General features: G+C 68.2%; 54 protein-coding genes and 4 pseudogenes (2 of these 58 running past the window's edge). 39 read left to right on the forward strand and 19 right to left on the reverse strand.

Annotated features, from left to right (window positions below):
• The 3 genes in view from qcrA to ctaE are tightly spaced (each overlapping or abutting the next) and all read right to left on the reverse strand, a layout consistent with a single transcriptional unit that may run on beyond the window.
• Window positions 1-163 carry the start of a cytochrome bc1 complex Rieske iron-sulfur subunit gene (gene qcrA, locus MJO54_RS09625; RefSeq protein WP_065038661.1) on the reverse strand. 1,007 nt of this gene lie to the left of the window's left edge, so 163 of the gene's 1,170 nt are visible here — the first part of the coding sequence; the start codon lies at window positions 161-163; the stop codon falls past the left edge of the window.
• Window positions 160-1,035, reverse strand: a complete 876-nt coding sequence (gene qcrC, locus MJO54_RS09630; protein ID WP_240175857.1) for a cytochrome bc1 complex diheme cytochrome c subunit — start codon at window positions 1,033-1,035, stop codon at window positions 160-162. The genes qcrA and qcrC overlap by 4 nt, the downstream gene beginning before the upstream one ends.
• Window positions 1,032-1,643, reverse strand: a complete 612-nt coding sequence (gene ctaE / locus MJO54_RS09635; protein WP_046283762.1) for an aa3-type cytochrome oxidase subunit III — start codon at window positions 1,641-1,643, stop codon at window positions 1,032-1,034. Before ctaE ends, qcrC begins: the two co-directional genes overlap by 4 nt.
• A gap of 171 nt (window positions 1,644-1,814) precedes the next feature.
• Here ctaE and trpD point away from each other — a divergent pair, with 171 nt between their 5' ends.
• On the forward strand, window positions 1,815-2,897 hold the full coding sequence (gene trpD, locus MJO54_RS09640) for an anthranilate phosphoribosyltransferase (protein ID WP_046283786.1): 1,083 nt from the start codon (window positions 1,815-1,817) through the stop codon (window positions 2,895-2,897).
• On the opposite strand, the pseudogene MJO54_RS09645 reads toward trpD, so the two are convergent.
• A pseudogene (locus tag MJO54_RS09645) lies at window positions 2,835-4,664 on the reverse strand (DEDD exonuclease domain-containing protein); the annotation flags it as partial. The gene trpD and the pseudogene MJO54_RS09645 overlap by 63 nt on opposite strands.
• 99 nt (window positions 4,665-4,763) lie before the next feature.
• Between MJO54_RS09645 and MJO54_RS09650 the strand changes: the two are divergent.
• The 5 genes from MJO54_RS09650 to MJO54_RS09670 all read left to right on the forward strand — a co-directional run bounded on the left by MJO54_RS09650 (window position 4,764) and on the right by MJO54_RS09670 (window position 8,470).
• Window positions 4,764-5,030 (forward strand): hypothetical protein, encoded by a 267-nt coding sequence (locus MJO54_RS09650; protein WP_234784661.1) that lies wholly within the window; start codon window positions 4,764-4,766, stop codon window positions 5,028-5,030.
• A gap of 168 nt (window positions 5,031-5,198) precedes the next feature.
• Entirely contained in the window at window positions 5,199-6,350 is a 1,152-nt protein-coding gene (gene ripC / locus MJO54_RS09655; protein ID WP_046283763.1) for a peptidoglycan hydrolase RipC, read from the forward strand.
• Window positions 6,351-6,369: 19 nt separating this feature from the next.
• On the forward strand, window positions 6,370-7,179 hold the full coding sequence (locus tag MJO54_RS09660) for a hypothetical protein (protein ID WP_434006656.1): 810 nt from the start codon (window positions 6,370-6,372) through the stop codon (window positions 7,177-7,179).
• Complete coding sequence (locus tag MJO54_RS09665; protein ID WP_192830556.1) at window positions 7,167-7,331, forward strand: hypothetical protein; 165 nt, start codon at window positions 7,167-7,169, stop codon at window positions 7,329-7,331. The genes MJO54_RS09660 and MJO54_RS09665 overlap by 13 nt, the downstream gene beginning before the upstream one ends.
• Window positions 7,328-8,470 carry a glycosyltransferase family 4 protein gene (locus MJO54_RS09670; RefSeq protein WP_046283765.1) on the forward strand — a complete coding sequence of 381 codons (1,143 nt, stop codon included), beginning with the start codon at window positions 7,328-7,330 and terminating at the stop codon, window positions 8,468-8,470. Before MJO54_RS09665 ends, MJO54_RS09670 begins: the two co-directional genes overlap by 4 nt.
• 31 nt (window positions 8,471-8,501) lie before the next feature.
• Here MJO54_RS09670 and MJO54_RS09675 read toward each other — a convergent pair whose 3' ends face one another.
• Window positions 8,502-10,304 (reverse strand): AMP-dependent synthetase/ligase, encoded by a 1,803-nt coding sequence (locus MJO54_RS09675; protein ID WP_046283766.1) that lies wholly within the window; start codon window positions 10,302-10,304, stop codon window positions 8,502-8,504.
• 184 nt (window positions 10,305-10,488) lie between these two features.
• Between MJO54_RS09675 and MJO54_RS09680 the strand changes: the two genes are divergently transcribed.
• The 5 genes from MJO54_RS09680 (at window position 10,489) to MJO54_RS09700 (ending at window position 13,950) form a co-directional block, all read left to right on the forward strand.
• Window positions 10,489-10,884, forward strand: coding sequence for a hypothetical protein (locus tag MJO54_RS09680; RefSeq protein ID WP_046283767.1), 396 nt, complete (start codon window positions 10,489-10,491; stop codon window positions 10,882-10,884).
• 81 nt (window positions 10,885-10,965) lie between these two features.
• Entirely contained in the window at window positions 10,966-11,403 is a 438-nt protein-coding gene (locus tag MJO54_RS09685; protein WP_046283768.1) for an SRPBCC family protein, read from the forward strand.
• A gap of 35 nt (window positions 11,404-11,438) precedes the next feature.
• A complete protein-coding gene (locus tag MJO54_RS09690) occupies window positions 11,439-12,695 on the forward strand; it encodes an ArsA family ATPase (RefSeq protein ID WP_046283769.1) in 1,257 nt (418 codons plus the stop codon).
• Window positions 12,692-13,090 carry a hypothetical protein gene (locus MJO54_RS09695; protein WP_046283770.1) on the forward strand — a complete coding sequence of 133 codons (399 nt, stop codon included), beginning with the start codon at window positions 12,692-12,694 and terminating at the stop codon, window positions 13,088-13,090. Before MJO54_RS09690 ends, MJO54_RS09695 begins: the two co-directional genes overlap by 4 nt.
• Window positions 13,091-13,215: 125 nt before the next feature.
• Window positions 13,216-13,950 carry a lysophospholipid acyltransferase family protein gene (locus tag MJO54_RS09700; RefSeq protein WP_046283771.1) on the forward strand — a complete coding sequence of 245 codons (735 nt, stop codon included), beginning with the start codon at window positions 13,216-13,218 and terminating at the stop codon, window positions 13,948-13,950.
• Here the strand turns inward: MJO54_RS09700 and MJO54_RS09705 are convergent.
• Complete coding sequence (locus MJO54_RS09705; protein ID WP_240175858.1) at window positions 13,911-15,206, reverse strand: glycosyltransferase 87 family protein; 1,296 nt, start codon at window positions 15,204-15,206, stop codon at window positions 13,911-13,913. The genes MJO54_RS09700 and MJO54_RS09705 overlap by 40 nt on opposite strands.
• 93 nt (window positions 15,207-15,299) lie before the next feature.
• Here MJO54_RS09705 and MJO54_RS09710 point away from each other — a divergent pair.
• The 3 genes and pseudogenes from MJO54_RS09710 to MJO54_RS09720 form a co-directional block, all read left to right on the forward strand.
• Window positions 15,300-16,133: pseudogene (locus MJO54_RS09710) on the forward strand (hypothetical protein); the annotation flags it as partial.
• A 188-nt stretch (window positions 16,134-16,321) separates the two neighbouring features.
• Window positions 16,322-16,810, forward strand: a complete 489-nt coding sequence (locus MJO54_RS09715) for a polyadenylate-specific 3'-exoribonuclease AS (protein WP_046283774.1) — start codon at window positions 16,322-16,324, stop codon at window positions 16,808-16,810.
• Between the two features lie 34 nt (window positions 16,811-16,844).
• On the forward strand, window positions 16,845-18,230 hold the full coding sequence (locus tag MJO54_RS09720) for a class II 3-deoxy-7-phosphoheptulonate synthase (RefSeq protein WP_046283775.1): 1,386 nt from the start codon (window positions 16,845-16,847) through the stop codon (window positions 18,228-18,230).
• A 28-nt stretch (window positions 18,231-18,258) separates the two neighbouring features.
• Here the strand turns inward: MJO54_RS09720 and MJO54_RS09725 are convergent, their stop codons facing one another.
• Window positions 18,259-19,461: a protein kinase domain-containing protein gene (locus tag MJO54_RS09725; protein ID WP_240175859.1), complete on the reverse strand. Its 1,203-nt coding sequence runs from the start codon at window positions 19,459-19,461 to the stop codon at window positions 18,259-18,261.
• Window positions 19,462-19,513: 52 nt separating this feature from the next.
• Here MJO54_RS09725 and MJO54_RS09730 point away from each other — a divergent pair, with 52 nt between their 5' ends.
• Entirely contained in the window at window positions 19,514-19,918 is a 405-nt protein-coding gene (locus MJO54_RS09730; protein WP_046283777.1) for an Rv2175c family DNA-binding protein, read from the forward strand.
• Window positions 19,919-19,922: 4 nt separating this feature from the next.
• On the opposite strand, the gene MJO54_RS09735 is transcribed toward MJO54_RS09730, so the two are convergent.
• Together MJO54_RS09735 and idsA2 are read right to left on the reverse strand one after the other, a co-directional pair.
• On the reverse strand, window positions 19,923-21,515 hold the full coding sequence (locus MJO54_RS09735; RefSeq protein ID WP_240175860.1) for an alpha-(1->6)-mannopyranosyltransferase A: 1,593 nt from the start codon (window positions 21,513-21,515) through the stop codon (window positions 19,923-19,925).
• Window positions 21,516-21,530: 15 nt separating this feature from the next.
• Window positions 21,531-22,625 (reverse strand): bifunctional (2E,6E)-farnesyl/geranyl diphosphate synthase, encoded by a 1,095-nt coding sequence (idsA2, locus tag MJO54_RS09740; protein ID WP_082108167.1) that lies wholly within the window; start codon window positions 22,623-22,625, stop codon window positions 21,531-21,533.
• 178 nt (window positions 22,626-22,803) lie between these two features.
• On the opposite strand from idsA2, the gene MJO54_RS09745 reads away from it, so the two are divergent.
• A complete protein-coding gene (locus MJO54_RS09745) occupies window positions 22,804-23,697 on the forward strand; it encodes a mycobacterial-type methylenetetrahydrofolate reductase (RefSeq protein WP_046283779.1) in 894 nt (297 codons plus the stop codon).
• Between the two features lie 3 nt (window positions 23,698-23,700).
• On the opposite strand, the gene MJO54_RS09750 is transcribed toward MJO54_RS09745, so the two are convergent.
• The gene (locus tag MJO54_RS09750; protein ID WP_275451974.1) at window positions 23,701-24,354 is read right to left on the reverse strand and encodes an LppM family (lipo)protein; all 654 of its coding nucleotides are present in this window, start codon (window positions 24,352-24,354) and stop codon (window positions 23,701-23,703) included.
• A gap of 147 nt (window positions 24,355-24,501) precedes the next feature.
• On the reverse strand, window positions 24,502-25,119 hold the full coding sequence (locus MJO54_RS09755; protein WP_046283781.1) for a GNAT family N-acetyltransferase: 618 nt from the start codon (window positions 25,117-25,119) through the stop codon (window positions 24,502-24,504).
• 238 nt (window positions 25,120-25,357) lie between these two features.
• On the opposite strand from MJO54_RS09755, the gene MJO54_RS09760 reads away from it, so the two are divergent.
• The 18 genes from MJO54_RS09760 to MJO54_RS09845 all read left to right on the forward strand — a co-directional run bounded on the left by MJO54_RS09760 (window position 25,358) and on the right by MJO54_RS09845 (window position 45,711).
• Entirely contained in the window at window positions 25,358-25,759 is a 402-nt protein-coding gene (locus MJO54_RS09760) for an SCO2097 family morphological protein (RefSeq protein WP_046283782.1), read from the forward strand.
• A 315-nt stretch (window positions 25,760-26,074) separates the two neighbouring features.
• Window positions 26,075-26,506, forward strand: a complete 432-nt coding sequence (mraZ, locus tag MJO54_RS09765; RefSeq protein ID WP_024440488.1) for a division/cell wall cluster transcriptional repressor MraZ — start codon at window positions 26,075-26,077, stop codon at window positions 26,504-26,506.
• Complete coding sequence (rsmH, locus tag MJO54_RS09770; protein ID WP_082108443.1) at window positions 26,481-27,695, forward strand: 16S rRNA (cytosine(1402)-N(4))-methyltransferase RsmH; 1,215 nt, start codon at window positions 26,481-26,483, stop codon at window positions 27,693-27,695. The genes mraZ and rsmH overlap by 26 nt, the downstream gene beginning before the upstream one ends.
• Entirely contained in the window at window positions 27,692-28,807 is a 1,116-nt protein-coding gene (ftsL, locus tag MJO54_RS09775; RefSeq protein WP_434085436.1) for a cell division protein FtsL, read from the forward strand. Before rsmH ends, ftsL begins: the two co-directional genes overlap by 4 nt.
• Window positions 28,804-30,810, forward strand: a complete 2,007-nt coding sequence (locus MJO54_RS09780; protein WP_046286606.1) for a peptidoglycan D,D-transpeptidase FtsI family protein — start codon at window positions 28,804-28,806, stop codon at window positions 30,808-30,810. The genes ftsL and MJO54_RS09780 overlap by 4 nt, the downstream gene beginning before the upstream one ends.
• A 142-nt stretch (window positions 30,811-30,952) precedes the next feature.
• On the forward strand, window positions 30,953-31,201 hold the full coding sequence (locus MJO54_RS09785) for a hypothetical protein (RefSeq protein ID WP_046286607.1): 249 nt from the start codon (window positions 30,953-30,955) through the stop codon (window positions 31,199-31,201).
• Between the two features lie 189 nt (window positions 31,202-31,390).
• Entirely contained in the window at window positions 31,391-32,944 is a 1,554-nt protein-coding gene (locus MJO54_RS09790) for a UDP-N-acetylmuramoyl-L-alanyl-D-glutamate--2,6-diaminopimelate ligase (protein WP_046286610.1), read from the forward strand.
• Complete coding sequence (locus MJO54_RS09795) at window positions 32,941-34,440, forward strand: UDP-N-acetylmuramoyl-tripeptide--D-alanyl-D-alanine ligase (protein ID WP_046286608.1); 1,500 nt, start codon at window positions 32,941-32,943, stop codon at window positions 34,438-34,440. Before MJO54_RS09790 ends, MJO54_RS09795 begins: the two co-directional genes overlap by 4 nt.
• Window positions 34,437-35,516, forward strand: a complete 1,080-nt coding sequence (gene mraY / locus MJO54_RS09800; protein WP_064888321.1) for a phospho-N-acetylmuramoyl-pentapeptide-transferase — start codon at window positions 34,437-34,439, stop codon at window positions 35,514-35,516. The genes MJO54_RS09795 and mraY overlap by 4 nt, the downstream gene beginning before the upstream one ends.
• Before the next feature lies 1 nt (window position 35,517).
• On the forward strand, window positions 35,518-37,005 hold the full coding sequence (gene murD / locus MJO54_RS09805; RefSeq protein ID WP_064888322.1) for a UDP-N-acetylmuramoyl-L-alanine--D-glutamate ligase: 1,488 nt from the start codon (window positions 35,518-35,520) through the stop codon (window positions 37,003-37,005).
• Window positions 37,002-38,543 carry a putative lipid II flippase FtsW gene (gene ftsW / locus MJO54_RS09810; RefSeq protein ID WP_064888323.1) on the forward strand — a complete coding sequence of 514 codons (1,542 nt, stop codon included), beginning with the start codon at window positions 37,002-37,004 and terminating at the stop codon, window positions 38,541-38,543. The genes murD and ftsW overlap by 4 nt, the downstream gene beginning before the upstream one ends.
• Before the next feature lie 93 nt (window positions 38,544-38,636).
• On the forward strand, window positions 38,637-39,692 hold the full coding sequence (gene murG / locus MJO54_RS09815; protein WP_234783293.1) for an undecaprenyldiphospho-muramoylpentapeptide beta-N-acetylglucosaminyltransferase: 1,056 nt from the start codon (window positions 38,637-38,639) through the stop codon (window positions 39,690-39,692).
• Between the two features lie 108 nt (window positions 39,693-39,800).
• Complete coding sequence (murC, locus tag MJO54_RS09820; RefSeq protein WP_046286520.1) at window positions 39,801-41,285, forward strand: UDP-N-acetylmuramate--L-alanine ligase; 1,485 nt, start codon at window positions 39,801-39,803, stop codon at window positions 41,283-41,285.
• Between the two features lie 176 nt (window positions 41,286-41,461).
• On the forward strand, window positions 41,462-42,277 hold the full coding sequence (locus MJO54_RS09825) for a cell division protein FtsQ/DivIB (RefSeq protein WP_234783294.1): 816 nt from the start codon (window positions 41,462-41,464) through the stop codon (window positions 42,275-42,277).
• Window positions 42,278-42,589: 312 nt separating this feature from the next.
• Window positions 42,590-43,753 (forward strand): cell division protein FtsZ, encoded by a 1,164-nt coding sequence (gene ftsZ / locus MJO54_RS09830; RefSeq protein ID WP_046286521.1) that lies wholly within the window; start codon window positions 42,590-42,592, stop codon window positions 43,751-43,753.
• A 65-nt stretch (window positions 43,754-43,818) separates the two neighbouring features.
• On the forward strand, window positions 43,819-44,526 hold the full coding sequence (pgeF, locus tag MJO54_RS09835) for a peptidoglycan editing factor PgeF (protein WP_240175861.1): 708 nt from the start codon (window positions 43,819-43,821) through the stop codon (window positions 44,524-44,526).
• Window positions 44,527-44,681: 155 nt separating this feature from the next.
• Window positions 44,682-45,350 carry a cell division protein SepF gene (locus MJO54_RS09840; RefSeq protein WP_105295806.1) on the forward strand — a complete coding sequence of 223 codons (669 nt, stop codon included), beginning with the start codon at window positions 44,682-44,684 and terminating at the stop codon, window positions 45,348-45,350.
• Between the two features lie 70 nt (window positions 45,351-45,420).
• Complete coding sequence (locus MJO54_RS09845) at window positions 45,421-45,711, forward strand: YggT family protein (protein WP_024440472.1); 291 nt, start codon at window positions 45,421-45,423, stop codon at window positions 45,709-45,711.
• A 19-nt stretch (window positions 45,712-45,730) separates the two neighbouring features.
• Here MJO54_RS09845 and MJO54_RS09850 read toward each other — a convergent pair whose 3' ends face one another.
• A complete protein-coding gene (locus tag MJO54_RS09850; protein ID WP_064888327.1) occupies window positions 45,731-46,528 on the reverse strand; it encodes a DUF2249 domain-containing protein in 798 nt (265 codons plus the stop codon).
• Window positions 46,529-47,046: 518 nt separating this feature from the next.
• Here MJO54_RS09850 and wag31 point away from each other — a divergent pair.
• From wag31 to MJO54_RS09865, 3 genes are all read left to right on the forward strand, one after another.
• Complete coding sequence (gene wag31 / locus MJO54_RS09855; protein ID WP_046286882.1) at window positions 47,047-47,850, forward strand: DivIVA-like cell division protein Wag31; 804 nt, start codon at window positions 47,047-47,049, stop codon at window positions 47,848-47,850.
• 44 nt (window positions 47,851-47,894) lie between these two features.
• Entirely contained in the window at window positions 47,895-48,239 is a 345-nt protein-coding gene (locus tag MJO54_RS09860; RefSeq protein ID WP_046286883.1) for a hypothetical protein, read from the forward strand.
• Window positions 48,240-48,355: 116 nt separating this feature from the next.
• Window positions 48,356-49,354, forward strand: a complete 999-nt coding sequence (locus tag MJO54_RS09865) for an IS481 family transposase (RefSeq protein WP_240175862.1) — start codon at window positions 48,356-48,358, stop codon at window positions 49,352-49,354.
• Here MJO54_RS09865 and MJO54_RS09870 read toward each other — a convergent pair.
• Both MJO54_RS09870 and MJO54_RS09875 read right to left on the reverse strand, forming a co-directional pair.
• Window positions 49,351-50,064 carry a phosphoribosyltransferase gene (locus tag MJO54_RS09870; RefSeq protein WP_046286884.1) on the reverse strand — a complete coding sequence of 238 codons (714 nt, stop codon included), beginning with the start codon at window positions 50,062-50,064 and terminating at the stop codon, window positions 49,351-49,353. The genes MJO54_RS09865 and MJO54_RS09870 overlap by 4 nt on opposite strands.
• Before the next feature lie 288 nt (window positions 50,065-50,352).
• Window positions 50,353-51,546 carry an ATP-binding protein gene (locus MJO54_RS09875; RefSeq protein ID WP_205843467.1) on the reverse strand — a complete coding sequence of 398 codons (1,194 nt, stop codon included), beginning with the start codon at window positions 51,544-51,546 and terminating at the stop codon, window positions 50,353-50,355.
• Window positions 51,547-52,231: 685 nt separating this feature from the next.
• Between MJO54_RS09875 and MJO54_RS09880 the strand changes: the two genes are divergently transcribed.
• Window positions 52,232-53,443 (forward strand): IS481 family transposase, encoded by a 1,212-nt coding sequence (locus tag MJO54_RS09880; protein WP_240175863.1) that lies wholly within the window; start codon window positions 52,232-52,234, stop codon window positions 53,441-53,443.
• A gap of 149 nt (window positions 53,444-53,592) precedes the next feature.
• On the opposite strand, the gene MJO54_RS09885 is transcribed toward MJO54_RS09880, so the two are convergent.
• From MJO54_RS09885 to MJO54_RS09905, 5 genes and pseudogenes are all read right to left on the reverse strand, one after another.
• Entirely contained in the window at window positions 53,593-54,027 is a 435-nt protein-coding gene (locus MJO54_RS09885) for a type II toxin-antitoxin system VapC family toxin (protein ID WP_046286737.1), read from the reverse strand.
• Window positions 54,028-54,030: 3 nt separating this feature from the next.
• Window positions 54,031-54,485, reverse strand: a pseudogene (locus MJO54_RS09890) (type II toxin-antitoxin system Phd/YefM family antitoxin).
• 487 nt (window positions 54,486-54,972) lie between these two features.
• Window positions 54,973-55,551, reverse strand: coding sequence for a carboxymuconolactone decarboxylase family protein (locus MJO54_RS09895; protein WP_036428816.1), 579 nt, complete (start codon window positions 55,549-55,551; stop codon window positions 54,973-54,975).
• Entirely contained in the window at window positions 55,548-56,684 is a 1,137-nt protein-coding gene (locus tag MJO54_RS09900; RefSeq protein WP_046286738.1) for a zinc-dependent alcohol dehydrogenase, read from the reverse strand. The genes MJO54_RS09895 and MJO54_RS09900 overlap by 4 nt, the downstream gene beginning before the upstream one ends.
• Window positions 56,681-57,049 (reverse strand): annotated as a pseudogene (locus MJO54_RS09905) (acetyl-CoA acetyltransferase); the annotation flags it as partial. The gene MJO54_RS09900 and the pseudogene MJO54_RS09905, both read right to left, overlap by 4 nt.
• Before the next feature lie 275 nt (window positions 57,050-57,324).
• Here MJO54_RS09905 and MJO54_RS09910 point away from each other — a divergent pair.
• Window positions 57,325-57,671: the 5' portion of a TetR/AcrR family transcriptional regulator gene (locus tag MJO54_RS09910; RefSeq protein WP_008256180.1), read on the forward strand. Its footprint extends 178 nt past the window's final position; only the first 347 of its 525 coding nucleotides appear in the window; it begins with the start codon at window positions 57,325-57,327; the stop codon falls past the right edge of the window.

The raw sequence follows: 57,671 nt of genomic DNA on the forward strand, positions 1-57,671 counted from the left end.
GCTCGGCGCGCTTCTCGGCCCGAGTGCCCTCGACCGGCCAGCGAGGCTCCTTGAAAACGGTGTTGACACCGTCGATGCTGCCGCCGAGAGCCAGCAGCTCGTCGTTGCTCATCGTCGCCAGTGCAGCGTCGTCGGGGAGTTCGGTCTTGTCGTTGCTGCTCATGAGCGTGCCCCGATCCACATTGCCGCGGCGATGGCTGCGACCATGCCGATAATCCAAATCACCATTCCCTCGGGCGCCGGGCCGAACCCGCCGAGCCCGTAGCCGCCCGGATCACGTTCCTCGGTAACGGATTTCACGTAGGCGATGATGTCCTTCTTCTCCTCCATGGAGATCTGCCGGTCGGAGAAGCGCGGCATGTTCTGCGGGCCCGACAGCATCGCGGTCAGGATCTGCTGCTCGCTGGCCGGCGCCAGGTCGGGCGCGTACTTACCCGAGGACAGGGCGCCGCCCCGGCCGGTGAAGTTGTGGCAGGACGCGCAGTTGAGGCGGAAGAGGTCGCCGCCGCGGCCAAGGTCGTCACCGCGCAGCGAAGCCTGCGCGATGCTGCCATCGGCGTTGCGCACCACGGTGGGTCCGCCGCCGTTGGCCTGGACGTAGGCGCCCAACGCGTCGATCTGCTTGTCGTCGAAGAACGGGTATGTGCGGGGGGCCTGGGCCTCACCGCGGACCGCGGGCATCCGGCCGCTGGAGACCTGGAAGTAGACGGCGGCTTCACCGACGCCGATCAGGCTCGGACCACGGCCCACCTCACCCTGCAGGTTGGCGCCGTGGCAGCTCACACACGAGGTGTCGAAGAGCTGCTTCCCGGTGCGCAGCAGGGCCGAGGCCGACTCGTCGGCCACCGCAACCTGCGGGGTCGGGGTCAGCAGCGCGGCCATTCCACCGGCCAGGGCCAGGGCGACCAGCAGCAGCAGTCCGCCCGAGGCACGACGGCGCAGGCGCCGGCGGGCAACGGTGTCGTTGTTGCCAGGTCGGGCCCACTTCTTCAGTGTCTTCAACCGGACACTCCTGTTCATCGGGCGGTTGCTCATCGGATGAAGTAGATCGTGGCGAACAGTGCGATCCACACGATGTCGACGAAGTGCCAGTAGTAGGACACGACGATCGAAGCGGTGGCCTGAGCCGGGGTGAACTTGCTCATCGTGGTGCGCAGCATCAGGAAGATGAAGGCGACCAACCCACCGATGACGTGCAGGCCGTGGAACCCGGTGGTCAGGTAGAACACGGTGCCGTACGCGCTCGACGGGATGGTGGTGCCGTGCGCGATCAGGTGGGAGTACTCGTAGGCCTGACCGCAGACGAAGAACAGCCCCATCAGGAAGGTCAGCAGGTACCACCGGCGCAGCCCGAACACGTCGCCGCGCTCGGCGGCGAACACGCCCATCTGGCAGGTGAACGATGACGCGATCAGCACCAGCGTCACCGGGACCGCCAGCGCGAGGTTCAACTCCGTTGGCGGTGGTGGCCAGGCACCTCCGGACTGCGCGCGTGCCGTGAAGTACATCGCGAACAAACCGGCAAAGAACATCAATTCACTGGACAGCCACACGATGGTGCCGACGCTGACCATGTTGGGACGGTTCAGCGAATGCACACGAGAAGTAATGGCAGTACCCGAGGACCCCACAGCGCTCGTCACCCCGCAAGTATGACGCTATGTAGTTGTAGAACTCCACCCGGGGCTGGCAATTCGTTTGAACTGGTGTGGTAGGTGCTGTTACCGGCCCGTTAGCGCTCTGTCTTCCACTTGTTTCGGGCCCTGCTTCCGGGTGGCTTTGGCGTCGCGGAGGCCGCGTGCGACGATCGGCGCGTGGTCGAGCCAGGTAGTGCGGCGCAGCCGAAAGCGCAGATAGTGCAGTGGCGTCAGGTCCTGGGTGGCCTGACGTCCGGGCGAGACCTGCCCCGGGGGCAGGCGGCCTGGGCGATGGAGCAGATCATGGCCGGCTCCGCCACCTCCGCGCAGATTGCGGCGTTCGGGGTGGCGATGCAGATGAAGGGCCCGACCGCCGCCGAGGTCGGCGAGCTGGCCGACGTGATGCTGTCTTTCGGACGCAAGGTGCCCACCGACAAGATCGGTACCGACACCGTCGACGTGGTGGGCACGGGCGGGGACGGCGCCAACACGGTGAACCTGTCCACCATGGCGGCGATCGTGGTGGCGGCTGCCGGCGTGCCGGTGGTCAAACACGGCAACCGGTCGGCGAGCTCGCTGTCCGGCGGCGCCGACACCCTGGAGGCGCTGGGGGTGCGCATCGACCTGGGGCCCGACGAGGTAGCGCGCAGCGTCGCCGAGGTCGGCATCGGATTCTGCTTCGCCCCGCAATTCCAGCCGTCGTATCGCAATGCCTCGGTGGCACGGCGCGAGATCGGCGTCCCGACAGTGTTCAACCTGCTGGGGCCGCTGACCAACCCGGCGCGGCCGCGGGCCGGGCTGATCGGGTGCGCGTTCGGAGAACTGGCCGAAGTGATGGCCGGTGTGTTCGCGGCGCGGCGGTCCAGCGTTCTGGTGGTGCACGGTGATGACGGCCTCGACGAACTGACCACCACCACGACCAGCACGATCTGGCGAGTGCAGGCCGGCACCATCGACCGGCTGACGTTCGACCCGGCCGGTTTCGGGTTCGCCCGCGCAGAGGTGGGCGAGCTGCTCGGCGGTGACGCGCAGGCCAACGCCGAGGAGGCCCGCTCGGTGCTCGCCGGAACCAAGGGCGCGGTGCGCGACGCTGTGGTGCTCAACGCGGCCGGCGCGATTGTGGCGCACGCGGGGCTATCCAGCAGCGCTGAGTGGCTGCCGGCCTGGGAAGACGGGCTGACGCGCGCGGTCGAGGCGATCGACAGCGGCGCGGCCGAACAGTTGTTGGCGCGCTGGGTCCGCTTCGGCGCTCAGCTCTGAGGCCAACCGCGCTGAGCGGGCCAGCGCGGCCCACGACGTCCACGGCCCGGCCGAAGCCAGCGGGGAAGTCCACCCGTCGGGTTCGTCGGCCCCGCCGGTCCCGTCGACGTGCACGATGCGCACCCCGGGAGCTGCCAGCCAGCGCGCGATGAGCATGGTCTCCTCGACCAGAGCACCGGCCAACGGGGCCGGCTCGGGCAGCACCGTCTCGGCCCCCAGCGTGATCGCATCGACGACGGGCATCGGCGGGACACCGCGCGCAGCGCACCCCGCGGCAGCCAACCGGCCGTGGCGGATCACCGCGAGCTGCCACCCGCCGGTGCCATCCGGCGCTGCGGCCACCAGCTCGGGCAGGGCCACCAGGGCGCGGGCGCGTTGGCTGCGCCACAGGGCATCGATGGCTGCCGCGGTGCGATCGCGCAGCCGTGCCGCACTTTCGTAGTGCCCGCGTTCAGCCAGCGCGTTCACCTGCTGCACCGCGGCGGCTAGGGCGGCGTTGTCGGCACCGTCGAGCAACGCGGCCGCACGCCCGACCGCTTCGGCGTACTCGTCTGCAGTGGTATTCGGCGTCGCCGGGCAGGGGCTGACTTCGGCCGGTGGACAGCGGTGCCGACCGGTCCGACCCAATCGCGTTGTGCAGGTTCGGATTCCGGTGAACCGCGAAAACAGGACCGCGGCCTCGGCGGCGTCAGCCCGAGAACGGAACGGGCCGATTGCCCGGTCGTGGCGCGGAGTGCGCACCACGGTCAGGCGGGGGAAAGCCTCGCCTGACAGGGTGATCCACCACCACCGCCGGGGAAACTTCGAACGTCGGTTGTAGGGCGGAGCGGCCGCGGCTAGCAGTCGTAATTCGCGCACCCCGGCCTCCAGCGGATGCGCGCATTCGACGTGATCGATCCGGGTGGCCAGCGCCACCATCTCGGCGATGCGACTGCGCCGTTCGGAGCCGTTGAAATACTGCGCGACTCGTCGGCGCAGGTTAGTGGAGGTGCCGATGTAGAGCATTTCGTCGGACGGGCCGCGGAACAGGTAGACCCCGGGCCGCTCCGGCAGCCCGACGGCCAGGCTGCGCTTGCGGCGCTGGGCCGGTGTCGTGTGCGACAGGTAGGCACGCAGGTCGACGAAGGTGTTGACCTGCTGGTTGCCCAGCCGCTCGATCAGCGCGTGCAGGACGTCGACGGTGGCGCGGGCGTCGTCGAGTGCCCGGTGGGTGGGGGTGGTGCTCACCGCGAACAGTCGGGACAACTCGGCAAGCCGGACACTGGGTGCCTCGTCGCGGCTGAGTACCCGGCGTGCCAGCCGCACCGTGCACAGCACCGGCGGTCGCGGCCAGGCTAGATCGCAGCGTTGCGCGGCGGCGGTCAAGAACCCGACGTCGAACCCGGCGTTGTGGGCGACCAGCACCGACCCCCGGTCGAATCCGGCGAACTCGAGGAAGGACGGCAGTACGGCGTCGATCGTGGGCGCCTCATAGACCATGGCGGTGGTGATACCGGTCAGCCGGACGATCTGCGGCGGAATGCCGCGCTGCGGGTTGATCAGCGTGGCGAACTCACCCTCGACCACGCCACCGCGCACTTTGACCGCGCCGATCTCGGTGATGGCGTCCGCCTCGTCTTCCCCCTTTGGCGAGGCCCGCCCGCCGGTGGTCTCCAGGTCCACCACCACGAAGGTGGTGTCGCGCAGGTTGGCCGGGGCGGCGTCGAATTCGGCTTCGAGCTGGGCTTCGAACGGGGGAAAGCTCAGCTGCTCTGTGCCGGTGGTCATGGCCGAACCGTATGCGCCCGCACCGACAACAGGACATACCGACAACAGGTTGTCGGTGCCCGGCGTTAGCGTGCCGGCAACTGATCGAGAGGAATCGTCATGGGACAGATCTCGGGACACTCGGATGACCGCGGCGCGCGGCGGGCGGATTCGGATCCGATGGTGATCGACTGCGATGACTGCGCGGTGCGCGGACCGGCGTGCCGGGACTGTGTGGTCAGCGTGTTGCTGGGTGTACCCAACGAGCTGCTCGAAGACGAGCGGGCGGCGCTCGATGTGCTTGCCGAGGCCGGGATGGCGCCGCGATTGCGGTTAGTCCCGATTCGCGGCGAGCGTGGACCGGTGCGCCGCTCGGGTGTGGCCTGACCAGGGGCGAACCCGGATAACTGGCCTTAGAACTTTCACAATCCTGACTGTTACAGTCGGCAATTCGTGATGGACAACGACGTTGCCATTCCGTAACCTATTCGAGACCTTACGTTTCGGCGGCGGTACACCCCCTGTGCCTCCCTGGGCAGTGTTAAGGATGCAATCTTGGAGCTCGAACGTATGCAGTGGCGTCTGCGTGCTTTGAGGCGCCCTGCCATCGGCGCCGCAGCCGGTTTGGTAGTTGGTGTCACGACTCTGAGCAGCGTGTTGGTTGGAAACGTCCACGCCGACCCCGCCGACGACGCCCTGGCGAAACTCAGCGAACTGTCCCGGCAGGCTGAGCAGACGACCGAGGCCATGCACACCGCGCAGCTCAATCTCGATGAGAAGCTCGCCGCGCAGCAGGCCGCAGACAATGCGCACGCCGCTGACCAAGCCGCCCTGGATTCGGCCCGCGACCAGCTGACCACCTACCGAGCGGCCGTCAATCGCTTTGCCGCCACCACTTACATGGGTGGCCGAGTCGGTGGCGCGGACGCCATCCTGACCGCCGAGTCGCCGCAACAACTGATCGACAAGCTCGGTGTGCAGCGGGTGGTTGCCGGCGACCTGTCGGTGCAGCTGGACCGTTTCCGTGCGGCCAGCGAGCGGGCCGATCAGGCTGAGCAGGCCTCCGCCAAATCGGCTCACGACGCCCGGACGGCAGCTGAGCAGGCCGCCGCGGTCCGCGCCGAGCTGCAGGCCCGCCAAAGCCGTCTGCAGCTGCAGATCTCGGTGGTGAAGTCGCAGTACTACGCACTGACGCCCCAGCAGCGCACGGCGATGGCCGGCCCCGGCGCCGGACCCGAAGCCGTTCCGGGCGAGCCCGGCCCCGACGGCGTGCCGCCGGCACCCGGATTCCCCGGATTCCCGATGCCCGGGTCCGACGCGCCGCCCCCGATGGATGTGGCCGTGGGCGCCTCCGGTGGCGGAGCCGCCGCGACCGCCGTGCAGGCGGCGCTGACCCAGGTCGGCACGCCGTATGTCTGGGGCGGGGCCGCACCGGGCGGATTCGACTGCTCGGGACTGGTGATGTGGGCGTTCCACCAGGCCGGCATCAACCTGCCGCACTCCAGCCAGGCGCAGGCCAACGGCGGGCAGGCGGTGTCGCTGTCCGACCTGCAGCCCGGTGACGTGCTGACCTTCTACTCGGACGCGTCGCACTCGGGGATCTACGTCGGCGACGGCATGATGATCCACTCGTCCACCTACGGTCAGCCGGTCCGGGTGGTCCCGATGAACTCTTCCGGCCCGATCCACAACGCCCGCCGTTACTGAGCACCGGAAAATCCGCCGCCTGCTCGCGGCGCTGCTGATCGTCGAGCTGCTCAGCGGTGTCGGGTTGCTGGCCGTGGCCGCTCGCCGGCCGGCGGCGGTGGCGCTGATCGTGGGCGATGACCGCACCGTCGTTCTGGAGAACCTCGGCGGGCAGTCCGGCGAAGAATTGCTGTCGAGGGTGGCCGCAAACATCGGCAGTGCCGTCGACGCGGTCGAAGCGTTCTGGGGGACCGACTGGTCGCACCGCATCCAAGTGACGGCCACCGGGTCGGATTGGCAGTTCGTCGAGCTGGCCGGCGGCAGCGTTGGTGACAGCACTGATGTTGCGCAGTGGTCGGATGTCGCCGCCGTCGCGGTCGCCGACCGGGTGGATCCGGAACGTCGGACAGCAGTTGGTCAGCGGATCGTCTTCGCGCCCGGCGCCGACGCGATGAGTACACCGGCACTGCGAATCGTGTTGACCCATGAGCTGTTCCACTACGCCGCCCGCACCGACACCGCGTTCGATGCGCCGCGCTGGCTCACCGAGGGGGTGGCCGATTTCGTCGCACGACCCAGCGGGGATCGGGCGATCGGGCCGACCGGACCGGCGCTGGCGTTGCCTTCGGATGCCGACCTGGATGCTCCCGGACCGCGCCGGGCACAGGCCTACGACCGGGCATGGGAGTTCGCCCGATTCGTGGCCGAGCGCTTCGGAACCGCGAAGTTGCGTGAGCTCTATCTGACCGCCTGCGGCCCTGGACATGTGCCGCCGGCGGTGGCGGTGTCGTTGGTGCTCGGGGTGGATCTGCCCGAGCTGCTCGCCGGGTGGCAGCAGTGGCGGGGGTGAGGGCCCGCATCGTCAGCCCGCTGCGCCTGATTGCGGGCTTCCTCAGCGGGCCGCGGGCGGCCCGCATCGTCAGCCCGCTGTGCCTGATTGCGGGCTTCCTCAGCGGGCCGCGGGCGGCCCGCATCGTCAGCCCGCTAGCATCCCTGCAGTGAGCCGGGTCCTGCTGGTAACCAACGATTTTCCGCCGCGCCCCGGCGGCATCCAGTCCTACCTGGAGGAGTTGGTGCGCCGCATCACCGCGAGCGGGCGCCATGACGTGACGGTGTACGCGCCGCAGTGGAAGGGCGCCGAGGCCTTCGACGACGACGCGAGATCCGCCGGCTATCACGTGGTGCGCCATCCCGGCACGCTGATGTTGCCGGGCCCGGCGGTCGACTCCCGGATGCGTCGGCTCATCGCCGACGTGGGCGCCCAGACCGTCTGGTTCGGTGCGGCCGCACCGCTGGCGCTGCTGGCCAACCGGGCGCGCTCCGCCGGTGCCACTCGGGTGGTGGCCAGCACGCACGGTCACGAGGTGGGCTGGTCGATGCTGCCGGGGGCCCGTTCGGTGCTGCGCCGCATCGGCGACTCCTGCGACACCGTCACGTTCGTCAGCCACTACACCCGCGGCCGGTTCGCCTCGGCGTTCGGCCCAAACGCCGCGTTGGAGCACCTGCCGCCCGGCGTGGACACCGATCGGTTCCGTCCCGATCCCGCGGCCCGCGCCGAATTACGGGACCGGCACGGGCTGGGGGAGCGTCCCACCGTCGTCTGCGTATCGCGACTGGTGCCCCGCAAGGGCCAGGACATGCTGATCAGGGCGCTGCCGGCGATCCGGAAACGCGTGGACGGGGCCGCGCTGGTGATCGTCGGCGGCGGACCCTACGCCGAGACACTGCACAAGCTGGCCGACGACTGCGGCGTCGCCGATGCGGTGACCTTCACCGGCGGTGTGCCGGCCACCGAACTACCGGCCTACTACTCGCTCGGTGACGTGTTCGCGATGCCGTGCCGCACTCGCGGGGCCGGGCTCGACGTGGAAGGCCTGGGCATCGTGTTCCTGGAGGCGTCGGCGGCCGGGGTACCGGTGGTCGCCGGTAACTCAGGTGGTGCCCCCGAAACCGTCCTACACAATCGGACCGGGCTGGTGGTCGACGGCCGGGCTGTGGAACAGATCGGTGACGCCGTCGCCGGACTGCTCGCCGACCCCAATCGGGCCGCCGCGATGGCTGCCGCCGGACGTGAATGGGCGACGGGGAACTGGCGCTGGGACACGCTGGCCGGACGAATGGCCGATCTGCTGCAAGCCTGAGGCGGGTTCAAGCGGCGGACCAGCCCGCCGGTCAGCCCTTGGCGTAGATCGCCTCGATCGCGTCGGCGAATTTCTCGGCGACCACGTTGCGCTTGACCTTCATCGTGGGGGTCAGCTCGCCGGTGGCCTCAGTGAAGTCGACCGGCAGGATCTGGAACTTGCGGATCGACTCGGCGTGCGAGACAGCCAGATTGGCCTGCTTGACGGCCGCATCCACCTCGGCGATCAGATCCGGGTCGGTGGCCAGGTCCGCCGGGGTCGCGGCGCTGGCCTTGCCGTTGCGCTGCTTCCAGCCCTCGATGGCCTCGGGGTCGATGGTGATCAGTGCGCCGATGAACGGCTTGGCGTCGCCGACGACCATCGCCTGGCTGATCAGCGGGTGCGACCGCAGCTGGTCCTCGAGCACCGCGGGGGCCACGTTCTTGCCGCCGGCGGTGACGATGATCTCTTTCTTGCGGCCGGTGATCTTCAGGTAGCCCTCGTCATCGATGGCGGCCAGGTCACCGGTGCGGAACCAGCCGTCGGTGAACGCGTCGGCGGTGGCCTGCTCGTTCTGCCAGTAGCCGCTGAAGACCACGCCGCCGCGCACGAGCAGCTCGCCGTCCTCGGCGATGCGCATGCTGTTGCCGGGCACCAGTTTTCCGACGGTCCCGACCTTCATGCCGCCGACCGGGTTGACGGTGATGGCGGCGGTGGTCTCGGTCAGCCCGTAGCCCTCGTAGATGGACAGCCCGACGCCGCGGTAGAAGTGGCCCAACCGCTCGCCCAGCGGCGCTCCGCCGGAGACCGAGGCACGGCAGTTGCCGCCCAGCGCGGTACGCAGCTTGTGGTACACCAGCTTGTCGAACACGGCGTGCTTGACGCGCAGCAACAGGCCGGCGCCGCCGCGGTCGGTGGCCTCGCTCCAGTCCACCGCGGTCTGCGCCGCCATCTCGAAGATGCGGCCCTTGCCGTCGTTGGCGGCGTTTTGGGCCGCGGTGTTGTACACCTTCTCGAACACCCGCGGCACCGACACCACCACAGTCGGCTTGAACACCGAGAACATCGGCACCAGGTTCTTGATGTCGCTGGTGAATCCGACCGTGACCTTGTTGGCGAAGCCCGCGATGCTCAAGGCGCGAGCCAACACGTGGGCCAGCGGCAGGAAGACCAGCAGACGCTGGCCGGACGTCATCAGGGTCGGCAGCGCGGCCTGGGTGCCGCGGACCTCGTGGATGAGGTTGGAGTGGGTGAGTTCGCAGCCCTTGGGACGTCCGGTGGTGCCCGAGGTATAGATCAGTGTCGCCGGATCAGTGGCCCGCAGCGCGTCGAGCCGCGCGGTGACCTGCGCCGGGTCCTGGTCGGCGGCGGCCGCGGCGAGCTCATCGAGTGCCGGGGTGTCCGAGCCGTCGATGGTGAACACCCGCCGCAGCGACGGCAGGTCGCCGGCGAGTTCGTTGACAATCTGGGCGTGGGCATCGGTTTCGGCGAACGCCACCACCGCGCTGGAGTCCTGCATGACCCAGCGGACCTGCTCGGCCGACGACGTCTCGTAGATCGGAACCGTCACCGCGCCGATGGACAGGATCGCGTAGTCCAGGATGGCCCACTCGTAGCGGGTTGCCGAGAAGATGACCACCCGATCGCCGGCCGCCACACCCTGGCTGATCAGGCCCAGTGCGGCCGAACGGATCTGCGCGGCGGCTTCTGCACAGGTGACGTCGGTCCAGGCCCCGTCGACCAACCGCTGGTAGATGACGAAGTCGGGGTTGTTGCGCTCGTGCTCGAAGACGACCGCGGCGACGTTGTCGTGCTCCTCGACGGTGAACGGCGCGGGAACACTGAACTCACGCATTGCGATGACCTCTCTTGCCAACCGGGGTGTCGATTCGCTCCAGCCTAGTCGGCGCCTGATGACGACCGTGACGGTGTTCACGTTGCGGCACGCCCACCGGGAAAGATGATCTGCGCCGGGCCGCGGCCCGGCGCAGAGATAGCGGGCGAAGGTTGCGCAAGCGTGTTCGATACGCTTGCGGGCCATGAACAGTATCCAGGTCGCCGACGAGACGTTCGTCGCCGCTTCCGGCGAGCAGGTCGGGGCCGCTGTCGCCGATCGTTCGAGTTGGCAGCGATGGTGGCCGGACCTGCAGCTGCAGGTGGTCGAGGATCGTGCTGACAAGGGCATGCGATGGACGGTGAGCGGGCCACTGACCGGCACCATGGAGGTCTGGCTGGAGCCGATGCTCGACGGTGTGCTGCTGCACTACTTTCTGCACGCCGAACCCGCCGGCGTGTCCGGCCGCCAGCTGGCCCGGCTGAACTTGCCGAAGCTCAACCACCGTCGTCGGGTCGCCGGCAAGCGGATGGCCTTCGAGATCAAGGACCGCCTTGAGCGTTCCCGGCCGGTAGGGGTCTCTCCGATCGCTGTAAGTTGACCCGGCTTCGCCGAGGTCGGCGAGGTACCGTCTCTGCCGAGGGCCGTGTGGCGCACGCGAGCGAGTTAGGGAAGTAAGTACGTGGCGGATAAGACAGCTCAGACGATCTACATCGCGGCGGATCCGGACACGGTGATGAACGTGATCGCCGACATCGGCGCTTATCCCGACTGGGTCTCGGAGTACACCGAGGCCGACGTGCTGGAAACCGATGCCGACGGCTACCCGAAGGTGGCGCGGATGGTGCTCGACGCGGCCGTGCTCAAGGACACCATGGTGCTGGACTACGACTGGTCGGCAGACCGTCGCTCGGTGCGCTGGTCGTTGGCATCCAGTTCATTGCTGAAAGCTCTCAACGGCGAATATCGCTTGACGCCCAAGGGATCTGGAACCGAGGTCCGCTATGAGTTGTCGGTGGATCTGATGATCCCGATGATCGGCCTGCTCAAGCGCAAGGCGGAGCGGCGGCTGACCGACACCGCGCTGAAGGACCTGAAGAAGCGAGCAGAGGCTGAGTGAGGCCGCCTGAGGCAGGAACGCCGACAGCGCTTCCAGTGCCTGCGATCAGTCTGTTCGTCGGCAAGGGCGGCGTAGGCAAGTCCACGTGTGCGGCGGCGACCGCGGTCTCGTTGGCATGTGCTGGTGACCGGGTGTTGCTGATCTCCACCGACCAGGCCCATTCGGTCGGGGACGTGCTCGGATTGCCGGTGCCTCCCAGTGACGGCCGGGACCCCATCGCGGTGGACGTCGACTGCGCCGGAGCGAGCGGCTGCTTGGACGTGCTGGCGTTAGACACGCTGGCCCTGCTTGAGCGGCACTGGGTGGGCGTGGTCGACGTCCTGGCCGCGCGTTTCCCCGAGTCTGACCTGGGAAGCGTTGCACCCGAAGAACTTTCGGCGCTTCCCGGCGTTCAGGAGGTGCTGGGTCTGCACGAGGTCGGCGAACTTGCAGACAGTGGGCAATGGGACCGCGTCGTCGTCGACTGTGCATCCACCGCCGATGCGATGCGGATGCTGACGCTGCCTGCGACAGTGGCGCTCTACGCCGAGCGGTCCTGGCCGCGGCACCGTCGGCTCAGTGGAACCGAGGAGCCCCGATCGACCGCACTGGTCGAGCTGATCGAGCGGATCAGCGGCGCCGCCGAGCGGCTTGCCGAACGGCTGACCGATGAGACGACGGTCGCCGCGCACCTGGTGCTGACCGCCGAGCGGGTCGTGGCCGCCGAAGCCGTCCGGACCTTGGGCTCGCTGTCGCTGACCGGCGTCCGGGTGGCGGAGCTGATCGTCAATCAGATTTTGTTGCAGGATGATTCGTACGTCTACACCAACCTGCCGGCGCACCCGGCGTTCGACTGGTACGCCGAACGGATCAGGGAACAGAGCGGTGTCCTCGACGAGGTCGACCGCGCCATCGGTGATGTGGCGATGGTGCTGGTCCCGCACCTGGCGGGGGAGCCGATCGGCCCCAAAGCCCTGGGCGATCTGCTGGCGAACAGCCGCCGCCGCGACGGATCGGCGCCACCCGGTCCGGTGCGGCCAGTGGTCGACCGGGAGTCCGGTTCCGGTCTGGGGGCGGTGTATCGGCTGCGGTTAGAGTTACCCCAGGTCGACTCCGGTGCGCTGAGCCTGGGGCGATCCGGAGATGATCTGATCATCGGTGCAGGTGGCACCCGACGCCGGGTTCGGTTGGCGTCGGTACTGCGGCGGTGCACGGTCGTGGACGCAACGCTGCGTGGCAGCGAACTGACGGTGCGTTTCCGGCCGAATCCGGACGTGTGGCCGGTGACTGGCGATGAGGAGGTGCGACGTTGAACGCTGGCGCGCACCCCGATCTGGGTGAGCTCGGTCCCGAGCTGCGCAAGCTCGCCCAGGCGATCCTGGATCGACTTGACCCGGCGGTGCGCGCCGCGGCCCTGTTGGCGGCCTCGTCGGGTGATGGCCCGGGTAAATGCCAACAGGTGTGGTGCCCGGTCTGCGCGCTGGCGGCGCTGGTGACCGGGGAAGAACATCCGCTGCTCACGATCGTCGCCGAGCACAGCGTCGCGCTGTATGAGGTGATCCGCGCGGTGGTCGGAGAGGCCGAGCCGAGCGGTGGAGCGCCGCGTCCGCCTGATCCCGACTCGCCCGGCGGAGGTGGTGGTGGCGACCAGTCGCCGGCCCGGCCCAGCTATGAGCCGATTCCGGTCACCATTGAAACGGAAACCTGAAAAGCCGAAAGCTGAGGAATTGCACGGAATCCGCGATGTGACGAATCACCGTGTGGCCCTAGCCACGCGTGGTCGGTAAAGTTGGCGCGAACACGGCCGCCTAGTCGGGGCAGGAGGGAGGGGCCATGTGGTACTGGCTGGTCAAGTACGTATTCTTCGGGCCTCTGCTGGCCCTGATCGGGCGGCCGAAAGTCGAGGGGCTGGAGAACATCCCTGACGACGGTGCGGCCATCCTGGCCAGCAATCACCTCGCCGTCATGGACAGCTTCTACCTGCCGTTGGTGGTGCGCCGCCGGATCACCTTCCTGGCCAAGTCGGAGTACTTCACCGGCACCGGTATCAAGGGCTGGCTTACCCGCTCGTTCTATACCGCCGTCGGGCAGGTTCCCATCGACCGCAACGACTCTGACGCCGCGCAGGCGGCACTGACCACCGCCCAGCGGATCCTGGGGCAGGGCAAGCTGCTCGGTATCTACCCCGAGGGCACCCGCTCACCCGACGGCCGGTTGTACAAGGGCAAGACCGGCCTGGCGCGGCTCGCGCTGCACACCGGCGTCCCGGTAATCCCGGTCGTCATGGTCGGCACCAACGTCGTCAACCCGCCCGGCACCAAGATGCTGCGCTTCGGCCGGGTCACCGTCCGCTTCGGCGAGCCGATGGATTTCTCCCGCTTCGACGGGATGGCCGACAACCGTTTCATCGAACGCGCCGTCACCGACGAGGTGATCTACGAGTTGATGCGGCTGTCCGGGCAGGAATACGTCGACATCTACGCGGCCAGCGTCAAAAACGGTGTCCCGCAACAGGACGGGGCTACGGGTCAGCCGGTCGCCCGGTTTCCGGAGACTGCGGCGGGCTGATCCGGACTCGTCCGGGGGCCGGGTCGCAGCGTGGCGCCGGCCGCGATGATCACCGCCAGCGCCCACCACACGTAGGACGTACCGGCCAGCTGGCGCCACCAGGCCGCGCCGGCCTCGTGGTGTTCCGGCAGCAACTCGATCGGGCTGCGCATCATCAGCGCCACCCCGGCCACGCTGAGCACGCCGAGCACGACTGCACGATGCCGGTAGGCCACCACCGCCGTGACCACCACGGCGGGCAGCATCCACACCCAGTGGTGTGACCACGACACCGGCGACACCACCAACCCGAACAGTGCCACGCAGACCAACGCCAAGATCGGCTCACCGGCAGCGAGCACCCGGCGGGCCGCCCACCACATCACCGCGAGCACCAACAGGCACCCCGCCAGCCACAGCACCGAGCGCACCTGGTCGTCCAGCGGCAGCCGGGCCAGGGCGCCGGCCAGGTTCTGGTTGGTGTTCAGGCTCGCACCGCCGATGCGATCGGTGTCGCTGACGGTGTGTGTCCAGTACTGCCAGGAGTCGCTCCAGGCCGTCACGAAGCCCACCAGTGTCGCGGCCAGGAACGACACCACGGTGGTGATCGCGGCGCGCCGGTCGCGGCGTAACAGGAAGTAGAGCAAGAAGACCGCCGGGGTCAGCTTGAGTGCCACCGCGACACCCAGCAGCGCGCCACGCGGCCAGTAGGTGCGCCGCGGCACACAGTCGGCGATCACCAGCGTCATCAGGACCGCATTGACCTGGCCGAAGTCGAAGTTGGCCCAGATCGGTTCGGCATCCAGCCAAATTGACGCCGCCACGATCGCCACGGCCACCACGCCGCGGTGCCACCAGGCCGGCCCGCAGTCGGGGCGCCGGTCGAATCGGACCCCCAGACCGCTGAGCACGATGGTGATCGACACCACCAGCAGCAGCGTCGAGAGGACGGTCAGCGCGGCGGTCGCGGTGCCCAGCGACACCCAAGTGAGGGGAGCGAACATCACCGCGGCGATCGGCGGATAGGTGAACGGCAGAACAGTCCCGTCGATCTGGGTGTGGAACCAGTCCTCGCCGTAGAGCGGGCGGCCCTCACGCCAGGCCTGGGCCGCCATCCGGTAGACGTCGACGTCGATGTGGTACGGCGTGCTGCCCAGCGCCCGCCATGTCGTGTAGCCCAGTGCTGCAATCGCCAGCAACGTGAAGATCCACCAAACGGCCCAACCGCTGATGCCCCCGTGCCGACGGCCCGGGTCGGGCGGCCGCGATGTAGTCATGTCGCAGCACAGCCTATCGGGTAGCGACGTTAAACCGAGCCATACCTGTGGCGATCCCGGCGTGGTGTGCCGCGAGGGCGTACGTTGCATTAGGTGCTGGAATGGTTCCGCGACGACATCGTCGGCCGTGGCAGACTGCCGTTGCTGGGCTGTCTGCTGGCCTTCCTGGTGACGTTTTTGGTGACCCGTTCCGTGGTGCGCTACATCCGCAGCCAGGCCGGAAACCCCGGTCCGCCGCGATGGTGGCAGCCCCGCAATCTGCATTTCGGCTCCAAGCACATTCACCACGTGGTTTTCGGGGTGGTGTTGGTGATGGTCGCCGGAGTGACGCTGGTGGCCGCCGGGCCGAACGCGCACGAGCCGGCGTTCAGCCTGGCTGCGATAGCGTTCGGGATCGGGGCGGCGCTGGTGCTCGACGAGTACGCGCTGATCCTGCACCTGTCGGACGTGTACTGGGAGGAGGACGGCCGTGCCTCGGTGGACGCCGTCTTCGCCGCTGCCGCGGTCACCGGACTTTTGGTGCTGGGTTTTCATCCTCTGACGTTTGTGCTGTCGACCTGGCACGACACCTCCTCGCCGTTGATCCACGCGGGGGTGATCGTCAGCCTGGTGATGGCGTTGCCGTTGGGCGTGATGGTGTTGTTGAAAGGCAAGGTGTGGACCGGGTTGATCGGGATGTTCTTCTTTCCGCTGCTGGTGGTGGGTGCGGTGCGGCTGTCCCGGCCGCACGCACCGTGGGCGCGGTGGCGCTACCTGCCTGATCGGGCGCGCATGCACCGGGCGCTGGAGCGGGAGCGCCGGCTGCGCCGGCCGGTGATTGCGGCCAAGCTCTGGTTGCAAGATGCGGTGGCGGGCCGGCCGCAGGTGCCCGATGAGCGCGCCGTCGACGCCGAGCTCGATCGGGAGGTGCGGGAGGCGTCGGCGCCGACGGTGCAGTTCATGGCCCCCCGGCAGCAGGTTCCTATCGGCAGGCCGCCCGTCAGGCCTCCGGCCAGGCCGGCGCCCGCCGCGGGTGCGCCCGTCCGCTCGGGGCCCAACCGGGCGGTTTCGGAGGCCTCGGCGCCGACCCGGCCGGTCGCGATTCCGCGGATACACCGGCCGGGCAGGCCGTGGCAATGAGGTACTTCTACGACACCGAATTCATCGAGGACGGCCGCACCATCGAGCTGATCTCGATCGGCGTGGTCGCCGAGGACGGGCGCGAATACTATGCGGTCTCCACCGAATTCGACCCCGACCGAGCCGGGGCGTGGGTGCGCACCCATGTCCTGCCGAAGCTGCCGTCGCCGGCTTCTCAGACGTGGCGCTCGCGCAGCCGGATCCGCGCGGACCTGGAGGAGTTCTTCGGCGTTGAGCGCGGTGAACCGATCGAGTTGTGGGCCTGGGTGGGCGCCTACGACCACGTGGTGCTCTGCCAGTTGTGGGGCACCATGCCCGATCTGCCGGCGCCGATCCCGCGCTTCACCCACGAGCTTCGGCAGTTGTGGGAAGACCGGGACCGGCCGCGCCTGCCCCCGCGGTCGGCGGGCAGTCACGATGCGCTGGTGGACGCCCGCGACCAGCTGCGCCGTTTCCAAGTGATCACCCGGACTGAACTGGCCTGATCAGGTAGGGTCGGCGCCCGGCTACCATGGTCGGGTGAACTGGACCGTTGACGTACCCATCGACCAGCTGCCGGCGCTGCCGCCGCTGCCCGCGGATCTGCGCGAGCGCCTCGACGCCGCGCTGGCCCGGCCGGCCGTCCAGCAGCCGAGCTGGCCCGCTGACCAGGCCAAGGCCATGCGCACCGTGTTGGAGAGCGTCCCGCCGATCACGGTGGCGTCCGAGATCGAGCGTCTCAAGGTGCAGCTGGCCCAGGTGGCCCGCGGCGAGGCTTTCCTGCTGCAGGGCGGCGACTGCGCCGAGACCTTCACCGACAACACCGAGCCGCACATCAAGGGCAACATCCGCACTCTGCTGCAGATGGCCGTGGTGCTGACCTACGGGGCCAGCATGCCCGTGGTCAAGATGGCCCGCATCGCCGGTCAGTACGCCAAGCCGCGGTCGGCCGACATCGACTCGCTGGGGCTGAAGTCCTACCGCGGCGACATGGTCAACGGCCTGGCCCCGGATGCCGAATCGCGCGAACACGACCCGTCGCGTTTGGTACGGGCCTACGCCAACGCCAGTGCGGCGATGAACCTGGTCCGGGCGCTGACGTCGTCGGGCCTGGCATCGCTGGAGCTGGTGCACGACTGGAACCGGGAATTCGTCCGTACCTCGCCGGCGGGTGCCCGCTACGAGGCGCTGGCCGGTGAGATCGACCGTGGCCTGAAGTTCATGAGCGCGTGCGGGGTCGCGGACCGGGAACTCCAGACCGCCGAGATCTACGCCAGCCACGAGGCGCTGGTGCTCGACTACGAGCGGGCCATGCTGCGGATGGCCGACGTCTCGGGTACACCGCAGCTCTACGACCTGTCGGCACACTACGTGTGGATCGGGGAGCGGACCCGCCAGCTCGATCACGCACACATCGCGCTCGCCGAGGTGATCGCCAACCCGATCGGGGTCAAGCTCGGTCCCACCACCACACCGGACCAGGCAGTCGAGTACGTGGAACGTCTTGACCCGCACAACGTTCCGGGGCGTCTGACGCTGATCAGCCGGATGGGTAACAGCAAGGTGCGTGACCTGCTCCCGGGCATCATCGAGAAGGTGCAGGCCACCGGCCACCAGGTGATCTGGCAGTGCGACCCGATGCACGGCAACACCCATGAGGCCTCCACCGGTCACAAGACCCGGCACTTCGATCGAATCGTCGACGAGGTCCAGGGCTTCTTCGAGGTGCATCACGCGCTTGGCACCCACCCCGGCGGCATCCACCTGGAATTCACCGGGGAAGACGTCACCGAGTGTCTCGGTGGCGCCCAGGACATTTCGGATGCGGACCTGGGCGGCCGCTACGAGACGGCGTGCGACCCGCGGCTCAACACCCAGCAGTCGCTGGAGCTGTCCTTCCTGGTCGCGGAGATGCTGCGCGGCTAGCTGGTTCCCGCAGTCGGCGTGGGCACGGTTACAGCAACGCGCCGACGTTGTTGCCCAGCGTCCACGCCAACGCGGCGACCAACGTGGTGGTTGCGAACAGCACGGCGAGCCAGATGACTACCATCCGGCGCGCGTGCTGGCGCTCCAACACGAAGCGGCTCAATTCGACACCGCCGAATTGCCCTGTCACCAACTCATATTGGGTATCGGTGTCCTCCACCCAGTCCGCCGGGCCGCGGGTCATGTGCAGTGTCTGATGTTGCGGTGTCTGCTGATGCGGCGGCGCCGGGTGTTGCGGGGCGCGGCGGGCCGGGGCGGCGGCGTTGTGCTGGGCGGAGTTTCGGGGGGCCGGCACCCGGAACGCCGGCAGCGCCAGCCGCTCGGTGATCGCATCAACCGCGTGCGCCATCTCGAGCCCGTCGGCGTAGCGCTCCGCCGGTTCGCGGGCGGTCGCCCGGGCCACCAGGTCGTCGAATTCGGCTGGGACTCCGTCGATAGCCGAACTCGGTGGCGGGACATCGTGGTCCAGCCGCTGGTAGGCCACCGTCAACGACGAATCACCGGAGAACGGCGTGTCTCCGGTCAACAGCTCGTAGGTGAGCACCCCGACCCCGTACACGTCGCTGGCGGGGCCGGCGTTGCCGTCCCGGACCTGTTCGGGCGACAGATAGGCGGCGGTGCCCAGAATCACGTTGGTGGAGGTGATTCCCGCCGCCGCGATGGCGCGCACCAGCCCGAAGTCGACCACCTTCACGTCGCCGTCGTCGGAGATCAGGATGTTCTCCGGTTTGACGTCGCGGTGCACCAGCCCGGCCCGATGCGCGATCCCCAGGGCTCCCAGCACCGGCCGCAGCACCGCGGCGACCGCATGTGGCGGCATCGGGCCGCGTTCGTTGAGCAGCTCGCGCAGCGTCCCGCCCTCGACGAGTTCCATCACCAGAAACGGCTGCCCGGGGTCGTGCGGGGTGCCGAAACCCTGGTCGTACACCGCCACCAGACCCGGGTCTTTGAGCCGGGCGACCGCGCGGGCCTCGAGCTGGAATCGGGTCAGGAACTGCTGGTCACCGGCGTAGCGAAGATCCATCACCTTGACCGCGACCGGGCGGTCCAGGCGCTCGTCCAGGCCGCGGTACACCGCGGAGGTGCCGCCGGTGGCGATCCGGGTGCCCACCCGGTACCGGCCGTCGAGCAGCGCGCCCTCCAATGCGTCGCCGCCCCACGCTCCAGTCACCTGGTCATGGTATGTGTGCAGGTGGCCGGTCCGGCGGCTTTAAACTTGTGTCGTGAGCAGCATTCCGGCCTCCGAAGACGTACTTGAGCCCGACGAACCGACCTTTGACCTGCCGACGGTCGCCGAAATGCTCGGGGTACCAGTCACCAAAGTGCACCAGTTCCTGCGTGACAACCACTTGGTTGCGGTGCGGCGAGCCGGCGTACTGATGGTCCCGCAGGTGTTTTTCACCGCCGAGGGGGACGTCGTCAAGAGCCTGCCCGGGCTCCTGGCCGTGCTGCACGACGGTGGCTACCAACAGACCGACATCGTGCGGTGGCTGTTCACCCCGGATTCGTCGCTGTCGTTGACCCACGACGGCACGCGGGAGTCGATCGACAACGCTCGCCCGATCGATGCGCTGCACGCGCACCAGGCCCGTGAGGTGATGCGCCGGGCTCAGGCCATGGCGTACTGACGTTTCAAGCGGCGTCGAGGGCAGGCGCTTGTTGTGCCCGCGACAGCCGGTACCAGGCGTACACGGCGCATCCCGTCGCGCCGATCACATGCAGCCAGGTGTACATGCCGTGCGAGCCGTCGGGTTTGAAGATCACCATGATCCAGGTCGACGCCGCGGCGATCGCGGCGATCGCGGTCGGTGAACGGACCACGGTGGCCGCCACCGCCAGTGGCCAGGTGTAGTACCAGGGCAAGGCGGCCGGTACGAACAGCACCACCACCAGCATCGCCCAGGCGATCCCGGCGACCGCAGCGCGATCGTCGCGCCGCGCCCGCCACCACAGCACCGGCAGCAGCAGTCCGATCACCGCGACCCCGCTGATCCGGGTGATGTGCAGCACGGCATAGAAGTTGACCGGGGCGAACAACCCGCCGACGGCGTGGATCAGGTTGGCGGCCGCGGTCGGCACGGTGAGCCAGTTGATGATCTTGACGTTGCCGGCCAGCAGTGCGGTCAACCAGCCCAGGCTCACTCCGGCCAGGGCCGAGAGCACGGCGAACACCGCGACGATGATCGCCGTGGACACCGCTGCCGCGATGGCGAATGCGATCACCGTCGGATAGCCGCGGCGTTCATTTCGCGGTTCCAGCTTCGGCTCTCCTTCGTCGAGCCTCGCTAAACCGCGGCGTTCACCGCGCGGTTCCCGCAGGCGGCGCATCCAGATCCACACCAGGAACGGCAATGCGATTGCGGCGGTGGCCTTTACCGCCGCTGCCAGCGCTACCAGCGTTATCCCCGCCAGGTGGCGGCGCTCCAGGGTCAGCGCGATCCCGGCGATCACCAGGCCGACCATCAGCATCTCGTTGTGCACCCCGCCCATCAGGTGGATGATCACCAGCGGGTTGAGCACGGCCAAATACAGCGCCGCGGGCGCGCTGCCACCGACACGGGCCGCGACCCGGGGTGCGGCCCAGATCAGCAGTGCCAGACCGGGCAGCATGCACAAGCGCAGCACCATCGTGCCGGCCACCACGTTGTTGCCCACCAGCATCGTGACGAGCTTGGCGACCAGAATGAACGCCGGGCCGTACGGTGCCGTCGTCGCTGCCCAGATCGGGCTGACATCCTCGAGCAGGGGATTGGGGTTGTCCACCGGCCCGACCACGTACGGATCGAATCCATCCCGCAGCAGGGCGCCCTGGGCCAGGTAGGAGTAGGTGTCGCGGCTGAACACCGGGACCGACAGCAGCAGCGGCGCCAGCCAGAAACCGGTGGTGGTGATCAGCGTGTAGGTGCTCACGGTGCCCTCGATCACCCGCCGGCCCAAGCCGAGCCAGGCCACCAGCATCACCGCGACCCCAGCCCACAGCAGCACCGACGACAGCACCAGGCCGTGACCGAAGCGCAGCCATGACAGGTGCAGGGAATCGAGCACCGGGTCCTGGATGCGGGTGCTGCCGGCGCCCAAGCCGCCCAGGGTGATCAGCAGCGCGCCCAGGCAGCCGAGCCATGCCGCTCCCGCTTGCTCGCCGGCGGCGAACTGCCGCAGTCGGGACAGGCCGCTGACGGCGTCGCTGGACGCGCGGGGGACCGGTGGGGTGGTGGGGTTCGACATCGGCGCTCCGGGCGATCAGGCGGACCGGTCGGCGACCCGGCGGGCCAGGTCGGTGAGTCCGGCTTTGGCAACCTCGTCGATGGGTGCGGCCGCCAGCGCGGCCATGGCGCGCCGGGTCAGCAGATCGATACGGTCCTCCACGGCTGCCAGCGCGCCGACCGCCTCGATCATCTCGCACAGTTCGCGGACCTGCGCCTCGGTCAGCGCGGTGCCGATCGCGTTACGTAACCGATTGGCCGCCACCGGATCCGACTTGTCGGCCAGCTCGACAGCCTCGGCCAGCAGCACGGTGCGCTTGCCCGAACGCAGGTCGTCGCCGGAGGGCTTGCCGGTCACCGCGGGGTCCCCGAACACTCCCAGCACGTCGTCGCGCAGCTGGAACGCCACGCCCAGGTCGGTGCCGAGTTCGTGGAACAGCGCCTGGATGTCGGGCCGGTCGGCCGCGGCGGCGACCCCCAGCTGCAGCGGGCGCACCACCGTGTAGGACGCGGTTTTGTAGGTGTTGACGCGCATCGCCGAGGCGATCGAGTCCACCCCGCTGGATTCGGCGACGATGTCGAGGTACTGGCCGCCCAGCACCTCGGTACGGATGTCCGACCACACGCCCCGCACGCGCCCCCGGGCGTCGGCCGACAGATCGGCACCGGCGACGATGTCGTCAGCCCACACCAGCGCCAGGTCGCCGAGCAGAATGGCGGCCGACATCCCGAACTGGTCGGCCGAGCCCCGCCATCCGCGGGCGCGGTGCAGCTCGGCGAACTTGCGGTGGGTGGTGGGATTGCCGCGGCGGGTGGCTGAGGCGTCGATGACGTCGTCATGCACCAGCGCGCAGGCGTGCAGCAGTTCCAGCGCGGAGAACAGCAGTAATTCGCCGTCGTCGGCATCGCGGCCGGTGATGGCGCGCCAGCCCCAGTAGGCGAACGCAGGGCGCAGTCGTTTGCCGCCGATAAGCACGAATTCTTCGAGGCCGGTGATCAACGCCTCGTAGTCGTCGCCGATATAGGCGGTCTCGGTGCGGCGGGTGCGTAGGTGGGAGCGCAGCCTTTCGGTCACGGCCGCGGCCAGCTCGGCGGCCGACGGTGTAGTCGCTGCGGATGCCTTGAAACTCAGCTCGGCGCCCCTTTCTGTGCTGCCCGGCCGGGGACCCCCAGCGTGGGTCCAGCGTAGAGTGTGCCACCACAGCCGGGGGGACTGCGGCCGGTAGCGGCCGGAGGCGGCCAGCGCTGCCCGTTCCTGCCCTGTGGCACTGTTGACTGTCTGCTGACTGTCTTTCATGAGGAGCTGGTACGTGACCTTGAACACCGTCGCACTCGAGCTTGTCCCACCGAACGTGGAAAAGGGGCCCGAGCAGACGATCGAGGAGGCGCACAAGGTTGTGCGGTTCGCCGCCGAGACCGGCCTTGAGGGGCGGATCCGTCACATCCTGATGCCGGGGATGATCATCGAGGACGACGACCGTCCGATCGAGATGAAGCCCAAGCTCGACGTGCTGGACTTCTGGAACGCGATTCGGCCCGAGCTGCCGGGCATCGCGGGGTTGTGCACCCAGGTCACCTCGTTCTCCGACGAGGCGGCGCTGCGGAGCCGGCTGGGCGATCTGACCGGCGCGGGGATCGAGGGCGTGGTCTTCGTCGGTGTGCCTCGCACCATGGCTGACGGCGAGGGCGCGGGGGTGCCGCCGACCGACGCGCTGGCGACCTTCCGCTCCGACGTGGCCAACCGCGGCGTCATCTTGATTCCCACCCGGGCCGACGAGATCGGCCGGTTCAACTTCAAATGCGAGCGCGGGGCGACGTTCGGGCTGACCCAGCTGCTGTATTCCGACGCGATCGTGCCGTTCTTGACCGAGTTCGCCAAGCACAGCGAGGCGCGCCCGGAGCTCTTGCTGTCGTTCGGCTTCGTGCCGTCGTTCGAGAATCGGATCGGCCTGATCAACTGGCTGATTCAGGACCCGGGCAACGCGGCGGTGGCCGCCGAACAGGACTTCCTCAAGACGCTCGCCGACAGCGACCCCGACCAGCGCTGCAAGCTGATGCTCGACCTGTACAAGCGGGTGATCGACGGTGTCGCGGACCTGGGCTTCCCACTAAGCATTCATTTCGAGGCCACCTACGGAGTGTCCGCAGCGGCATTCCGCACCTTCGCGCAGATGCTCGAGTACTGGTCGCCGCAGACCCGCTGATCCTCAGCCGGCGCTGTCCTCGGGCGAGCTGAACCGCGGTGACCGGTCCCGCCCATACCAGGCGATGGCCGCAACCGCGCCCGCCGCGGCGAGCGTGGACAGGATCAGCCACAGCGCGGCGTGGGCGAAGGAACGGGTGCTGGGATCGGTGTAGCGGGCTTGGGCGCTCATGGTGCTCACCACGCCCGGCTTGAGCCGCCACTGCACCGTGTCGCTGCCGATGCGTTCGCCGTTGGTGGAGGTCACCTCGCCGGGGAACGCGACGCTCAACTCGACGTCGGCCTCCGGGTCGCTCAGTGAGGTGAGATCCACCCGGCCTTCCAGAATCACCAGGTTGCCGGCGCGACGCAGCGACAGGTCCACCCCGGCCGCGTCGCGGTGCATTTCAGCCAGCTGCGGCAGTTCGGCGAAGGTCAGGTCGGAGAACACCGCCTGGGAGCCGACGTAGCCGTCCCGGCTGTAGTTGGAGATCGCGACCTTCTGCGGGAACGGCAGGTCGGCGCTGAGCTTGGGGCCGGTGTCGTTGTCGTTGCGCGGCTTGGCCGCAACGACGATCTGACCGGAGACCTGATCGTTGGGGGAGACGGTGATGTTGGCGCGGATGCGCACGCACCCGGCCAACGGCGCCGCGATCAACAGCAGCGCGACCACGGCCACCAGGCGACGGTAGGTGCCCACCCGTCGAAACCGGCGCTGAGCGGGCGCTGGAACGGATCTCCGAGCGGGCTGTAGCGAACGCCGAACATGCACGACGTCATCGTGCCAGACCAGTCGGCTGCTCCGGTGACGACGCGGCGCTTGGCTTTACAACGGCAGGGGCCGGCCCAGGATGGCGAATGGCCGGGGATCGCCGGCGAAGTGGTGACCGCGGATGACGTCGGTGAATCCCAGCCGCCGGTACAACCGCCAGGCGCGGTTGCCTTCGCCATTGGTCTCCGGTGTGGACAGCAGCACGTTGGCTTCGGGCCGCCCGGCCAGCAGCCGGCGGGCCAGGGCCTCACCCAGGCCGCTGCCCTGCGCGCGCGGTGCGACGTGCAATTCGGTCAGCTCGAAGTAACTGGCCATCAGGCGCGCGATGTCGGGGTGGGGCAGCCCGCGGCGCTGTAGGCCCAGCACCACCTGCTGCTGCCACCACTGGTCGGGGGCTCCGCAGTAGCCGTAGGCCACGCCCAGCAGCTCGGCGCCGTTCAATCCGGACGGCGCGGCGTCCGGCTGGCGAATCTCGCCGACGCCGCCGGCTTCGTCGTCGGCGAAGGCGGCCACCGCTCGCCAACCGATTCGGCGGGTGTGATCGAGCCACATCGCAGCACGTTGGCTTTCGGTGCCCGGGGGATAGCCCATCGCGGTGACGTAGACGCGCAGTGCCGCACCGAGGTGATCCGCCATTTCGCGCGGCGACATGTCGAGGAGGAAGGTCACCAACGTGCAGGTTCCTTTCCCGCAGAAGTGGGAGCGTGCCCGATGCCCGTGGTCCCATTATCCGGATTGGGTCGACGGCGTCGGCCGTTGTTGTTCGACATCGCCGGACCGCCGCTACAATCGGCTGGTGAAGCCTGTGGTACGGCGCAGGCCTACCTCGTATTATCAGTGTTAGTTGCCCGCACCAGTCCGTATTGCGCCGTGGGCAATGATATGAGCGGCCGTCGGCAAGGAGGGACGAATGCCACTCTCCGATCATGAGCAGCGCATGCTCGACGAGATCGAGAGCGCGCTCTACGCCGAGGACCCCAAGTTCGCTTCCAGCGTTCGCGGCGGTGCTCTGCGTACCCCCACCACCCGCCGGCGGGTGCAGGGCATGACACTGTTCGTGGTCGGTCTGGTGATGCTGGTATCCGGTATCCCGATCTATGCGACCACCGTCAATTCGGCATTCCTGATTCTGAGCGTGCTGGGATTCGTGGTCATGTTCGGTGGCGTGGTGTTCGCCATCACCGGCAACCACGCGACCGCCAGCCGCGACGGTGCGGCCAAGCCGGGCGGGAGTTCGCAGCGGCGGGTGAAGGGTGGCGGCACCTTCGCCAGCCGGATGGAAGACCGTTTCCGCCGCCGATTCGAGCCTTAGGCCGATCCAGCGGCACGTGTGATGTGAAAGGGCAGCCGATCGGCTGCCCTTTTTTCTTGGCGTTTCGGCGCGCGACAGCTCCGGTGCCGCCTCCCGGGGGCAACGCTTCAGTGCGCGCACCCCACCTCGCCCCACTTTGCCTCCACCTGCGCTGACCTGGATGTTCGGTGCCCAGTTGCGCCCATTTTCGTATGCCTGGACGGCCCGATGGCCGATCTGGTGGGGCGTAGGGGTGGAATCGACCAAAGAAATGGTGCGTAGTGGGGGATTGTGGGGTATCGTGGGCTGCGAAGTCGACATGGCGGGAGGTGGCCGATGTTCCTCGGCACCTATACGCCCAAGCTCGACGACAAGGGGCGGCTGACACTGCCCGCGAAGTTTCGCGATGCGCTGGCAGGAGGGTTGATGGTCACCAAGAGTCAGGACCACAGCCTGGCCGTGTATCCCCGCGCGGAGTTCGAGCAGTTGGCCCGCCGGGCGGCCAAGGCTTCGCGCAGCAACCCGGACGCGCGAGCATTCCTGCGCAACCTGGCCGCCGCCACAGATGAACAGCACCCCGACGCCCAGGGCCGGATCACCTTGTCGCCCGACCACCGTCGCTACGCCAACCTGTCCAAGGAATGCGTGGTCATCGGGTCGGTCGATTACCTGGAGATCTGGGACGCGCAGGCCTGGAGTGATTACCAGCAGACACACGAAGAGAACTTCTCCGCGGCCAGCGATGAAGCACTCAGCGACATCATCTGAGGCGCGCGCCCGTGCCTCGTGGCCTCTGTCCGAACCGACCCTGACGTACTTCCCCAACGTCAGGTTCGCGCTGTCGGGCAGGGACCTCGAGGCAAGGGCCGCCTGCAGCCGGGTCGCACGCCGTGGGGCCCGGAGACCAAGCGATCGTGCAATTCATTGGCCGCAACAGGGAGGTATTGCTGTGGCCGAACAGGGCGAATTCGGACATGTGCCGGTCCTGCTGGACCGTTGCGTGGAGCTGCTGGCTCCGGCGCTGACCAGGCAGTCGCCCGACGGCCAGGGCGCGACCCTGGTGGACGCCACCCTCGGGGCCGGCGGGCACACCGAGCGGTTCTTGAGCGAGTTCCCCGGCCTGCGGGTCATCGGTTTGGACCGCGATACCACCGCACTCGACATCGCCGGGGCCCGGTTGGCCCGCTTCGCCGATCGGCTCCAGACGGTCTGTACCCGATACGACGGGATTCCCGCGGCGCTTGCCGAATCCGGCTTGGCCGCAACCGGGTCGGTGGCTGCGGTGTTGTTCGACCTCGGGGTGTCCTCGATGCAGCTCGACCGGGTGGAGCGGGGATTCTCCTACGCGCAGGACGCGCCGCTGGACATGCGAATGGACCCGCAGGCCGAACTCACCGCCGCAGACATCGTGAACACCTACGACGCGGCCGCGCTGACCGACATTCTGCGCCGCTTCGGCGAGGAGCGTTTCGCATCGCGGATCGCCTCGTACATCGTGCGCCGCCGGGCCCAGACCCCATTCACCTCGACCGGGGAACTGACGGCGCTGCTCTACGAGGCGATTCCGGCGCCGGCGCGACGCACCGGGGGACACCCGGCCAAGCGGACATTTCAGGCGCTGCGCATCGCGGTCAACGGCGAATTGGACTCACTGCGAGACGCATTGCCGGCGGCGCTGGATGCGTTGGCGGTGGGTGGACGCGTGGCGGTGATGTCCTACCAGTCGCTGGAGGACCGCATCGTCAAGCAGCAGTTCGCCGCGGCCACCGCGTCTCGCACCCCGGTCGGGCTGCCGGTCGAATTGCCCGGGGACGAACCGAAGTTCACGACGTTGACGCGGGGCGCCGAAAAGGCCGAGGCGGATGAGGTCGAGCGCAACCCACGAGCGGGCTCAGTCCGGCTACGTGCGGTTGAGCGGGTCCAGGCCGGCCCGATCGTGGCATCGAGGGGGAAGTGATGGCGACCAAGCGCAAGCCCGCGGCACGGCAGGGCGGCCGTCGCCGTAACCCCGAGAACGCAACCCGCGCGGGCGCGCGGCGGGTCACCGAGCAAACGCAGGCCCGGGGCCCACGGCGGCAGCGTGGAATCACGCCCGCAGCGGGTCTCCAGTCGCGGCCGCGCACCGGCCCGCAGAAGGCGGCGTCGCTTCGCCCGGACCCCAGGCCGGTGCCGCCGAAGAACACCAAGCAGGCCAAGGCGCGGGCGAAGGCCCGTAAGGCCAAGGCGCCCAAGGTTGTACGCGTCCCGCTGCGCGAACGTCTGATTGCTCGGCTGGCCTCGGTCGACCTGCGGCCGCGCACGCTGGCGGCCAAGGTTCCGTTCGTCGTGCTGATCATCGGCGCGCTCGGCATCGGGCTGGGAATCACCCTGTGGTTGTCGACGGACGCCGCCGAGCGGTCCTACCAGTTGGGCAACATCCGGGAGCGCAACCGGGTGCTCATGCAGCAGAAAGAAGCGCTCGAGCGTGACGTGCTCACCGCCGAATCCGCACCCGCGCTTGCCGAGGCGGCCCGCGAACTGGGCATGATCCCCAGCCGCGACACCGCGCATCTGGTGCAGGACCCGATCGGCAACTGGGTGGTCGTCGGGACCCCGAAGCCCGCCGAGGGTGCGCCGCCGCCGCCGCTGAACACCAAGCTGCCCGACGATGTGGCACCACCTGCCGAGGTGCCGGTTCGGGTGCCGCCGGCCGGGCCGAAGCTCGACAGCCGTCACCTGCCCGCCGCAGTCCCGTCGGCTCCGGGCGTGCCCGGTGCGCCGCTGACCATTCCGGGCCTGCCGGGCGTTCCCGGATTGCCGCTGGCCGGTCCGTTGCCTGGGCCTGGCGCGCAAGACATCCCGCCGCTGGCGACCCCCCCGGCCATCCCGTCTGATAGCTTGCCGCCCGTCGCTTTGCCGCCCGGGTCGGTAGTGCCGCCCGAGACGGTGCTGCCGGTGGGCGGAACCCCTCCGCCGGCGTCGGTCCTGCCTCCGGCCGCGGTGCTGCCGCCCGAGGCCGTCCTGCCTCCGCAATCCCCGCTGCCGCCGGAAGTCCTGGCGACGCCGGTGGCCGGGGGAGTCGCGCGATGAGACGGCCCGCGCGGGGAACCGGCCCGGCACGTCGTGCCGACGGCTCGACCGCAGCTGCCTCGCGAAAGACCCGCCGATCCGCCACCTCGCCGGCGAAGCCGGCCAAAGCCGCCAAGCCCGCTAAGGCGCCGAAAGCGACCACCACAACCGGACATTCGGCGCGCGAGCGTCGTACCCGCCAAGCCACCGAGGTGGGCCTGCGTAGCGCGTCGTTCGTCTTCCGGCACCGCACCGGCAACGCGGTCATCTTCCTGGTGCTGGCCTTGTCGGCTGCTCAGTTGTTCTACCTGCAGGTGCCGCGGGCCTCCGGGCTACGGGCTGAAGCCGCCGGACAACTCAAGGTCACCGACGTCCAGCAGGCGATGCGCGGCGACATCATCGACCGCACCGGGGACAAGCTCGCCTTCACCATCGAGGCCCGGGCGCTGTCCTTCCAGCCGGTCAAGATCGGCAAGCAGCTTGCCGACGCCAAAAAGAAGGATCCGTCGGCACCCGATCCGCAGCTGCGGCTGCAGCAGATCGCCAAGGAGATCTCCACACGCCTCGGCAACAAGCCGGACTCCGCAGCCCTGTTGAAGAAGCTGCGCAGCAACGAGACGTTCGTCTATCTCGCCCGTGCCGTTGACCCCGCGGTGGCCGAGGTGATCACCGAGAAATGCCCTGAGGTCGGTAGCGAGCGGCAGGATCTGCGCCAGTATCCGGGCGGGTCGCTGGCGGCCAACATCATCGGCGGCATCGACTGGGACGGCCACGGTCTGTTGGGTCTGGAGGACTCGATGGACGCAGTGCTGGCCGGAACGGACGGGTCGGTCACCTACGACCGCGGCTCGGACGGCGTGGTCATCCCGGGCAGCTACCGCAACCGGCACAAGGCCGTCAACGGGTCGACGATCCAGCTCACCCTCGACGACGACATTCAGTTCTACGTCCAGCAGCAGGTGCAGCAGGCCAAGAACGTTACTGGCGCACACGATGTCACGGCAGTGGTGCTGGACGCCAAGAGCGGTGAGGTGCTGGCGATGGCCGGCGACAACACGTTCGACCCCTCCCAGGACGTCGGGCGCCAGGAGGACCGCCAGCTCGGCAATCTGGCGGTGTCCTCGCCGTTCGAGCCGGGCTCGGTGAACAAGATCATCACCGCCGCCTCGGTCATCGAATACGGCCTCGGGCATCCCGACGACGTCCTGCAGGTACCCGGATCGATCAACGTCGCCGACGTCACCGTCAGCGACGCCTGGGAGCACGGCGTCGCGCCGTACACCATCACCGGGATCTTCGGAAAATCCTCCAACGTCGGCACCCTGATGCTGGCGCAACGAGTGGGCCCCGAGCGCTGGTTCGACATGGTGGAGAAGTTCGGGCTCGGCCAGCGCACCGGTGTCGCGCTACCCGGTGAGAGCGCCGGGCTGGTGCCTCCGGTGGACCAATGGTCCGGCAGCTCCTTCGCCAACCTGCCCATCGGCCAGGGTCTTTCGATGACGCTGCTGCAGATGGCCGGGATGTACCAGGCCATCGCCAACGACGGGCTGCGGATTCCGCCGCGGATCATCAAGGCGACCATTTCCCCCGACGGCAGCCGCGCTGAGGAGCCTCGGCCCGAAGGAGTCCGGGTGGTCTCGGAGCAGACCGCGGCGACCGTGCGCAACATGCTGCGCTCGGTGGTGCAGCGTGATCCAACCGGTGTTCAGCAGGGCACCGGATGGCAGGCCGCCGTCGACGGCTACCAGATCGCCGGCAAGACCGGTACCGCACAGCAGATCAACCCGGCCTGCGGTTGCTACTACGACGACGTCTACTGGATCACCTTCGCGGGAATAGCGCCGGCGGACAATCCGCGCTACGTCATCGGCCTGATGATGAACAACCCCCACCGCGCCGCGGACGGGTCGCCGGGCACCTCGGCGGCACCGCTGTTCCACAACATCGCCGGGTGGTTGTTGCAGCGTCACAATGTGCCGCTGTCGCCGGACCCGGGACCGCCACTGGTCCTGCAGGCGATGTAGTCCCACGACCCGCTGCAGCAGATCCGTCGACTCGCGTCCGTAAAAAACGACGTGATTCCGCAGTCTTGGTGATGGTCGGGTGGTTATCGTTCGGGCAACGCGGTGACAAAGGGGGTTCCGCGCCGAAGAGAAGGGGTCGATCATGGCCCGAAAAACCATTGCGATCAGTTACGCAATTCCGGGGGTTCTCGCCACGGCGGCGGGCATCGTCGCGGCGGGGCTGCTCGGCACACCCATCGCAAGTGACCACCAGGCCAGCGGCTGTTTCATGACCAAGGATGGAAACTGCGAGGACGTGCCGGACCCGACCCAGTACGGATGTGCGCCCGGGGACTTCCAATGCATGTTCGACAAGAAACTCAAGCAGCCGCCGCCGCCTTCTGACGGCTGAACCGCCGGGCCTATGCGGCGGTCCCAGTTTCGGCTCTCCTTCGTCGAGCCTCGCTGAACCGCCGGGCCTATGCGGCGGTCCCCACCACGACCCGCCGTCGGCCAAGCCGGATCGCCTGCGCTGTGGACACGGACAGCCTAGGTAGTCTCAGGGCCGATCCGGACGACCCGGCCGCAGCGGATGGAGGTGATGGTGGTGCCTGCTGCTCTGCGCCCCGACGTCGGTGCAGGCACGTCGCTGCGGGTGCTCGCCGCCCAGATCGGGGCGGTCGCGGTAGCCGGCGAAGCGGTTCCGGATCTGCCGATCACCGGGTTGACCCTGCGCGCCCAGGATGTCCGACCCGGTGACCTGTTCGCGGCGCTGCCCGGGGCGACCACCCACGGTGCACGCTTCGCGGCCGACGCGGTCGCCCGGGGTGCGGTCGCGGTGCTCTCCGACGGAGCCGGGGCCACCGAGATCGCCCACGGCGCAGCGCTACCCGGCATCCCTGTGCTGGTTCATCCCGAGCCCCGCGCCGCGTTGGGTGAACTCGCGGCGCAGGTCTACGGGCATCCGTGCGATCGGGTCACCGTCATCGGCATCACAGGGACGTCGGGCAAGACCACCACCACCTATCTGGTCGAGGCCGGTCTGCGGGCTGCGGGCCGCACCGCCGGACTGATCGGCACGGTCGGTGTGCGCATCGACGGCGTCGACCTGCCCAGCGCCTTGACCACCCCCGAGGCGCCGGCGCTGCAGGCGCTGCTGGCCGCGATGGCGCAGCGCGGGGTGGACACCGCGGTCATGGAGGTGTCCAGCCATGCCCTGACGTTGGGCCGGGTCGACGGCACCCGGTTCGCGGTGGGCGCCTTCACCAACCTGTCCCGCGATCATCTCGACTTCCACCCGACGATGGCCGACTACTTCGAGGCCAAGGCCCGCCTGTTCGATCCGGCGTCGCCGCTGCACGCCGCCCGCTCGGTGGTCTGTGTTGACGACGATGCCGGCGCGGCAATGGCGGCGCGGGCGAGCGCGCCGGTCACCGTCAGCGCGACGGGCCGCCCCGCGGACTGGCATGTGGAACGGGTGAGCGCGGGGGGATCCCAGGGGAGAGAGTTCATCGCCGTCGACCCCGCCGGTGTGCACCACCCCGTCGGTATCGGCTTGCCCGGCGACTACAACGTGGCCAATTGTCTTGTGGCGCTGGCCATTCTTGACGCAGTCGGAGTGTCTCCGGAGCAGGCGGCCCCCGGCCTGCGTGAGGCGCGGGTGCCGGGACGGATGGAGTCGATCGATCGTGGCCAGGGCTTCCTGGCGCTGGTCGACTACGCGCACAAGCCCGGGGCGCTGGAAGCGGTGCTGGCGACCCTGCGCCAAGAGCTGCGCGACACCACCGGGCGCTTGGCCGTGGTTTTCGGCGCCGGCGGCGACCGCGACCACGGCAAACGCGAACCGATGGGCCGGATCGCCGGCCAGGCCGCCGACCTGGTCGTGGTCACCGACGACAACCCGCGGGGGGAAGACCCCGCCGACATCCGACGCGCCGTGTTGGCCGGTGCCGCGGCGGGAAGTGCCCAGGTGGTCGAGATCGGTGACCGGCGAGCCGCGATCGAGCACGCGGTGGCCTGGGCCCAGCCCGGGGATGTGGTGCTGATCGCGGGCAAGGGACACGAGACCGGGCAGACCGCCGCCGGGCACACCCAGCCTTTCGATGATCGGCTGGTGCTGGCCCAGGCGCTGGAAGCGCGCGAGGGGCACCGATGATCTCGCTGACCGTCGCGCAGATCGCCGAGATCGTCGGCGGCCGGCTGGCCGACATCACCCCGGAGCAGGCCGAGCGCACCGTCGTCACCGGCACCGTGGAATTCGACTCCCGCCGGATCGCCCCGGGCGCACTGTTTCTGGCGCTGCCCGGCGCCCGGGCCGACGGCCACGACCATGCGGTGTCGGCGGTCGATGCCGGCGCGGTGGCGGTGCTGGCAGCCCGCCCGGTCGGGGTCCCGGCCATCGTTGTGGAGCCCGTCGCATCCGACAGTCGATCCGGTGCGCTCGAGCACGACGACGAGGCCGGATCCGGTGCCGCGGTGCTGGCCGCATTGGCCAAACTGGCCGCCGCGGTGGCCGCCGCCCTGGTTGCCAAGGGGCTCACGATCGTCGGCGTCACCGGATCGTCGGGCAAGACCTCCACCAAGGACCTGATCGCCGCGGTGCTGGCGCCGCTGGGGGAGGTGATCGCCCCGCCTGGATCGTTCAACAACGAGCTGGGCCACCCGTGGACGGTGCTGCGGGCCGACGAGAACACCGACTATCTGGTCCTGGAGCTGTCTGCCCGGCATCGCGGCAACATCGCCGCGCTGGCGGCGATCGCCCCGCCGCAGATCGCGGTGGTACTCAACGTCGGGACCGCGCACCTGGGCGAGTTCGGCTCCCGCGAGGCGATCGCCGAGACCAAAGCCGAGCTGGCACAAGCCGTTCCGGCATCCGGCGTGGTGATCCTCAATGTCGATGACTCGGCGGTGGCCGCGATGGCCGACAAGACCGTCGCACGAGTGCTGCGGGTCAGCCGCTCCGCTCCCGCCGACGTGTGGGCCGGGCCGGTGGTGCTCGACGAACTGGCCCGCCCGCGGTTCACCCTGCACGCGGGCGCAGGCGAATCCGAGGTCCGGCTGGGCGTGTCCGGCGATCACCAGGTGGGCAACGCACTGTGCGCCGCCGCCGTGGCCTTGGAGTGCGGTGCCACCCCGCAACAGGTGGCCGACGCGCTGGCCGGTGCCGGACCGGCCTCGGGGCACCGGATGCACGTCAGCACCCGCGCCGACGGCGTGACCGTGATCGACGACTCCTACAACGCCAACCCCGACTCGATGCGGGCGGCGCTGCAGGCGCTGGCCTGGATCGCCCGCGGGGAGAATCCGGGGGAGAAGCGCCACAGCTGGGCGGTGCTGGGGGAGATGGCCGAACTCGGCGAGGACGCGATATCTGAGCATGACCGCATCGGCCGGCTCGCGGTGCGCTTAGATGTGTCTCGTCTCATTGTCGTCGGAGTAGGGAGATCGATGGGCGCGATGCTGCACGGCGCAGTGATGGAGGGATCCTGGGGCGCCGAAGCCACCGCAGTGCCCGACGTCGATGCCGCCCTGGCCCTGTTGCGCGCCGAACTGCAGGCGGGGGACGTGGTACTGGTCAAGGCGTCGAACTCCGCGGGTCTGACCGCGTTGGCTGACGCGCTGAGCAGCGAAGACCCAGGAGATCGCCGATGATAATGATCCTCATCGCTGCCGGAGTCGCGCTGCTGGTCGCGATCCTGCTGACCCCCGTGCTGATCCGGGTGTTCACCAAGCAGGGATTCGGCCAGGAGATCCGCGAGGACGGACCGGCCAGTCACCAGAGCAAACGGGGCACCCCGTCGATGGGCGGCGTGGCCATCGTGGCCGGGATCTGGGCGGGCTACCTGGCCGCTGAACTGGCGGGCCTGGTCTTCTACGGCACCGGGCCGACGGCCTCGGGCCTGCTGGTCCTGGGGCTGGCCACCGCGCTGGGCGGCGTCGGCTTCCTCGACGACTTGATCAAGATCCGGCGGTCGCGCAACCTCGGTCTGAACAAGACCGCCAAGACCGTCGGGCAGGTCACCGCAGCCACCCTGTTCGGTCTGCTGGTGCTGTGCTTCCGCAACAGCTCCGGTCTGACCCCGGGCAGCCTGCAGCTGTCCTATGTGCGCGACATCGCCACCGTCACGCTGCCCGCGGCGGTGTTCGTGCTGTTTGTGATCCTGATCGTCAGCGCCTGGTCGAACGCGGTCAATTTCACCGACGGCCTCGACGGCCTGGCCGCCGGCTCCATGGCGATGGTCAGCGCGGCCTATGTGCTGATCACCGTGATGCAGCACCGCAACGCCTGCGCGATCGCACCCGGACTGGGCTGCTACAACGTGCGCGACCCGCTGGACCTGGCGCTGATCGCCGCAGCGACCGCGGGCGCCTGCATCGGATTCCTGTGGTGGAACGCCGCGCCGGCGAAGATCTTCATGGGCGACACCGGCTCGCTGGCACTGGGCGGCGTGATCGCCGGCATGTCGATCACCACCCGCACCGAGATCCTCGCGGTGGTGCTCGGCGGGCTGTTCGTCGCCGAGATCACCTCGGTGGTCGTACAGATCCTGGCGTTCCGCAGCACCGGCCGCCGAGTGTTCCGGATGGCCCCGTTCCATCACCACTTCGAGTTGGCCGGCTGGGCTGAGACCACCGTGATCATCCGCTTCTGGCTGCTCACCGCCATCGCCTGTGGCTTGGGCGTCTCCATGTTCTACGGCGAGTGGTTCACCGCCGTAGGCGGCTGAGATGACGCCCGAACCGGGGTTGGGCGCGCTGTCCGCCGGCGCGCGGGTGCTCGTCGCGGGGGCCGGGATCACCGGCCGTGCCATCGTGAAGGCGTTGACGCCCTTCGGGCTGGACGTGACGCTGTGCGACGACAACGCGGCCGCGCTGGGCGCCTATTCCGAGGTCACGACCTGCAGCCCGACGGAAGCCGCGGCGCAGATCGGCGGCTACACGCTGGTGATCACCAGCCCCGGATTCGGCCCGGACACACCGGTACTGGCCGCCGCCGCGGCGGCCGGGGTGCCGATCTGGGGTGATGTGGAGCTGGCCTGGCGGCTCGACGTCGCGGGCCACTACGGGCCGGCGCGTCGCTGGCTGGTGGTGACCGGCACCAACGGCAAGACCACCACCACGTCGATGCTGTACGCCATGCTGTCCGCCGCGGGCCGGCGTGCCCAGTTGTGCGGCAACATCGGCAGTCCCGTGCTGGACGTGCTGGGACCGCCGCATGAATCCGAACTGCTGGCCGTCGAGCTGTCCAGCTTCCAGCTGCACTGGGCCCCGTCGTTGCGGCCGGAGGCCGGCGCGGTGCTCAACATCGCCGAGGACCACCTGGACTGGCACGGCAGCATGGCCGCCTACACCGCCGACAAGGCCCGCGCGCTGGCCGGCCGGGTGGCGGTGGTCGGGATGGACGACGCCCCTGCCGCGGCCCTGCGCGACACCGCGCCCGCCCCGGTCAAGGTGGGTTTCCGGCTCGGCGAACCGGCGCCCGGTGAGCTTGGCGTGATCGACGGCATGCTGGTGGACCGGGCCTTTGTGGCCGAGGGGGTCGACGAGGTCGCGCTGGCCCCGGCGGCGTCGATACCGGTGCCCGGCCCGGTCGGGATTCTGGATGCGCTGGCGGCCGCCGCGCTGGCCCGCAGTGTCGACGTGCCCCCGCAAGCGATCGCCGAGGCGCTGGCATCGTTCCAGGTCGGGCGGCATCGCGCCGAGCTGGTCGTGGTCGACGGCGGGATCAGCTACGTCGACGACTCCAAGGCCACCAACCCGCATGCGGCCGAAGCGTCGGTGCTGGCCCATCAGCGGGTGATCTGGGTGGCCGGCGGACTGCTCAAGGGCGCCTCGATCGAGCCGACCGTCGCCAGAATCGCCCCTCACCTGGCCGGGGCCGTGCTGATCGGCCGAGATCGCGGCGAGGTTGCCAAGGCGTTATCACGACACGCACCGGATGTCCCCGTCGTCCACGTTGTGACGGGCGAGGATATTGATATGGGTGATACTGCTGTGTCTCCAGTTACTCATGTGAAGCGAGTAGCTGATGGGGCCGATGAGACGCTGGGGTCACGGGTGATGACAGCGGTGGTGGCCGCCGCTCGCGACCTGGCCCGGCCCGGTGACACGGTGCTGCTGGCTCCGGCGGGGGCATCCTTCGACCAGTTCGCCGGCTACGGCGCCCGGGGCGACGCGTTCGCCGCCGCCGCACGTTCCGCGGCAGGATCGGTGTGATCGGCATCCTGGCCCGGCTGCGGCGGGATGCCGGGGCCCCAGAAGCCGCTGCCGCCTCCTCCGAAGAAGCCGCGGACAAGGCCGCCAAGGCCGAGCCGCGCACCCGGTTCGGCGCCTGGCTGGGCCGGCCGATGACGTCGTTTCATCTGATCGTGGCGGTGGCCGCGCTGTTGACCACGCTCGGCTTGATCATGGTGCTGTCGGCATCCGGGGTGGAGTCCTACGGCACCGACGGGTCCGCGTGGCGGATCTTCGGCAAGCAGGTGCTGTGGACCGTGATCGGGCTGATCGGCTGTTATGTGGCGTTGCGCATGCCGGTCCGGTTCATGCGCCGCATGGCTTTTGCCGGTTTCGCTTTCACCATCGTGCTGCTGGTGCTGGTGCTGATCCCGGGCATCGGCACGCTCTCCAACGGTTCCCGCGGCTGGTTCGTCATCGCCGGCTTCTCCATGCAGCCCTCCGAGCTGGCCAAGATCGCCTTCGTCATCTGGGGAGCACACCTGTTGGCGAGCCGGCGCATGGAGCGGGCGACGCTGGCTGAAATGCTCGTCCCGCTGGTGCCGGCCGCCGTGGTCGCACTGGTGCTGATCGTCGCCCAGCCCGACCTCGGGCAGACGGTCTCGCTGGGCATCATCCTGCTGTCGCTGTTGTGGTACGCCGGTCTGCCGTTGCGGGTGTTCCTCACTTCGCTGGCGGCCATCGTCGCCGCCGCCGCGATCATGGCGGTGACCGAGGGCTACCGCTCCGACCGGGTGCGGTCCTGGCTGGACCCCGACGCCGACCTGCAGGGCGCCGGGTACCAGGCGCGACAGGCGAAGTTCGCGCTGGCCAACGGCGGCATCTTCGGCGACGGCCTGGGGCAGGGCACCGCGAAATGGAACTACCTGCCCAATGCGCACAACGACTTCATCTTCGCCATCATCGGCGAGGAGCTCGGCTTCATCGGCGGTTTTGGGCTGCTGGCGCTGTTCGGGCTGTTCGCCTACACCGGCATGCGGATCGCCAAGCGCTCGGCGGACCCGTTCCTGCGGCTGCTGACCGCCGCCACCACGATGTGGGTGATCGGCCAGTCGTTCATCAATGTCGGCTACGTGATCGGGCTGTTGCCGGTCACCGGAATCCAGCTGCCGCTCATTTCCGCGGGCGGAACCTCCACGGCGACAACGCTGTTCATGGTCGGCATCATGGCCAACGCGGCCCGGCACGAGCCGGAGGCGGTGGCGGCGCTGCGCGCCGGCCAGGACGACCGGATGAACCGGATTCTGCGGTTGCCGCTGCCCGAGCCGTATTCGCCGACCCGTCTGGAGGCCCTGCGCGACCGGTTGCGGTCGCGCCCGCAGCCGGCCGCACGGCAACGAACGGCCCAGACGACTCGACCGGCTCCGGCCCGGTCGGGTCGGCAGCGCGCCGCAGCGCAGGCTCCGGCCCGGGCAGCCGGTCGAGGCGCCGGGCGCGCAGGGCAAAATGGAGGCGGCCGGCGTCACGCCGGGGCGCGTCCGACTGGCGGACGCGTACGCGCATTGGAAGGTCAGCGATAGGCGGTGAACGACTCGGTCATCTCATCGGACCGCGGTGCGTCGTTATCGGTAGTCCTCGCCGGCGGGGGCACTGCCGGCCATGTCGAACCTGCGATGGCGGTCGCCGATGCGCTCCGTGCCCTGGACGCCGACGTCCGGATCACCGCGTTGGGCACCGCCCGAGGTCTGGAGACCCGGTTGGTGCCGGCCCGCGGTTACGACCTGGAGTTGATCACCCCGGTGCCGTTGCCCCGCAAGATCAATGCCGACCTGGCCCGGCTCCCGTTGCGGGTGCTGCGGGCGGTTCGGGAGACCCGGGCGGTACTGCGCGACGTGCAGGCCGATGTGGTGATCGGCTTCGGCGGCTATGTGGCGCTGCCGGCATATCTGGCCGCACGCGGTCTCGGTGCCAAGCGGGTGCCGGTGGTGATCCACGAGGCCAATGCCCGCGCCGGCCTGGCCAATCGGGTCGGCGCCCGGGGCGCGCGGCGGGTGCTGTCGGCCGTTCCTGATTGCGGCCTGGCCGACCCCGAGGTGGTCGGGGTGCCGGTGCGGGCGGCGATCACCAACTTGGACCGGGCTGCGCTGCGAGCGGAGGCCCGCGCCGAATTCGGCTTCGCCGATGACGCCCGGGTGCTGCTGGTCTTCGGCGGATCGCAGGGCGCCCGCTCGATCAACCAGGCGGTGGCCGGTGCGGCCAAACATCTTGCCGCTGCGGGCGTTTCGGTGTTACACGCGCACGGACCGAAGAACACCCTAGACCTGCCGCCGGCCGGCGCAGGTGATCCGCCCTACGTCGCGGTGCCCTATCTGGACCGGATGGACCTGGCGTATGCGGCTGCGGACCTGGCGATCTGCCGTTCGGGGGCGATGACGGTTGCCGAAGTGTCGGCGGTCGGTCTGCCCGCGGTGTACGTGCCGCTGCCGATCGGCAACGGCGAACAGCGCCTTAACGCGCTTCCGGTGGTCAACGCCGGGGGCGGAATCCTGGTCGACGACGCGCAGCTGACCCCGGATTTCGTGGCCGACACCGTCGCCGGGCTGCTCACCGACACCGCGCGGCTGGCCGCGATGACCAGCGCCGCGGTCCTGGCCGGGCACCCGGAGGCGGCACGACGGGTGGCTTCCGTCGCACTGGACGTCGCGAGCGCAGCGAGGGACGGCCAGTGAGCGGCATGAGCAGGGTCGCACTGGACGTCGCGAGCGCAGCGAGGGAGGGCCAGTGAGCGGCATGAGCAGGGTCGCACTGGAAGTCGCGAGCGCAGCGAGGGGCGGCCAGTGAGCGCCGACCAGCTGCCGCCGGAGCTGAGCCGGGTACACATGGTCGGCATCGGGGGAGCGGGCATGTCCGGAATCGCCCGCATCCTGCTGGACCGCGGGGGGCTCGTCTCGGGCTCGGATGCCAAGGAGTCCCGCGGGATTCACGCGCTGCGCGCCCGGGGCGCGCAGGTGCGCATCGGACACGACGCGTCGGCCCTGGATCTGCTGCCCGGTGGGGTCACCACGGTGGTCACCACCCACGCGGCGATTCCCAAGACCAACCCCGAGCTCGTCGAGGCCCGTCGGCGCGGCATCCCGGTGGTGTTGCGACCGGCGGTGCTGGCGAAGCTGATGGCCGGGCGCACCACGCTGATGGTCACCGGCACCCACGGCAAGACCACCACCACATCGATGCTGGTGGTCGCGTTGCAGCACTGTGGACTCGATCCGTCGTTCGCGGTCGGTGGCGAATTGGGTTCTGCCGGTGCAGAAGCCGGCACCAACGCCCATCACGGCAGCGGGCCGCTGTTCGTCGCCGAGGCCGACGAGAGCGACGGATCGCTGTTGGAGTACACCCCCAACGTCGCGGTGGTGACCAACATCGAGGCGGACCACCTCGACTTCTTCGGCAGTGCCGAGGCCTACACGCAGGTGTTCGACGCGTTCGTCGAGCGCATTGCGCCGGGTGGGGCAGTGGTGGTGTGCGTCGATGACCCCGGCGGCGCCGAGCTGGCCGAGCGCACTGCGGCGCAGGGCATCCGGGTGCTGCGTTACGGCACCGAACGCCCTGGGACGACGGCGCTCGACGGTGAGCTGGTCGCCTGGGAGCAACAGGGCACCGGTGCGGTCGCCGAGATCATGCTGGCCGGAACGGGCGAGCGCAGGGCGATGCGACTGTCGGTGCCCGGACGCCACATGGCACTTAATGCGCTCGGCGCGCTGCTGGCGGCGGTCGAGGTCGGCGCGCCGCTGGATGCGGTGCTCGACGGCCTGGCCGGGTTCGACGGGGTGCGCCGCCGATTCGAGCTGGTCGGCTCGGCGGGCGTCACGGGATCGGTGCGGGTCTTCGACGACTACGCACACCATCCCACCGAGATCGCCGCGACCTTGACCGCGGTTCGGGCCTTGCTGGACGAGCGTGGAACCGGGCGCAGCCTGGTGGTGTTCCAGCCGCATCTGTATTCGCGGACAAAGGAGTTCGCCGCCGAGTTCGGCCGGTCGCTGAACGGCGCCGACGAGGTTTTCGTCCTCGACGTCTACGGTGCGCGCGAGCAGCCGTTGCCTGGGGTGAGCGGCGCCAGTGTCGCCGAACATGTCAGTGTGCCGGTGCATTACCTCCCGGACTTCTCGGCGGTGCCCGAGGCGGTGGCGGCGGCCGCCGGTCCGGGTGACGTGATCATCACCATGGGCGCCGGCGACGTCACCATGCTGGGCCCGGAGATCGTCACCGCGCTGCGGGCACGCACCGATCGCACCCCTCCCGGCAGCCGGGGCGTGCTGTGACCGTGCCGCCCGAAACCCCGGCCGTTCCACCGGAGGACCCGGACGACGCCGCGGACGTCCCCGAAAGCGAAGCCGCCGAAGCCGCCGAGCCCGACCCGGATGTTGTCCCGCAGGGCGAAGCCGGCGCAGTCGCCTCGGAGGACCCAGAGGCCGAAGCCGCCGACGAGCCCGCCGAAGTGGAGGGACCGCGGCGCCGGGCCCGCCGAGAACGCGCGGAGCGGCGCGCCGCGCAGGCACGTGCCGAGGCGATCGAACAGGCCCGCCGCGAGGCGAAGCGGCGACTGCGCACGGGTTCTGCCGAGCCGGCGAAAGGCGTTCCCCGCGGCACCATTCGGGGCCTGAAGATGGTGTTGGCGGTCTTCCTGGCGGCGGTGCTCGTGGTCGGGCTCGGGTTGATCTTGTACTTCACCCCGTTGATGTCGGTGCGCGAGATCGAGGTCAGCGGTATCGCGACGGTGACCCGTGAGGAAGTGCTGGACGTGGCGCGGGTGCAGCTGGGAACGCCATTGCTGCAGATCGACACCGGCAGTGTGGCCGATCGGGTCGCGACGATCCGACGGGTGGCCAGCACCCGGGTGCAGCGGCAGTATCCCTCGGTGCTGGGGATCGCGGTGGTTGAGCGAGTACCGGTGGTCTACAAGGACTTTCCCGACGGCCCGCACCTGTTCGACCGGGACGGCGTCGACTTCGCGACCGGTGCGCCGCCGAGGATGCTGCCGTTCTTCGACGTGGACAATCCCGGCCCGGCGGACCCGTCCACCCTGGCCGCCCTGCAGGTGATGACCTCGCTGGCGCCCGAGGTGGCCGGGCAGATCAGCCGGGTGGCCGCCCCGTCGGTGGCGTCGATCACCCTGACGCTGGCCGATGGCCGGGTGGTGGTCTGGGGCAACACCGACCGCACCGCGGAGAAGGCCCAGAAGCTGGCGGCGTTGTTGACCCAGCCCGGCCACACCTATGACGTGTCGAGTCCGGACCTGCCGACCGTCCGGTAGCGCCGTCCACCACCCCCGCCGAGCGTGAAGATAGCTTCACGCTCGAGGGTTCAACGTGAGGCCACCTTCACGCTCGGCGGACGAGGGTCAACGGGAAGACCCGTCCTACAGGAAAATTCGCCGGGCGTGTCTCGGCGCGTCGGCGCCGATGACGGCGCAGGCGGCCCTACTGTGGCGGTTGCGCGGAACAACTTGACATAACTCTAAGCCTTTGGTTGAGGTTGAGGGTTTTGTTGAAGACAGAATCGGGGAGTTCCGCGTCAAGCCCGGCCCGAGAGAGGACTCCAATCCCACCAGGGAGGAAGACGAACGATGACCCCACCGCACAACTATCTGGCCGTCATCAAAGTCGTGGGTATCGGTGGTGGCGGTGTCAATGCCGTCAACCGGATGATCGAGCAGGGCCTCAAGGGCGTTGAGTTCATCGCGATCAACACCGACGCGCAGGCATTGCTGATGAGCGACGCCGACGTCAAACTCGACGTCGGCCGTGACTCCACCCGCGGCCTCGGTGCCGGCGCCGACCCCGAGGTGGGTCGTCGGGCCGCCGAAGACGCCAAGGATGAGATCGAGGAGCTGCTGCGCGGCGCCGACATGGTGTTCGTCACCGCCGGCGAGGGTGGCGGCACCGGCACCGGCGGTGCCCCGGTGGTCGCGACCATCGCCCGCAAGCTCGGCGCACTAACCGTCGGCGTGGTCACCCGGCCGTTCTCGTTCGAGGGCAAGCGGCGCAGTAACCAGGCCGAGAACGGCATCACCGCACTGCGGGAGAGCTGCGACACCCTGATCGTGATCCCCAATGACCGGCTGCTGCAGATGGGCGACGCCCAGGTCTCGCTGATGGACGCGTTCCGCAGCGCCGACGAGGTGCTGCTCAACGGTGTTCAGGGCATCACCGACCTGATCACCACCCCCGGCCTGATCAACGTGGACTTCGCCGACGTCAAGGGCATCATGAGCGGCGCCGGCACCGCACTGATGGGCATCGGATCGGCCCGCGGTGACGGCCGAGCGCTCAAGGCCGCCGAGATCGCGATCAACTCGCCGCTGCTGGAAGCCTCGATGGAAGGCGCCCAGGGCGTGCTGATGTCGGTCGCCGGCGGCAGCGACCTGGGGCTGTTCGAGATCAACGAGGCGGCATCGCTGGTGCAGGACGCCGCGCACCCCGAGGCCAACATCATCTTCGGCACCGTGATCGACGACTCCCTCGGCGACGAGGTGCGGGTCACGGTGATCGCGGCCGGCTTCGACTCGGCGGGCTCCGGCCGTAAGCCGGTGACCGGTACCGCCGGTGCGGCCCGGCACGCGATGGCGCCCGGACAGGCCGGCAAGGTCACCTCGTCGCTGTTCGACCCGGTGGATGCGGTCAGTGTGCCGGCTCCCACCAACGGTGCGACGGTCAGCGTCGGCGGGCGCAATGGCGACGACGGCTGCGACGACGACGACGTCGACGTGCCGCCGTTCATGCGGCACTGAATGGATGGCGCTGGCCCGCTTCGCCCGGCTCCGCCGCGCTCGCGACCACCGCTAGCCTCGAACGCATGACTTTTCGCATCCGGCGGGTGACGACCACCCGCTCCGGTGGTGTGTCGAAGGCTCCGTTCGACAGCTTCAATCTCGGCGACCACGTCGGCGATGACCCGGCCGCGGTGGCGGCCAATCGCGCGCGGTTGGCCAAGGCGACCGGCCTCGGTCCCGATCGGCTGGTGTGGATGAACCAGGTCCACGGCGATCATGTGGTGGTTGTCGACGGCCCGCGCGACACCCCGATCGACGCCACCGATGCTTTGGTGACTACCGTGCCCCGGCTGGCGATGGTGGTGGTGACCGCCGACTGCGTCCCGGTGCTGATGGCCGACGCCCGGGCCGGAGTGGTCGCCGCGGTCCATGCCGGCCGGGTCGGCGCGCAGCATGGTGTGGTCGCTCGCGCGCTGGAGTCCATGCTGGCGGCCGGGGCACGGGCCGGCGACGTTTCGGTTTTGCTGGGCCCGGCCGTCAGTGGGCTGCACTACGAGGTCCCCGCAGAGATGGCCGACGAGGTCGAGGCGGCACTGCCGGGCAGTCGCACGGTCACCTCGGCGGGCACTGTCGGACTGGATCTGCGGGCCGGAATCGCGCGTCAACTAAGGGGATTGGGCGTGCAGGCCATCGACGCCGACCCGCGTTGTACGGCCGCGGACCCGAAACTGTTCAGTCATCGACGCGACGGACTCACCGGTCGGCTGGCGTCTTTGGTGTGGCTGGGATGAGTGCGCGGTAGAGGTCGCTGGAGGGGGTGGGTGAAACCGGTGGGAGCTGTCCGCGTGTCGGTGCCGCGCCAACGCGCTCGCTGCCGTTACCGTCACCGTTATTAGTCACTTCAGTCACACCTTCATCACAGTCATCAGCCTAGAAGGGTCCAAGGATGAGCACACTCCACAAGGTCAAGGCCTACTTCGGGATGGCTCCTATGGAGGACTACGACGACGACTACTACGACGACGGCGATGACCGCGCCGGGTCGCGTGACTACGCGCCTCGGGCGGAGCGATTCGGCGAGGACGTTTTCGACCGCGTCGGCGGCCGTTCGGAGGGCCGCTACGACGACCGCTTCGAGGACCGCGACTACGACGACGCGCCCGCCGGCTACCGGGGCGGCTACGACGACGATGCCCGCGACCCGCGCTACCGCGCGCGTGAGTTCGATCGTCCCCGTGACTTCGAGCGCCGGTTCTCCTCGCTGCGCGGCTCGACCCGCGGCGCCCTGGCGATGGAGCCCCGCCGGATGGCGCAGATGTTCGACGAGAGCAGCCCGCTGTCGAAGATCACCACGCTGCGGCCTAAGGACTACAGCGAAGCTCGCACCATCGGCGAGCGGTTCCGCGACGGCACCCCGGTCATCATGGACCTGGTGTCGATGGACAACGCCGACGCCAAGCGGCTGGTCGACTTCGCGGCAGGCCTCGCCTTCGCCCTGCGCGGCTCCTTCGACAAGGTTGCGACCAAGGTCTTTCTGCTGTCGCCGGCCGACGTCGACGTCTCCCCGGAGGAGCGTCGCCGCATCGCCGAGACCGGTTTCTACGCCTATCGGTAGGCTGGAACGGCAGTCGAGCCGGTCAGCACTGCTGATGCGGGCACACCCTCGTCAGTAAGGTCGCATTCCGTTGGCGCTGTTCTTCACGATCCTTGGTATCGCGCTATTTGTCTTCTGGCTGTTGCTGATCGCCCGGATCGTCATCGAGTTCATCCGCTCGTTCAGCCGTGACTGGCACCCGACCGGTGCCACCGTGGTGATCCTGGAGCTGATCATGAGCATCACCGATCCGCCGGTGAAGCTGTTGCGACGGCTCATCCCGCAGTTGACCATCGGCGCGGTGCGCATCGATCTCTCGATCATGGTGCTGCTGCTGATCGCGTTCGTCGGCATGGAACTGGCCCTGCAGCACGCCGCGTGACGGCGGCGGCCCGGAGAACTCAGACCCGGGTCAGCCGCAACCGCCACGCCTCCGGCCCACGCTCCTCGTAGCCGACCGCCAGCCGACCACCGCTGCGCTCAGCGAGCTGGCGCAGCAGCGGAATCGGGTCGTGCGGGGCCACCAGTAGCAGCGATCCGCCCACCGGAACCGCGTCGAACGCACCGAACACCGTCGCATGCCTGATGGCGTGCGGAACCTCCCGCACGTCGAGCTCGGGGATCTCGTCGTCCTCCTCGCCGCAGCCGCACCCGGTGTGGCCGTCGTGCCTGTGGGGCGCGGGGCTGGGCTGGGCCGTGGGAGCCGGCCCGGAGGCGATGTCATCCAGGCCGGGCAGTTGGGCGGCCAGTGCGGCCAGCGAGACGCCGCTGGTCTGGGCGAGCGCGGGCAGCAGCAGGTCGGCGACCTTGCCCAGCACGGCCTCCAGCAGTACACGCAGGACCTCGGTGTGCGCGAGCACCTGCACCCGGTCGGTGCCATGGGCGATGCGCGCCGCCACTTGCTCGATCAGCTGGATGTCACCGAGCAGGCCTTCGACCAGCAGCCGCGAGCGCTCGACACCGGCCAGGGCCGGGAATATCAGCCCCACCGCGGCCTGTAACTGCGGTCGTACTACCTGGTCGATGGACGCCTGCACGGCCCGGTGAGCCTCGTCGAAGGCCGGCCCGGCGACTGCGGCCAACAACGCCGCACCCAGGGCGGCCTGGCGGCCGAGGAGTTCGGCGTAGCGAGATCGGATGTCGTCGACGGCTGCCGAGTCCGCTGCGCTGGTCGCCATGACCACGTCATTGGTTGTCATTCCCGAGTGTCCCTCCGGTCGGTCCCGCGCGGTTCGACCTCGTCATGAATATTTACGGGTCGCGATTGTGAATAATACGGTGCAGGTGGCCGCACCGGTACCCCTGCCGGTTGGGAGCGGTCCGTGGAGCGGCGGGCGACACGTTTGGACGCGTAGCGAAATAGATCACATTTCGCTGGTGGGGCGCCTAAGCACTTTGCTGCCCGCGGCTGGAACGACAGGGCCACACCGGGCTGCCGGCGGTAGCGCGAGGCCCAGTTCCCGGCGGTTTTGGTCTTGCCGCGGCGGCCTGCCGGCACCGCTCACCGGCCGGGATCGCCGATCGCCCTCAGAGGTTCCGTTTGCCAAAGCGTGATTTCTGTGGCAGCAATTTGAAATTCACTCTTAATATCGTTCACATTGCCGAGCGCAGCGGCGGATGTGACAGGATGGACGGCAGTTACACACGGCGAGCGTTTTCCCGGTCGACTATCGTGCCCGATCGGCGCTACCTACTACCTGACTCGAGGGGGCAGACGATGCCACTAACACCGGCCGACGTACATAACGTCGCGTTCAGCAAACCGCCGATTGGGAAACGCGGCTACAACGAGGACGAGGTCGACGCCTTCCTTGACTTGGTGGAGACCGAGCTGACGCGCCTCATCGAGGAGAACGCCGACCTGCGTCAGCGGGTGAGCGAGCTCGACCAGGACCTGGCCGCGGCCCGTGCCGGTGGCGGCGCCCAGTCGATTCCGTCGATCCCGGCCTACGAGCCCGCGCCGGAGCCGGTGGCACCGCCGCAGCCCGTGGTCGCCGCGCCGGCAGCCGAAGTGCCTTCCGAGGAGCAGCACCTCAAGGCCGCGCGCGTGCTGAGCCTGGCCCAGGACACCGCCGACCGGTTGACCGGCACCGCCCGGGCCGAGTCGGAGAAGATGATGGCCGACGCCCGCGCCAACGCCGACCAGATCCTCACCGAGGCACGCCAAACCGCGGAGACGACGGTCGCCGAAGCCCGCCAGCGCGCCGACGCCATGCTGTCGGACGCCCAGACCCGTTCGGAGACCCAGCTGCGCCAGGCTCAGGAGAAGGCCGACGCGCTGCAGGCCGACGCGGAGCGCAAGCACTCCGAGATCATGGGCACCATCAACCAGCAGCGCACCGTGCTGGAAGGTCGCCTCGAACAACTGCGCACCTTCGAGCGCGAGTACCGCACCCGGCTCAAGACCTACCTGGAATCCCAGCTCGAGGAGCTGGGCCAGCGCGGCTCGGCTGCACCGGTCGACAGCAGCGCCACCGGCGACGGCGGCGGGTTCAACCATTTCAACCGCGGCACCAACTGACCGTCGGAGTCGAGTAGTTCGCCCGTCGGACTGGAGGTGATTCGATGCTGGTCATCGCGTTGGTATTGGCGGTAATCGGCCTGGCCGCATTGGTGTTCGCCGTCGTCACCAGCAATGCGCTGGTGGCGTGGGTCTGCATCGGCGCGAGCGTGCTGGGCGTGCTGCTGCTGATCGTGGACGCCTTGCGGGAGCGGCGCGCGAATGCCCCAGTGATCGAGGCCCCCGTGGCTGCCGGGGACGCCGTCGATGAGGATGAGTTTCCCGCCGACGATGACGACAGTGTTGACATCGAGAACTCCGACGCCGCTGAGGTGGCGGACTTCGACGCTGAGGCCGCCGAGGCGGCCGAAGAAGCCGCCGACGATATCGCCGCGCACCCGGCCGATTAGCTGTGATGTCCAGGGAGGTTGTCCCGTTCGGTATCGGTGAGCCTGTGTGACAGGTGAAGGCCTCCGGTTGTGAAGTGGAGCTGTCTAAGAACCGCTTCACCAACCAGGAGGCCTTCGTGTCCCACGCTAACGCGGCGTTGACCCCGCGCGCTCGACTGCGTCTCGCCAAACTGATCGTCGAACAAGGCTGGACGTACGCTGCAGCGGCCAAAATGTTCATGGTCTGCGCCAAGACAGCCAAGAAATGGGCCGACCGCTACCGTGCCGAAGGCCCAGCCGGCATGGTCGACCGCAGCTCCCGACCGCACGTCAGCCCGACCAAGACCCCAACGGCCACGGTGCGCCGCATCGTGGCACTACGGTGGCGCCAGCGACTGGGCCCGCTGCAGATCGCCGGCCAGATCGGGATACCGGCCTCGACGGTGCATGCGGTGCTGACACGGTGTCGGATCAACCGGCTCTCACGCATCGATCGGGTTACCGGCGAACCGTTGCGCCGCTACGAGCACCCGTATCCCGGCTCGTTGATCCATGTCGATGTCACCAAGTTCGCCAACATCCCCGACGGCGGCGGACACAAATTCCTCAGCCAGCAACAGAGCAAGATCAATGCCCGAGCGACCGCTCGACGTACCGGTGAACGCGGCAACAGATACCGCCCGAGGATCGGAATCGCATTCCTGCACACCGTGATCGACGACTACTCCCGAATTGCCTACGCCGAAGTCTGCACCGACGAGAAGGCAGCCACCGCGATCGGTGTACTCGAACGAGCCACCTCGTGGTTTGCCAAGCACGGTGTCGTCGTCGAGCGGGTGCTGTCTGACAATGGATCGGCCTACCGGTCCTACGCCTGGCGCGATGCCTGCCGAGCTTTGAACATCACACCTAAACGAACCCGGCCCTACCGGCCCCAGACCAACGGCAAAATCGAGAGATTCCACCGCACCCTGGCCGACGGCTGGGCCTACGCCCAACTCTACGAATCCACCACCGAACGCAACACAGCACTACCAGGATGGCTGCACTTCTACAATCATCATCGAGCCCACTCCGCCCTCGGAGGCCAGCCACCGGTCACCCGACTGACCAACCTCCCTGGACATCACAATTAGCCGGCTGCTCGGCCGGTAGTCGGCGCGGCCAGCAGATCGCGGACTTCGTCGTCGTCGGTCTGGTCGAAGTCGCGATAGACCTGTCCCACGGCATCGAATGCGTCGGGGGTCGTGACGCACACGATGTCGTCGGCTTCCTGGGCGATCTTGCGGGATGCCGAGCGTGGGGCCACCGGCACGGCGACGATGATCGACGCCGGCTCGGCCGCCTGGACCGCCCGTACCGCCGCCAGCACACTCGCACCGGTGGCGATGCCGTCATCGACCAAGATCACCACCCGGCCGCGCAGATCGGCCGCCGGCCGGTCGCCACGGTAGGCACGCTCGCGGCGGCGTAGTTCGGTGGTCTCGCGCTCGATCACCGACTGCACCTCGTCGTCGTCGATACCGAGGCTGCGGACCACCTCGTCGTTCATCACCACCTGGCCGCCGGCCAGCGCGCCCATCGCCAACTCGGGCTGCTGCGGCACACCGAGCTTGCGGACCAGGAACACGTCCAGTGGCACGCGCAGGGCGGCGGCGACCTCCCAGGCGACCGGCACTCCGCCGCGGGCCAATCCCAGCACCACCACGCCCTGGGCGCCCGCTACGCCGGACAGGTAGTCGGACAGATAGCCCCTCAAAAGCTCAGCCAAGGCCCGGCCGGCGTCGTGGCGATCGCGAAAGGTGCGTGGCGCCGGCTGGCGAAGGTACGCGCCTGGACGAGTCATCTCCCCATCGAGCCTACGACGGTTGGGGCTTCAGTGATTCAGCTCGGCCCAATGCTAGGTGTTCCGACAGCGGTTCCCGCTGCCGCAGCCGGCCGAGATCGGAGCCTGATCCTGGCCGTGTCGCCGGAAGTTAGGGGCGTTGGACCGCCTTGGAGCGACACTTCCGGTCAATTTCGGCTCCCTGCAGCAGTTGTCGCTCAAAGCCGGGCGCAAGCCCACATGGTCGGAGCGGGCCGTAACCCATGACCCGACTCATCACAGGTGAGTGGGTTGGTGATCTCATGTGTTTCATGGGCGCAAGGCGGCAATGGGTATCACCTGGATTCCGTCTTTGCGGGTGTAGCCGTAGGTTGCCGTGGTGATGACGCCGAGGACGGCGGGTTCACCGGCTTTCTCCGTATCAATGGTGGAAGCGAACTTCAGCAGGGACGCGGCCGCGTCGTCGATTCGGCCGGGGCCGAGTTTCACTTCGAATGCCCCCCACGTCCCATCGGGAATTTGAAGGACGACATCAACCTCGACGCCGTTGCTGTCCCGATAGTGCGCCACGGTTCCGCGAAGGGGCGACGACAGTACCCGCAGGTCCCGCACCACCAGGGACTCGAACAGGAATCCGCCGAAACTGAGCTCGCCCAGTAGCCGTTTCGGGGTGCTGGCAAGTGCGGCGACCGCAAGGGAAGGATCGACGAAGTGGCGCTTGGGTTCTTGTCGTAGCGTCGCCCTGGATCGCAGGTGCGTTGACCATGCTGGCACGTCTTCGATGAGCATGAGCCGTTCGAGCGCGGCCAGGTAATCGTAGATAGTGGTTCGAGCGAGTGCTGTCTCGTTGTCGCCCAATGTTTCCCGCGCCAGCGCCGAGATCTTCACCTCGGTTGCGGTGTTCCGCGCCAGTGACATCAGCAATCGTCGCAGGCGTTCCGGGTCACGTCGCGGCCCAGAAACCGATGGGACATCGACTTCGCGTGCATGATCCAGGTAGTCGATATTGCGCTGCAGTGCGCTGGCGACAGAGCTGCCCAGGTTGGAGGGCCAGCCGCCGACTGCGATGCGGTCGATGATGTCTCGTACTCCCAGTCCGGGATCTGGACAGGATGTGTGCTGTCCGGCCAGGAGGCCGGCCACAGAGATTTCGCCGGTGGAATCGCCGACCTCGTACAGCGACATCGGGCGCATCGCGATCCTGGCGAACCGTCCGGCCCCGCTATGCCGTGTCACGTCGTCTGCCGGAGTCGATGAGCCGGTGAGGATGAACTGTCCGGCTGATCGCCGGTCATCGATAGCGCGCCGCACGTGATTCCACAGCGGGGTCCCGCCGATCTGCCATTCGTCGACGAGGCGTGGCGTCGCGCCCTCGAGGATCAGGGCTGGGTCCGCGTCGAGCGCGTCGCGGGCGCCGGGGTCGATGTCGAGTAGGACTTCGCTGGCGGAGGATTGGCGTGCGGTCCAGGTTTTCCCGCATGCCTTCGGGCCTTCCAGTACCACGGCGCCGGCGGAAGCCAGCCGGTCACTGAGGAGCTGGTCAGCGACTCGGGGCCGATACTCCATGCCTAAAGGCTACAGTTTGTGAGGATATATGACTACATTTTGTGGTAGATAGTCACTACACTTTGTTGATCTTGGGCCGAGGGCGCTGACGGAAGAGGTGGGACATGTCTCCCTCGGTCAGCTTCACGGTTTCTCTCAATGTGCGCACGTGGCAGCGCAAATGGCGCGACGTTCTCCATGAGCGCCAAGCGCTTGCCAACGAATACGCCCAACGCCGGCTGTGGGATGACGAGCTGACACACCACCACCGGCTACGACACGACCGCATCGACAAACACGGCAAACTCACCCTGCGCGTCAACGCCAAAACTGCACCACATCGGCATGGGCCGAACCCTCGCCCAAACCCCCGTCACCCTGCTCATCAGCGACCTCGACGTCCGCATCCTCGACGCCACCACCGGAGAACTACTGCGAGAATTCACCTCGACCCCACCCGCGACTACCAACCAACAGGCAAAGACCGCCACGCACGATGGCACCACAAACAAAAACAGACCGAACCCTGAGGGTTCGGCCTGTCCGGGATCTCCCGAGAGATCACAGTGTGTCCGTCCGAGGGGGTGTGATCCGTCAGGACATCCCGGACTGATGTCTCAAGACATCCCGGACAGTTCAGTGGGTGTCGAAAGCGCGCCTGGTCATCACTGCCGTGGTCCTGGAAGGCCGTCCCGCAGCGGAGGTCTGTGCCCGGTACGGCATCTCGAAGTCGTGGCTCTATGAGCTGCTGGCTCGCTACCGCGACGAAGGCGAGGCCGCGTTCGAACCGCGTTCCCGACGCCCACACACCTGCCCCACGGCGATACCGCCGGACACCATCGAGCTGATCGTGCGCCTGCGTAAGGAACTGACCCAAGCAGGCCTAGACGCCGGGCCGGCAACCCTGGTCTGGCACCTCAAACACCACCATCAGATCCGCGTATCGACGGCGACGGTCGCCCGGATCCTGACCCGCGAAGGCCTCATCACGCCCGCCCCGAAAAAGCGCCCGAAGGCCTCCTACATCCGCTTCGAAGCCGAAATGCCCAACCAAACCTGGCAATCAGACTTCACCCACTATCGCCTCACCGACGGCACCGACGTCGAAATCCTCACCTGGCTCGACGACCACTCCCGCTACGCCCTGCACTGCAGCACCCACACCCGCATCACCGCCCAAATCGTCCTAGCCACCTTCCGCCAAACCGCCTGCGAACACGGCCATCCCGCCTCAACACTGACCGACAACGGCATGGTCTACACCGTTCGATTCGCCAGCGGACGCGGCGGCCGTACTGCACTCGAAGCCGAACTCGCCCGCCTGCACATCCAGCAGAAAAACTCCCGACCCAACCACCCCACCACCTGCGGCAAGGTCGAACGATTCCAGCAGACCCTCAAAAAATGGCTACGCAGCCAACCCAACCAGCCACACAACGTCACCGAACTACAAACCCTCATCGACCACTTCGTCGACGAATACAACAACCGACGCCCCCACAGCTCACTGCCACACCGCGCAACACCAGCAGCGACCTACCACGCCCGCCCCAAAGCCATCCCCACCGTCGAACACCACCACGACAACCACCACCGCCTACGACACGACCGCATCGACAAACACGGCAAACTCACCCTGCGCGTCAACGCCAAAACTGCACCACATCGGCATGGGCCGAACCCTCGCCCAAACCCCCGTCACCCTGCTCATCAGCGACCTCGACGTCCGCATCCTCGACGCCACCACCGGCGAACTACTCCGAGAACTCACCTCGACCCCACCCGCGACTACCAACCAACAGGCAATGACCGCCACGCACGATGGCGCCAAAAACAAAAACAGACCGAACCATAAGGGTTCGGCCTGTCCGGGATCTCCCGAGAGATCACAACCGTGTCCGAGGGGGGACTTGGCCACTTACGACACGGGTTCTGACCTGGCGAATCGGTACCTGATCGTCATCCATGCCGGGGTCGACCCACCTCTGACGTCGAGCGGTCGGATTAGCGGTCGAGTTGGGCGGGGGCGAGTCGGCACCCGGCGGCTTGGGCTCCGGCGTGCAGGCGTCGGTCCCAAACGGCGACGATCAGGCCGGGGTCGCCGACTGCCAACGCGCTGGCCAGATGGACAGCGTCGGCTCCGCGCAAGGCATGGGCGCGGGCGAGGCGGCCGGCGTGCTGTTCAATTGTCGCGGTGAGTTCGACTGGGCGGGTGGCGGCCCAGAAGTCCTCCCAGTCACGCTCGGCAGCGGCGAGCTCGGATTCAGTTAGGTCGTGATTGCGGGCTGCTGCAGCGAGTGCGGCGCGGACTTCGGGGTAGGCCAGACGGCTGGACAATGCGGCGTCGCAGCCGTCCCATAGCGCGGACGCCAGCGAGCTCCCTGTCTCGGTGGTGAGAAGTTTGACGAAGGCGCTGGCGTCGAAGTAGACGAGCGGCACCGGTCAGCGCCGCTGGTCGCTGACCTGGTCAGACACCGGCCGCCGCGGCCTGGGCCGGGACCGTCCCGCAGCGACGGGCCGCTGCGCGGTGGCCCTGCCAATCACGCCTTCGGCCGTGAGACGCTCCAAGGTGCCTGCGCTGTCCAGCGCAGCGAGTCGCGCGACCGGAATCCCGCGGTCGGTGATGACGACCTCACCACCAGCCCGAACTCGATCGAGCCAATCGCTAAGGTGCGCGCGCAACTCGGTCACGGATACCTCCACACCGTGAACTGTACACTCGCTGAACCGTGATTTGTACATGTCACTCCTGAGTGTGGCAACGACGACCTGAGAGATTGACCTGCGCAAGCCGGAGGCGAGGTGGCAACGGGCCGGTACACCGATTCGTCCGCGGTGCTGGCGACGCCGAGACGGTCGATATCATGGTGGCTGGTGGCCTTCCGTCCAAGCTGCATCCGAAGGTGTTGCGGCGGAAGGTGTTTGCCGTCCCCGGTGGGACTTCGGCGCAGCTGGCGTTCGTGGTCAGCTGCATGGAGGCGGCAGCGCCTCGGTGTCGGACGCCGGGTCTAGCTTGCAGCAGCGGGCTCTTGAATTCTCTGCTTGAGGTGCTGTGTGCGGTGACTGCTGGCGATCGCCTTCATTGGCGTTCTGTTGCCAGCGACCCGATTGAACGACTCTCCCAGTAGTAACAGTTGGCCTGAGTCGCGAAGAACCTCGACATGCCTTGGATCGTATTCGTATGACGGAGCGTGCTTCAAGCTGGTGTAGGCGTCCCAGAACAGTTGGCTCCACATGTTTAGTTGGTGGCATTACCCCGAGACCGTGGCTATGAGACCGAAATCACAACTACCCGTTTGAAATTCAATAGCCCACAACTGACTAGGAACATAAGGGGTAACCGAGCTTCAACTTGGGTGCGATTGCTGAACAACCGGTTTTTACTCAATCGTCACGTCGAGGGGCTCGCCCATCGGGCGGCCAGGAGTCGGTACCCGACTCAAGCGGAATATTCAAGGATCGAAGCAGGATCGAAAAGAGCCGCCAATTGGCGATCGCTCCGACAAGTTCGACCAAAACCGCGTGATCGCCATTGAATGCCTTGTGGCACGCGGCCCAGTTTTCCTCGGCAATGACCCCGTCACGTACCACATCATCGGTCGCCGCCAGGACTGCACGCTCGGCATGGCCCAGACGATTGGAACTTTGCCAGTCACGCACCGCCAGAAGGTCATCCGAAGCCACACCGAGCAGCGTCGCGATTCGCCAATGCTGTGTCCACTCATATACCGACCCCGTTACCCAGCCGATGCGCATGATGATCAATTCGCGTAGCCGGGCGTCGAGCACACCGTTAAATAGCAGCGCCTCGAGCATTCCGTACAGGGCCACTGCGAGGCTCGGCTGGTGAAGTGCCACGCGAAATACTGACAGTTCTGCCATCTCTTCGGGCAGCCCACACTCGGCAGCCCGCAGCCGGGCCTGCTCAAGGTCGAGCATCGGTACGCGTTCCGTCCTCGTCACGTGACCTTTCTCTGTTGAAGCTCCGCATGCTGTGAGGGCGTGGGCACGAAGACGTTGTGCAGGGCCGCACTCGATTTGGCATTTTCATCTGCAAGCGAACTGAGCAGCGGCGCGAGACCAGCGAATCCGGTTGATTCTCTTGTGATCCGGTCGAACGGCCAGCGGCGCGTGGCCAGAATCTCGAGGGCTGCCCGGTAGGCGGGATACTCCACGCCGAGTGCACCGGAGATGTGTAATTCCTTATACACCAGCGTGTCTGGTTCAAAGCCGGGCGCGCCGCCTCCGCCGCGGGTGCCGGCAACCACGACCGTGCCGCCAGGCCTGGCAAGGGCGACGGCGTCGGCGAACGCGGAGGGTGCTTTGGCGGTGACATCGACGACCACGTCGGCAAGCTGTCCGCCTGTCTCACGCTGGAGCGCTGTCACTGCATCGTCCTGCGATACGTCGATGGGCAGGTCGACACCGAATGATCTGGCTATGGCCAGTCGCTGATCGTCGCGTGGACCGATGCCGGTCATCGCGACGAAAGCGGCTCCCGCCTCTTTCGCCGCCACCGCCGCGCAGATCCCGCGGATGCCCGGTCCCAGTATCGCTACGATACCCCCCGCCTTGGTGTCGGGAAGAGTTTTCCCCCATTGGATACCGGCCCCGAGAGGGTTGAACAACGTGGCGAGAACGGGGTCCATGTCTTCGGCAATCGGGAGTAGCATCGCGTCCCACGGAAGCTCCACATGGGTGGCGTATCCGCCCCATAACCCGGCGCCGATCTCCACGTCGACGAACCCGAACATGGTGGCGATGCCGTTCACCGCACATCGCCGGTATTCGCCGCGGCGACACTCCGGGCAGTCTCGGCAGGACCGGAACACCTCGACGGCCACGCGCTGGCCGGCCTGGACGCACAAGCGTTCGCTGGCCGCATTGCCGACATGTTCGACGATGCCGACGATTTCGTGACCTGGAACGAATGAGAAGCCGGCAGGCAGGTGTCCGGTGAATTGTTCGTGATCTGTACCGCATAGACCACATGCTTCAACTCGCAGGATCGCACCGCGGTCACCGACGTCGGGGATGGTCATCTGGCGCCGCTCCAGATTCCGCGGTCCGGTCAACACCATGGCCTCGGCGATCATGGAAGCTCGAATCCCGTGGACGACCCTGTGTTTCGGAGGCAAACCGTTCTGCCAACGTACATCTCGCCCGCCATCGCCTCGGCAATCTGCGGATCGTCGCTGCGTGCGACGACTCTTCGCCCGTCGGACAGGTGCGCGATGATCGGTGTCCATCGAGGTCGCCCGTCTCGGTCGTATTCGACCGTGTACCCGTCCACTGTCGCGCGACCGGTCGCCTCGTCGACGCCTGCGACGGCCAGCCGCGATGAATCGATCTGAGCTTGTTCGTCTGCCGTGTCGATCAGTCGCCACCCGGTTGGTGGAGGGGTGGCCGACCACACACCGACCGAATGTTTCGTCGAATACCAACCGAGGCCGGTGACGACGTCGTCCCCGCGATGGGTTACTTCGCCTACGCCGACCACCACCGGAGTACGCGCTTCTACCGACAATCGATCACTCGCTCAGGGCCACGGGCTGTTGTGAGACACGAATGCGATGGTGTCATATCTGCAGTCAAGCCACAATGGTGTGCGCCCGCGGCATACTGGCTGTTGTGTCGACGAAGTTGGTGCGATGGGGTGCCGCCGCGCCGTCAGATCGTGGTTCCGCTCGCGACCGATTGCTAGATGCTGCCGAGCGGTGCCTAGAGAGTTGCGGCGTGGTAGGCACGACCATGGAGGACATCGGCAGAACAGCGGGTGTCTCCAGGGCAACGGTGTATCGCTACTTCCCTAATCGGGAGGCGGTGATGTCGGGCGTCATCATTCGCGCCGCCGAGCGCTATCTCGATCGCATCAACCCCCGGATCGCGGAGCACACCGATCTGGGCTCCGCTCTCGTCGATTTCGTGGAATACACAGTTGAGGCCGCGCGCCGCGAAGAGATCATCGGATTGTTGTTCGGCAGCGACGAGGAACTCGCCGGCGTTGGCCTCGCGGCGGGGACCTCGACGTCACTCTTCGAACTCGTCACCGAGTTTCTCCGTCCCATCTTCAGGAGACACTG

The organism is Mycolicibacter virginiensis, from assembly GCF_022374935.2.
Lineage (GTDB): Bacteria > Actinomycetota > Actinomycetes > Mycobacteriales > Mycobacteriaceae > Mycobacterium > Mycobacterium virginiense.

Coding starts and splice junctions, on each gene's coding strand:
- rsmH (WP_082108443.1), top strand. CDS start 26,481: ATGAAGCACTCAGCGACATCATCTGAGGCGCGCGCCCGTGCCTCGTGG.
- MJO54_RS09700 (WP_046283771.1), top strand. CDS start 13,216: ATGTGGTACTGGCTGGTCAAGTACGTATTCTTCGGGCCTCTGCTGGCC.
- MJO54_RS09760 (WP_046283782.1), top strand. CDS start 25,358: ATGCCACTCTCCGATCATGAGCAGCGCATGCTCGACGAGATCGAGAGC.
- MJO54_RS09780 (WP_046286606.1), top strand. CDS start 28,804: ATGAGACGGCCCGCGCGGGGAACCGGCCCGGCACGTCGTGCCGACGGC.
- qcrC (WP_240175857.1), bottom strand. CDS start 1,035: ATGAGCAACCGCCCGATGAACAGGAGTGTCCGGTTGAAGACACTGAAG.
- murD (WP_064888322.1), top strand. CDS start 35,518: ATGACGCCCGAACCGGGGTTGGGCGCGCTGTCCGCCGGCGCGCGGGTG.
- MJO54_RS09840 (WP_105295806.1), top strand. CDS start 44,682: ATGAGCACACTCCACAAGGTCAAGGCCTACTTCGGGATGGCTCCTATG.
- MJO54_RS09675 (WP_046283766.1), bottom strand. CDS start 10,304: ATGCGTGAGTTCAGTGTTCCCGCGCCGTTCACCGTCGAGGAGCACGAC.
- MJO54_RS09715 (WP_046283774.1), top strand. CDS start 16,322: ATGAGGTACTTCTACGACACCGAATTCATCGAGGACGGCCGCACCATC.
- MJO54_RS09735 (WP_240175860.1), bottom strand. CDS start 21,515: ATGTCGAACCCCACCACCCCACCGGTCCCCCGCGCGTCCAGCGACGCC.
- MJO54_RS09860 (WP_046286883.1), top strand. CDS start 47,895: ATGCTGGTCATCGCGTTGGTATTGGCGGTAATCGGCCTGGCCGCATTG.
- pgeF (WP_240175861.1), top strand. CDS start 43,819: ATGACTTTTCGCATCCGGCGGGTGACGACCACCCGCTCCGGTGGTGTG.
- MJO54_RS09650 (WP_234784661.1), top strand. CDS start 4,764: ATGGGACAGATCTCGGGACACTCGGATGACCGCGGCGCGCGGCGGGCG.
- mraY (WP_064888321.1), top strand. CDS start 34,437: ATGATAATGATCCTCATCGCTGCCGGAGTCGCGCTGCTGGTCGCGATC.
- MJO54_RS09790 (WP_046286610.1), top strand. CDS start 31,391: ATGGTGGTGCCTGCTGCTCTGCGCCCCGACGTCGGTGCAGGCACGTCG.
- MJO54_RS09785 (WP_046286607.1), top strand. CDS start 30,953: ATGGCCCGAAAAACCATTGCGATCAGTTACGCAATTCCGGGGGTTCTC.
- MJO54_RS09870 (WP_046286884.1), bottom strand. CDS start 50,064: ATGACTCGTCCAGGCGCGTACCTTCGCCAGCCGGCGCCACGCACCTTT.
- MJO54_RS09850 (WP_064888327.1), bottom strand. CDS start 46,528: ATGACAACCAATGACGTGGTCATGGCGACCAGCGCAGCGGACTCGGCA.
- mraZ (WP_024440488.1), top strand. CDS start 26,075: ATGTTCCTCGGCACCTATACGCCCAAGCTCGACGACAAGGGGCGGCTG.
- MJO54_RS09705 (WP_240175858.1), bottom strand. CDS start 15,206: ATGACTACATCGCGGCCGCCCGACCCGGGCCGTCGGCACGGGGGCATC.
- MJO54_RS09900 (WP_046286738.1), bottom strand. CDS start 56,684: ATGATCGCCGAGGCCATGGTGTTGACCGGACCGCGGAATCTGGAGCGG.
- ftsZ (WP_046286521.1), top strand. CDS start 42,590: ATGACCCCACCGCACAACTATCTGGCCGTCATCAAAGTCGTGGGTATC.
- MJO54_RS09795 (WP_046286608.1), top strand. CDS start 32,941: ATGATCTCGCTGACCGTCGCGCAGATCGCCGAGATCGTCGGCGGCCGG.
- murG (WP_234783293.1), top strand. CDS start 38,637: ATGGCGGTCGCCGATGCGCTCCGTGCCCTGGACGCCGACGTCCGGATC.
- wag31 (WP_046286882.1), top strand. CDS start 47,047: ATGCCACTAACACCGGCCGACGTACATAACGTCGCGTTCAGCAAACCG.
- MJO54_RS09680 (WP_046283767.1), top strand. CDS start 10,489: ATGAACAGTATCCAGGTCGCCGACGAGACGTTCGTCGCCGCTTCCGGC.